Origin of the sequence: Caproicibacterium amylolyticum, assembly GCF_014467055.1 — a bacterium.
Lineage (GTDB): Bacteria > Bacillota > Clostridia > Oscillospirales > Acutalibacteraceae > Caproicibacterium > Caproicibacterium amylolyticum.
On sequence record NZ_CP060696.1, the window covers coordinates 1,779,205 to 1,836,875 of the forward strand.

At 44.5% G+C, this 57,671-nt stretch carries 59 protein-coding genes, 1 pseudogene and 1 riboswitch (2 of these 61 only partly in view); of the genes and pseudogenes, 32 read left to right on the top strand and 28 right to left on the bottom strand.

The window, feature by feature from the left end:
• From H6X83_RS08525 to H6X83_RS08570, 10 genes are all read right to left on the bottom strand, one after another.
• Nucleotides 1–763: the 5' portion of a flagellar hook assembly protein FlgD gene (locus H6X83_RS08525; protein ID WP_212506072.1), read on the bottom strand. Its footprint begins 38 nt before the window's first position; 763 of the gene's 801 nt are visible here — the first part of the coding sequence; the start codon lies at nucleotides 761–763; its stop codon lies beyond the left edge, outside the window.
• A 16-nt stretch (nucleotides 764–779) separates the two neighbouring features.
• The gene (locus H6X83_RS08530) at nucleotides 780–2,030 is read right to left on the bottom strand and encodes a flagellar hook-length control protein FliK (protein ID WP_212506073.1); all 1,251 of its coding nucleotides are present in this window, start codon (nucleotides 2,028–2,030) and stop codon (nucleotides 780–782) included.
• A gap of 40 nt (nucleotides 2,031–2,070) precedes the next feature.
• Nucleotides 2,071–2,526 carry a flagellar export protein FliJ gene (gene fliJ, locus H6X83_RS08535; RefSeq protein WP_212506074.1) on the bottom strand — a complete coding sequence of 152 codons (456 nt, stop codon included), beginning with the start codon at nucleotides 2,524–2,526 and terminating at the stop codon, nucleotides 2,071–2,073.
• Between the two features lie 13 nt (nucleotides 2,527–2,539).
• Entirely contained in the window at nucleotides 2,540–3,859 is a 1,320-nt protein-coding gene (fliI, locus tag H6X83_RS08540; protein WP_212506075.1) for a flagellar protein export ATPase FliI, read from the bottom strand.
• A 27-nt stretch (nucleotides 3,860–3,886) separates the two neighbouring features.
• Nucleotides 3,887–4,618 carry a FliH/SctL family protein gene (locus H6X83_RS08545; protein WP_212506076.1) on the bottom strand — a complete coding sequence of 244 codons (732 nt, stop codon included), beginning with the start codon at nucleotides 4,616–4,618 and terminating at the stop codon, nucleotides 3,887–3,889.
• Nucleotides 4,611–5,627, bottom strand: a complete 1,017-nt coding sequence (fliG, locus tag H6X83_RS08550) for a flagellar motor switch protein FliG (protein WP_212506077.1) — start codon at nucleotides 5,625–5,627, stop codon at nucleotides 4,611–4,613. Before fliG ends, H6X83_RS08545 begins: the two co-directional genes overlap by 8 nt.
• Nucleotides 5,627–7,396: a flagellar basal-body MS-ring/collar protein FliF gene (fliF, locus tag H6X83_RS08555; protein ID WP_212506078.1), complete on the bottom strand. Its 1,770-nt coding sequence runs from the start codon at nucleotides 7,394–7,396 to the stop codon at nucleotides 5,627–5,629. The genes fliG and fliF overlap by 1 nt, the downstream gene beginning before the upstream one ends.
• A 64-nt stretch (nucleotides 7,397–7,460) precedes the next feature.
• A complete protein-coding gene (fliE, locus tag H6X83_RS08560) occupies nucleotides 7,461–7,769 on the bottom strand; it encodes a flagellar hook-basal body complex protein FliE (RefSeq protein ID WP_212506079.1) in 309 nt (102 codons plus the stop codon).
• A 245-nt stretch (nucleotides 7,770–8,014) separates the two neighbouring features.
• Complete coding sequence (locus H6X83_RS14585; RefSeq protein WP_246419113.1) at nucleotides 8,015–8,431, bottom strand: late competence development ComFB family protein; 417 nt, start codon at nucleotides 8,429–8,431, stop codon at nucleotides 8,015–8,017.
• Nucleotides 8,432–9,190, bottom strand: coding sequence for a ParA family protein (locus tag H6X83_RS08570; protein WP_212506080.1), 759 nt, complete (start codon nucleotides 9,188–9,190; stop codon nucleotides 8,432–8,434).
• 779 nt (nucleotides 9,191–9,969) lie between these two features.
• On the opposite strand from H6X83_RS08570, the gene H6X83_RS08575 reads away from it, so the two are divergent.
• From H6X83_RS08575 to H6X83_RS08605, 7 genes are all read left to right on the top strand, one after another.
• Complete coding sequence (locus tag H6X83_RS08575; RefSeq protein WP_212506081.1) at nucleotides 9,970–10,299, top strand: flagellar biosynthesis anti-sigma factor FlgM; 330 nt, start codon at nucleotides 9,970–9,972, stop codon at nucleotides 10,297–10,299.
• Nucleotides 10,296–10,778 (top strand): flagellar export chaperone FlgN, encoded by a 483-nt coding sequence (gene flgN / locus H6X83_RS08580; protein ID WP_212506082.1) that lies wholly within the window; start codon nucleotides 10,296–10,298, stop codon nucleotides 10,776–10,778. Before H6X83_RS08575 ends, flgN begins: the two co-directional genes overlap by 4 nt.
• Before the next feature lie 38 nt (nucleotides 10,779–10,816).
• A complete protein-coding gene (flgK, locus tag H6X83_RS08585; RefSeq protein ID WP_212506083.1) occupies nucleotides 10,817–12,382 on the top strand; it encodes a flagellar hook-associated protein FlgK in 1,566 nt (521 codons plus the stop codon).
• Nucleotides 12,383–12,416: 34 nt separating this feature from the next.
• Nucleotides 12,417–13,466, top strand: a complete 1,050-nt coding sequence (gene flgL, locus H6X83_RS08590; RefSeq protein WP_212506084.1) for a flagellar hook-associated protein FlgL — start codon at nucleotides 12,417–12,419, stop codon at nucleotides 13,464–13,466.
• A gap of 61 nt (nucleotides 13,467–13,527) precedes the next feature.
• Nucleotides 13,528–14,124, top strand: coding sequence for a DUF6470 family protein (locus tag H6X83_RS08595; RefSeq protein WP_281391074.1), 597 nt, complete (start codon nucleotides 13,528–13,530; stop codon nucleotides 14,122–14,124).
• A gap of 168 nt (nucleotides 14,125–14,292) precedes the next feature.
• Nucleotides 14,293–14,733 (top strand): flagellar assembly protein FliW, encoded by a 441-nt coding sequence (fliW, locus tag H6X83_RS08600; protein WP_212506086.1) that lies wholly within the window; start codon nucleotides 14,293–14,295, stop codon nucleotides 14,731–14,733.
• Complete coding sequence (locus H6X83_RS08605) at nucleotides 14,727–14,969, top strand: carbon storage regulator (RefSeq protein ID WP_212506087.1); 243 nt, start codon at nucleotides 14,727–14,729, stop codon at nucleotides 14,967–14,969. The genes fliW and H6X83_RS08605 overlap by 7 nt, the downstream gene beginning before the upstream one ends.
• Here the strand turns inward: H6X83_RS08605 and H6X83_RS08610 are convergent.
• Nucleotides 14,960–15,655 (bottom strand): hypothetical protein, encoded by a 696-nt coding sequence (locus H6X83_RS08610; RefSeq protein ID WP_212506088.1) that lies wholly within the window; start codon nucleotides 15,653–15,655, stop codon nucleotides 14,960–14,962. The two genes, H6X83_RS08605 and H6X83_RS08610, sit on opposite strands and share 10 nt — an antisense overlap.
• A 173-nt stretch (nucleotides 15,656–15,828) precedes the next feature.
• Here H6X83_RS08610 and H6X83_RS08615 point away from each other — a divergent pair, with 173 nt between their 5' ends.
• From H6X83_RS08615 to H6X83_RS08640, 6 genes are all read left to right on the top strand, one after another.
• Nucleotides 15,829–16,299 carry a hypothetical protein gene (locus H6X83_RS08615; RefSeq protein WP_212506089.1) on the top strand — a complete coding sequence of 157 codons (471 nt, stop codon included), beginning with the start codon at nucleotides 15,829–15,831 and terminating at the stop codon, nucleotides 16,297–16,299.
• A 168-nt stretch (nucleotides 16,300–16,467) separates the two neighbouring features.
• On the top strand, nucleotides 16,468–19,560 hold the full coding sequence (fliD, locus tag H6X83_RS08620; protein WP_212506090.1) for a flagellar filament capping protein FliD: 3,093 nt from the start codon (nucleotides 16,468–16,470) through the stop codon (nucleotides 19,558–19,560).
• 32 nt (nucleotides 19,561–19,592) lie between these two features.
• Entirely contained in the window at nucleotides 19,593–19,994 is a 402-nt protein-coding gene (gene fliS / locus H6X83_RS08625) for a flagellar export chaperone FliS (RefSeq protein WP_212506091.1), read from the top strand.
• 32 nt (nucleotides 19,995–20,026) lie between these two features.
• Nucleotides 20,027–20,392, top strand: coding sequence for a flagellar basal body rod protein FlgB (gene flgB, locus H6X83_RS08630; RefSeq protein ID WP_212506092.1), 366 nt, complete (start codon nucleotides 20,027–20,029; stop codon nucleotides 20,390–20,392).
• Nucleotides 20,393–20,405: 13 nt separating this feature from the next.
• Nucleotides 20,406–20,855 (top strand): flagellar basal body rod protein FlgC, encoded by a 450-nt coding sequence (gene flgC, locus H6X83_RS08635; RefSeq protein WP_212506093.1) that lies wholly within the window; start codon nucleotides 20,406–20,408, stop codon nucleotides 20,853–20,855.
• An 86-nt stretch (nucleotides 20,856–20,941) separates the two neighbouring features.
• Complete coding sequence (locus tag H6X83_RS08640) at nucleotides 20,942–21,415, top strand: hypothetical protein (RefSeq protein WP_212506094.1); 474 nt, start codon at nucleotides 20,942–20,944, stop codon at nucleotides 21,413–21,415.
• Between the two features lie 85 nt (nucleotides 21,416–21,500).
• On the opposite strand, the gene H6X83_RS08645 is transcribed toward H6X83_RS08640, so the two are convergent.
• From H6X83_RS08645 to H6X83_RS08660, 4 genes are read right to left on the bottom strand one after another with little or no spacing between them, the layout of a single operon-like run.
• On the bottom strand, nucleotides 21,501–22,775 hold the full coding sequence (locus H6X83_RS08645) for an EAL and HDOD domain-containing protein (RefSeq protein WP_212506095.1): 1,275 nt from the start codon (nucleotides 22,773–22,775) through the stop codon (nucleotides 21,501–21,503).
• Between the two features lie 57 nt (nucleotides 22,776–22,832).
• A complete protein-coding gene (locus H6X83_RS08650) occupies nucleotides 22,833–23,627 on the bottom strand; it encodes a M15 family metallopeptidase (RefSeq protein ID WP_212506096.1) in 795 nt (264 codons plus the stop codon).
• Entirely contained in the window at nucleotides 23,624–23,980 is a 357-nt protein-coding gene (locus tag H6X83_RS08655; RefSeq protein ID WP_212506097.1) for an EscU/YscU/HrcU family type III secretion system export apparatus switch protein, read from the bottom strand. The genes H6X83_RS08650 and H6X83_RS08655 overlap by 4 nt, the downstream gene beginning before the upstream one ends.
• Nucleotides 23,967–25,376 (bottom strand): antitoxin, encoded by a 1,410-nt coding sequence (locus tag H6X83_RS08660; protein ID WP_212506098.1) that lies wholly within the window; start codon nucleotides 25,374–25,376, stop codon nucleotides 23,967–23,969. The genes H6X83_RS08655 and H6X83_RS08660 overlap by 14 nt, the downstream gene beginning before the upstream one ends.
• A 306-nt stretch (nucleotides 25,377–25,682) precedes the next feature.
• Here H6X83_RS08660 and H6X83_RS08665 point away from each other — a divergent pair, with 306 nt between their 5' ends.
• The 4 genes from H6X83_RS08665 to H6X83_RS08680 are packed head-to-tail and all read left to right on the top strand — an operon-like array spanning nucleotide 25,683 to nucleotide 30,171.
• Entirely contained in the window at nucleotides 25,683–27,776 is a 2,094-nt protein-coding gene (locus H6X83_RS08665; protein WP_246419115.1) for a chemotaxis protein CheA, read from the top strand.
• 10 nt (nucleotides 27,777–27,786) lie between these two features.
• Complete coding sequence (locus H6X83_RS08670; protein ID WP_212506099.1) at nucleotides 27,787–28,263, top strand: chemotaxis protein CheW; 477 nt, start codon at nucleotides 27,787–27,789, stop codon at nucleotides 28,261–28,263.
• Nucleotides 28,264–28,293: 30 nt separating this feature from the next.
• Nucleotides 28,294–29,133 carry a CheR family methyltransferase gene (locus H6X83_RS08675; protein ID WP_343063106.1) on the top strand — a complete coding sequence of 280 codons (840 nt, stop codon included), beginning with the start codon at nucleotides 28,294–28,296 and terminating at the stop codon, nucleotides 29,131–29,133.
• 6 nt (nucleotides 29,134–29,139) lie between these two features.
• Nucleotides 29,140–30,171, top strand: coding sequence for a protein-glutamate methylesterase/protein-glutamine glutaminase (locus H6X83_RS08680; RefSeq protein ID WP_212506100.1), 1,032 nt, complete (start codon nucleotides 29,140–29,142; stop codon nucleotides 30,169–30,171).
• Between the two features lie 116 nt (nucleotides 30,172–30,287).
• Here H6X83_RS08680 and H6X83_RS08685 read toward each other — a convergent pair whose 3' ends face one another.
• The gene (locus H6X83_RS08685) at nucleotides 30,288–30,557 is read right to left on the bottom strand and encodes an AbrB/MazE/SpoVT family DNA-binding domain-containing protein (RefSeq protein ID WP_212506101.1); all 270 of its coding nucleotides are present in this window, start codon (nucleotides 30,555–30,557) and stop codon (nucleotides 30,288–30,290) included.
• Nucleotides 30,558–30,722: 165 nt separating this feature from the next.
• Between H6X83_RS08685 and H6X83_RS08690 the strand changes: the two genes are divergently transcribed.
• Entirely contained in the window at nucleotides 30,723–31,307 is a 585-nt protein-coding gene (locus H6X83_RS08690) for a nucleoside recognition domain-containing protein (protein WP_212506102.1), read from the top strand.
• The gene (locus H6X83_RS08695; protein ID WP_212506103.1) at nucleotides 31,300–31,821 is read left to right on the top strand and encodes a spore maturation protein; all 522 of its coding nucleotides are present in this window, start codon (nucleotides 31,300–31,302) and stop codon (nucleotides 31,819–31,821) included. The genes H6X83_RS08690 and H6X83_RS08695 overlap by 8 nt, the downstream gene beginning before the upstream one ends.
• 64 nt (nucleotides 31,822–31,885) lie before the next feature.
• On the opposite strand, the gene H6X83_RS08700 is transcribed toward H6X83_RS08695, so the two are convergent.
• Nucleotides 31,886–32,968 (bottom strand): M24 family metallopeptidase, encoded by a 1,083-nt coding sequence (locus tag H6X83_RS08700; RefSeq protein WP_246419117.1) that lies wholly within the window; start codon nucleotides 32,966–32,968, stop codon nucleotides 31,886–31,888.
• A gap of 83 nt (nucleotides 32,969–33,051) precedes the next feature.
• The gene (locus H6X83_RS08705) at nucleotides 33,052–33,888 is read right to left on the bottom strand and encodes a deoxyribonuclease IV (RefSeq protein WP_212506104.1); all 837 of its coding nucleotides are present in this window, start codon (nucleotides 33,886–33,888) and stop codon (nucleotides 33,052–33,054) included.
• A 143-nt stretch (nucleotides 33,889–34,031) separates the two neighbouring features.
• Between H6X83_RS08705 and H6X83_RS08710 the strand changes: the two genes are divergently transcribed.
• Together H6X83_RS08710 and H6X83_RS08715 are read left to right on the top strand one after the other, a co-directional pair.
• Nucleotides 34,032–34,856, top strand: a complete 825-nt coding sequence (locus H6X83_RS08710; protein WP_212506105.1) for a tRNA 2-thiocytidine biosynthesis TtcA family protein — start codon at nucleotides 34,032–34,034, stop codon at nucleotides 34,854–34,856.
• Nucleotides 34,857–34,927: 71 nt separating this feature from the next.
• Nucleotides 34,928–35,036, top strand: a riboswitch (THF riboswitch).
• An 82-nt stretch (nucleotides 35,037–35,118) separates the two neighbouring features.
• Entirely contained in the window at nucleotides 35,119–35,700 is a 582-nt protein-coding gene (locus H6X83_RS08715; RefSeq protein ID WP_212506106.1) for a folate family ECF transporter S component, read from the top strand.
• A 52-nt stretch (nucleotides 35,701–35,752) separates the two neighbouring features.
• Here the strand turns inward: H6X83_RS08715 and H6X83_RS08720 are convergent, their stop codons facing one another.
• The 3 genes from H6X83_RS08720 to H6X83_RS08730 all read right to left on the bottom strand — a co-directional run bounded on the left by H6X83_RS08720 (nucleotide 35,753) and on the right by H6X83_RS08730 (nucleotide 38,227).
• On the bottom strand, nucleotides 35,753–36,112 hold the full coding sequence (locus H6X83_RS08720; protein ID WP_246419119.1) for a DUF4186 domain-containing protein: 360 nt from the start codon (nucleotides 36,110–36,112) through the stop codon (nucleotides 35,753–35,755).
• Between the two features lie 384 nt (nucleotides 36,113–36,496).
• The gene (locus H6X83_RS08725; RefSeq protein WP_212506107.1) at nucleotides 36,497–37,615 is read right to left on the bottom strand and encodes a tyrosine-type recombinase/integrase; all 1,119 of its coding nucleotides are present in this window, start codon (nucleotides 37,613–37,615) and stop codon (nucleotides 36,497–36,499) included.
• 36 nt (nucleotides 37,616–37,651) lie between these two features.
• Entirely contained in the window at nucleotides 37,652–38,227 is a 576-nt protein-coding gene (locus H6X83_RS08730) for a helix-turn-helix domain-containing protein (RefSeq protein ID WP_212506108.1), read from the bottom strand.
• A 157-nt stretch (nucleotides 38,228–38,384) separates the two neighbouring features.
• Here H6X83_RS08730 and H6X83_RS08735 point away from each other — a divergent pair, with 157 nt between their 5' ends.
• The 4 genes from H6X83_RS08735 to H6X83_RS08750 all read left to right on the top strand — a co-directional run bounded on the left by H6X83_RS08735 (nucleotide 38,385) and on the right by H6X83_RS08750 (nucleotide 41,586).
• Entirely contained in the window at nucleotides 38,385–38,582 is a 198-nt protein-coding gene (locus tag H6X83_RS08735; RefSeq protein ID WP_212506109.1) for an ICEBs1 excisionase, read from the top strand.
• 77 nt (nucleotides 38,583–38,659) lie between these two features.
• The gene (locus H6X83_RS08740) at nucleotides 38,660–40,273 is read left to right on the top strand and encodes a DNA primase family protein (RefSeq protein ID WP_212506110.1); all 1,614 of its coding nucleotides are present in this window, start codon (nucleotides 38,660–38,662) and stop codon (nucleotides 40,271–40,273) included.
• A 694-nt stretch (nucleotides 40,274–40,967) separates the two neighbouring features.
• Nucleotides 40,968–41,294, top strand: a complete 327-nt coding sequence (locus tag H6X83_RS08745; RefSeq protein ID WP_212506111.1) for a hypothetical protein — start codon at nucleotides 40,968–40,970, stop codon at nucleotides 41,292–41,294.
• A complete protein-coding gene (locus H6X83_RS08750; protein WP_212506112.1) occupies nucleotides 41,281–41,586 on the top strand; it encodes a DUF2683 family protein in 306 nt (101 codons plus the stop codon). Before H6X83_RS08745 ends, H6X83_RS08750 begins: the two co-directional genes overlap by 14 nt.
• A 55-nt stretch (nucleotides 41,587–41,641) precedes the next feature.
• Here the strand turns inward: H6X83_RS08750 and H6X83_RS08755 are convergent.
• A protein-coding gene (locus H6X83_RS08755) for an IS3 family transposase (protein ID WP_246419136.1) occupies nucleotides 41,642–42,791 on the bottom strand; the annotation gives its coding sequence in 2 pieces (ribosomal slippage) (nucleotides 41,642–42,536 and nucleotides 42,535–42,791; 1,152 coding nt in all).
• 232 nt (nucleotides 42,792–43,023) lie between these two features.
• Here H6X83_RS08755 and H6X83_RS14805 point away from each other — a divergent pair.
• The 7 genes and pseudogenes from H6X83_RS14805 to H6X83_RS08785 all read left to right on the top strand — a co-directional run.
• Nucleotides 43,024–43,231, top strand: a pseudogene (locus H6X83_RS14805) (hypothetical protein); the annotation flags it as partial.
• 281 nt (nucleotides 43,232–43,512) lie between these two features.
• Complete coding sequence (locus H6X83_RS08760) at nucleotides 43,513–43,941, top strand: hypothetical protein (RefSeq protein WP_212506113.1); 429 nt, start codon at nucleotides 43,513–43,515, stop codon at nucleotides 43,939–43,941.
• A gap of 91 nt (nucleotides 43,942–44,032) precedes the next feature.
• Entirely contained in the window at nucleotides 44,033–44,917 is an 885-nt protein-coding gene (locus tag H6X83_RS08765) for a hypothetical protein (RefSeq protein WP_212506114.1), read from the top strand.
• Nucleotides 44,914–45,654 (top strand): hypothetical protein, encoded by a 741-nt coding sequence (locus H6X83_RS08770; RefSeq protein WP_212506115.1) that lies wholly within the window; start codon nucleotides 44,914–44,916, stop codon nucleotides 45,652–45,654. The genes H6X83_RS08765 and H6X83_RS08770 overlap by 4 nt, the downstream gene beginning before the upstream one ends.
• 2 nt (nucleotides 45,655–45,656) lie before the next feature.
• Nucleotides 45,657–46,454: a hypothetical protein gene (locus tag H6X83_RS08775; RefSeq protein ID WP_212506116.1), complete on the top strand. Its 798-nt coding sequence runs from the start codon at nucleotides 45,657–45,659 to the stop codon at nucleotides 46,452–46,454.
• Complete coding sequence (locus tag H6X83_RS08780; protein WP_212506117.1) at nucleotides 46,451–47,098, top strand: ATP-binding cassette domain-containing protein; 648 nt, start codon at nucleotides 46,451–46,453, stop codon at nucleotides 47,096–47,098. The genes H6X83_RS08775 and H6X83_RS08780 overlap by 4 nt, the downstream gene beginning before the upstream one ends.
• Entirely contained in the window at nucleotides 47,098–47,784 is a 687-nt protein-coding gene (locus H6X83_RS08785) for a hypothetical protein (RefSeq protein ID WP_212506118.1), read from the top strand. The genes H6X83_RS08780 and H6X83_RS08785 overlap by 1 nt, the downstream gene beginning before the upstream one ends.
• Nucleotides 47,785–48,242: 458 nt before the next feature.
• Here H6X83_RS08785 and guaA read toward each other — a convergent pair whose 3' ends face one another.
• From guaA to carB, 6 genes are all read right to left on the bottom strand, one after another.
• Nucleotides 48,243–49,784, bottom strand: coding sequence for a glutamine-hydrolyzing GMP synthase (gene guaA, locus H6X83_RS08790; protein ID WP_212506119.1), 1,542 nt, complete (start codon nucleotides 49,782–49,784; stop codon nucleotides 48,243–48,245).
• Nucleotides 49,785–49,863: 79 nt separating this feature from the next.
• Nucleotides 49,864–51,141 carry an adenylosuccinate synthase gene (locus H6X83_RS08795; protein ID WP_212506120.1) on the bottom strand — a complete coding sequence of 426 codons (1,278 nt, stop codon included), beginning with the start codon at nucleotides 51,139–51,141 and terminating at the stop codon, nucleotides 49,864–49,866.
• 157 nt (nucleotides 51,142–51,298) lie between these two features.
• Complete coding sequence (purB, locus tag H6X83_RS08800; RefSeq protein WP_212506121.1) at nucleotides 51,299–52,729, bottom strand: adenylosuccinate lyase; 1,431 nt, start codon at nucleotides 52,727–52,729, stop codon at nucleotides 51,299–51,301.
• A gap of 42 nt (nucleotides 52,730–52,771) precedes the next feature.
• On the bottom strand, nucleotides 52,772–54,220 hold the full coding sequence (gene purF, locus H6X83_RS08805; protein WP_246419140.1) for an amidophosphoribosyltransferase: 1,449 nt from the start codon (nucleotides 54,218–54,220) through the stop codon (nucleotides 52,772–52,774).
• Between the two features lie 52 nt (nucleotides 54,221–54,272).
• A complete protein-coding gene (gene purC, locus H6X83_RS08810; protein WP_212506122.1) occupies nucleotides 54,273–54,977 on the bottom strand; it encodes a phosphoribosylaminoimidazolesuccinocarboxamide synthase in 705 nt (234 codons plus the stop codon).
• Between the two features lie 400 nt (nucleotides 54,978–55,377).
• On the bottom strand, nucleotides 55,378–57,671 hold the 3' portion of the coding sequence (gene carB / locus H6X83_RS08815; protein ID WP_212506123.1) for a carbamoyl-phosphate synthase large subunit. Its footprint extends 925 nt past the window's final position; only the last 2,294 of its 3,219 coding nucleotides appear in the window; its start codon lies beyond the right edge, outside the window; the stop codon is at nucleotides 55,378–55,380.

Below are 57,671 nucleotides of genomic sequence, written 5' to 3' on the forward strand. Positions count from 1 at the left end.
AGATGTTCTGGTTTCCGTTGGAATCTGTAACCAAAACATTGTAGTAATAGGTGGTGTCCGGATCAAGATTCGTCAGGGTCTTTTTCAATTCAGACTCGTCTGTAATGCCCGTAAGCGAACCGGAAACCTTTGTGGCAGCCTTAACCTTGTCTATTGTAGTAAGCGGACCGTCTTTTGAGTAGTACACGTCATAGGTAAGGCCCTTTTGAACTGACATTTCCTCTGTGGAATATGCCCAATTTACGTTTGCCGTGGTGCCGGTCACATTTGAGTAAAGCGGGGACAATCCTGTTGTATCAACTTCACATTCGCCCTTTTCAAGCGGCTGCTGCACATTCATGATTTGATCCAGAGAGTAGCTTTTGCCGTTCCCGCCAACATAGACCACATATTCATTGTTCACCAAAGAAACTTTTCGAACAATGCCTGTTGTGGTGTCCAGTTTTCCGCTGACCGTGTTGCGTGAAGCAGTAACCTGCTTGCCAACAAGTGACATCGCGTAGTTCGTTTTTGAATACTCGGAAAGTTCCTGCATAGCCTGCATGCTGGAAAATTGGGCCATCTGTGAAACATACTCTGTATTGTCCATCGGACTCATAAAATCCTGGTTCTTCAGTTCAGCAACCATCAAATTCAGAAAATCGCTGGAATCCAGATTGCTGTTGTTCTTTTTGTCGGTAAAAACTGTAGTACCGTAATTTGTACCGGTTACACGGTTTGCGGTACTGTAGTTTTGTGAATCGTAAGCATTTACCCCTGCCATTCTGCTGCTCCCTTCTTTAAATGTAAGAGTTCAGAATACTTTCACTCTGAACTTCTGCTGTGGAAGCGGCTTCCTGCGCCGCATCGTCTGATTCGGAATACTGGAGTCCATAATAGTTGTGCCGGTTTCCGGAATGCTGCGCAAAAGCGTTGAATTGCTGCTGCTGCGTCATCTGCTGGCCGGTTTGCTCAGAACCATTGCCGGTCTGCTGCGACTGTGCCGACTCAACAACAACCTGAAGCGGCCGCATGGCATCCTTCAAAGAATCAAGGTCACTGTTAATGAGCCTCGCAGTTTCCGCATTGGCAGTCAAAAGATGCAGGGTAGTAGCTTCGCCGGCTTTTTCAGTGAGCTTAACGGTAATCTCGCCCAATCCATCCGGTTTCAGTTTAATTACAAAGTCCTGCTTTCCAGTCAGCAAATTTTCCGCAATTCCCTTTTTAATCTGGGAAGTAAGGTCTGCTGTCTGCGTCTGTAAATCTCCGACAGATTTCAATGTTGCTGCATTTATTGTCGGGCGGGAAGCCTGCGCATGATTTTGTAAAGCATCCACGTCGATTTCGTCCTTTCCCGTGCTCTGGTTGGATTTCTGTTGTGGATTGTTCATTAGCTTTTTTGCTTCCCGTACATTCTGTACGAACTGATTTACCGCCTGTAAAACTGTATCCGGCTGTTCCTCAGCAGATGCTTCTCCTTTTAGAGTGGAGAGGTTCTGATTCTGAACAGAATTCGTGCTTTCCGCAGTATTTTTGCTGCCCTGTACTGCAGTCTGCTGTACCGCAGCCGTATTTTCAGCTGCTCCCTGCACTGATGTCTGCACCGCAGTCTGAACTGTCGGAGCCGCCGCTGTCTGCTGCCCAAGTTCCGCAGCCATTGTCTGACGCAAAGAGAGCATCATCTGCTGAACGTCTGCGGGCAGTTTCAGGCTGGAAAGCATCTGCTGCGCCTGTGTGTCATCCGCCCGCAAAAAAGCGGCCAGCTGCGGGTTTTGTGCAAGCAATGCACCAGCCAACTGCTGCATCAGACTGTTTCCGGCTTTCTGTGTACCGTCTGCTGTCTGCTGCACTCCGCTGGTAAGTGTACTGCTGTCACCCGCTGCGGGTGACAGGAAATTATTTCCCTGCTGCAGGGACTGCGCCATCATCTCAAAGATAGCTGCAAAAGCATCCCCACTTTGCACCGCTGTGCTGGTCGCATTGCTTCCCTTATCCAATCTTCGAAGTTTGGACATTGGAACCGCATCACGCTGTACCTGTGCTGTTTCCATTTTCTCACCTCCTTTCGCTGTTTCATAACCTGCTAAAAGTTTAAGCGCTGTTTTTGTTGGCACGAACCAACCGACCTGTAACAAATTCAAGCATTTCTTCTTCACCGGCACGCTTTTCTTCGTACTTGAATTCTTCCAGTTGCTTGTCCCGCAGCTTTTCGAGGCTGCTGACCTCCTGTGAAGCTTTTACTACCACCACCTGCTGGCGCTGCAGTTCCTGCTCCATAGCCAACTGCTCAATACGCAGTTGAACCAAACAGCGGCGTGCATTTTCAATCTGCATACTGTAAAACTGCAGGTGCTCCACGGTAATGCCTTTCAGCTGTTCCTGCAGAAGATTGTCGGAAAGTTCCTGAACGGCCTGCTCAAAGCGCTCAATTTTCTCATCAATTTCGTTCTTTTTCGCGCGAATGCTGCCAAGCAAGTCCTTTTCCTTATCCAAAATCTGCGTTTTGAACTCCAACATACGGGCCAGCGTAAAGTGAAACTTTTTCATCTTGTCCGTCCTTTCAGCTTACCGCCTTTTTCAGCAGAGCAACGGTATCCAAAAAATCAAACTTTTCATCAACCTTTTGACAAAGAAAGGTATTGATTTTCTTAATATGCCGGATTGCTTCATCCAGAGCCGGATTGGTGCCGGTTTTGTAAGCACCGATTGAAATCAAGTCTTCATGGTCGCGGTAAACCGCCATCATATTACGCAGGCGGCCAGCGGAATCTTTCTGTTCAGGCCCTGCAATTTCGCTCATCAGACGGCTGACGCTGTTTAACACATCAATCGCCGGATAATGGTTCTGTGCAGCAATTTTACGGGACAGCATGATATGTCCGTCGATAATACTTCTCACGGTATCGGCCACAGGTTCGTTGGTATCATCACCTTCAACCAGAACCGTATAGATACCGGTGATTGAACCCCTTTCAAAATTACCGGAACGTTCCAACAATTTCGGAAGAGCCGTATAAATAGACGGTGTATAACCGCGGGCAACCGGCGCTTCACCAATACTCAAACCAATTTCACGCTGTGCCATTGCAAAACGTGTTAGGGAGTCCATCATCAGCAGTACATGTTTCCCCTGGTCACGAAAATACTCGGCGATTGTGGTGGCAGTCAACGCACATTTGTGGCGCATCATAGCCGGCTGGTCAGAAGTCGCCACTACAAGGACGGAACGGCGGATACCCTCCTCGCCCAAGTCACGGTTAATAAACTCCACGACTTCACGTCCACGTTCACCCACCAGCGCAATTACGTTGATGTCTGCTTTTACGTTACGCGCAATCATACCCATCAGCGTACTTTTGCCAACACCGCTGCCTGCAAAGATTCCCATTCTCTGACCCTTGCCGATGGTCATCAATCCGTCAATGCACTTTACACCGAGTTCCATGATTTCTGAAATTGGAGGACGTTCCATAGGGTTGCAGGGAGCACCATTGATTGGGTAGTACGCTTCAATCGGAATCGGCGGCCCGCTATCTATCGGGTTACCCAGTGCATCGACGGAACGCCCAACCATCTGGCCGCCAACGCCAATCATCAACTTGCGGCCGGTGTTGACCACTAGGCTGCCAAAGCCTATACCGTCTGTATCCTGATACGGCATTAAAAATACTTTATGACCGGAAATGCCAACTGCCTCTGCCAGAATATCCTTGCCTCTGTCATCTACTCCAATTCGGCACACATCACCAATCTTGCATACCAAACCGGTCGCTTCAATCGTCAAGCCGGATATCTGCACAATTTTTCCGTAATGCGTATATGGTTCAGAAAGCCGAATTGCCTGTTTATAGGCTTCTGTTTTCCAAAATCCGCGTTCCACCCAATCACCTCCTCCCTATGTCAGTCATCAGCGTACCCGTTGCAAATCAGCACCTATATTCTTAATTTGCTCCTGTACAGACGCATCAACAACTCCATTCGGAGATTCTACCATACAGGTTCCTTCCGAATATGCACCGGGCTCCAGCGTAACATTTGCATACTCCGGCTTTTTAAATTCTTTGGTCAAAGCTTGTACTAAATCACGCAGTTCTTCAGAAACTTTAACGGAAATCCATTCTTCCTTTTTGGCAGCATTTACATTTTGCAGCACCAACTGCTCTAAGCAAGTATCGTCTTCGCTGATTTGATGCAAAACTACCTTTTCCGCAATTGCAATCGCGGTCTGTGCAAGATTGTCACGGTAGCTGTTCATAAATGCCTCGTGTTCATCTTCAAGCTGCGCCAGCAAATCATCAACCTTAGCCAAACTTTCCCGAATACGGTTTCCCTCGGAAGCAATAATGTCACGGTAGGCTTGCTGCTTTAATTCCGCACGAATTTTTTCACTTGCCGCTGAAACTGCGGTCTGAAAATCTTCTTCCGTATAGCAGAGCGGCTCCTGTACCTCTTGTACCTCTTGCGCTTCTTCTTCCTCTTCTTCTGCGTAAACGGAATCGTCGTCTTCTTCCGTCACTACATAGTCATCCTGCGGCGGATCCTGCGGTTCTTCACTTGGCGGAGGGGAAGTTTGAAAATCCGGTATCAGAACAGCATCCTGATTTTCAAGGAATTTGGAATTCTTATAAATATCAGGCAATTATCTCGTCATCTCCTCCCCTGGAAATCACGATTTCACCGCTCTCCTCAAGTTTACGGATGACCTCAACAATCTGCTGCTGTGCTTCCTCAACGTCACGCATACGAACATTATGCAGATATTCGATATCGCTGAGGATATTTTCCTGCGAGCGCTTGGACATATTGTTGAGAATGATTTCCTTGACATCGTCGTTTGCACCTTTGAGAGCCACAGCCAAATCCTGCGTATTGACATCGCGCAGGAAACGCTGAATGGAAATGTTGTCCAACTGTGTAATATCTTCGAAAACAAACATCCGCTTGCGGATATCGTTGGACAGCGCCGGATCTCTTTCGTTGAGTCCATCGAAAATGTTCTTTTCGGTTGTACGGTCAGTGTGGTTCATTACATCAGCCACATAGTTGATGCCGCCAATCTCCGTCATATCCACAGAAACAACAGAAGCAAAACGCTGCTCCATCACTTCTTCCACCATGGAAACAACAGCTGGACTGACACTTTCAAGATTAGCCATCCGCCACAAAACGTCGATCTGCTGATGTTTGGGCAGCTCACCAAGTACCTGCGAAGCCTGTTCGGCACGTGCATAAGAAAGAATAAACGCAATCGTCTGCGGATGTTCGTTCTGCAGCATCATCAGCAAGTTTTTGTAATTAGCCTTCCGAATGAACTCAAACGCACGAGTCTGCAAAGATTTGGAAACACGGTTCATATAGTCTTCAGCTTTTTCGGGGCCAAAGGCTTTTTCTAAAATATTTTTCGCATAGATAACGCCGCCGTCAGCTACTACCTTTTTGGTAACACACAGTCCATAAAAGTCCTCCATAATGGACTGCATATTTTCATCAGAAACATGATCCAGCTTTGCTACTTCATAGCTTAGAGTTTCAATTTCTTCTTCGCCAAGATACTTATAGACCTCTGCGGCCTCATCTGTACCCAGCGAAACAATAACGGCGGCGGCTTTTGCAGCCGAAGCAATCTGTTTTGACGATTTCGACGCCATTACTGCCCATCCTCCTTCAGCCATGAACGCAGCAAATCAGCTGTAATCTGAGGATTTTCTTTCGCAAAATTACGAACCTCATCTGCTGCGACCTGGTCTTTTTCATTCACCTTAGCTCTTGCGTTATCTTCCAGCTGTTGTTTGTAAGCTTCCAGTTCACTGCGCATCTTATCCGCTGTATCAGCTGCCTGATCCTCGGCCTGCGCAACCATCTGTGCAGCCTCAATTTTCGCGCGACGCTTGGAACGGAACACAAGTGCTACTACAATAATAATGAATAGTGCGGCGGCAATTGCAAGCAGCAGCAGGATCTGCTGTGTGGTAAGCGGTGCATTCTGTGCAGGCGTTGTAGGAGTAGTCGGGGTTGCATTCGGATTAATTGCCATCACACTGATATTGTCGGCTCCTATCTGTGTCGCCTTGGCAACCGCATTAACCAAATCGGCTTTATTTGCTGCAAGATTTGCATCGTTGACCATGACAGAAATAGAAGCGGACTTTATCTCCGGCTGTCCTTTTTCAATCTGCGTTTTTATGTAACCGAAATCAATATCCTGCTTCTCTGTATACTGTGTAGTACCGCCACTGGCAGTAGGACTCGTACTGTTCTTATATACTGGCACATCCGTATTGCTTTCTTCTCCGGCAATACCGGAAGCTGCCGTTTGCGCACCATTCACCGTGTAGGTATTTTCCTTATGTTTCACCGCATCTTTGCCATCCGTTGCACGGGTAAGGTCTTTTTTCTCCTGCATCATTTTATCAAAGTCAAGTGTGACCTTTGCGGATGCAACTACACCTGTGCTTCCGTAGCGGGACTGGAGCAGCTTTTTTACATTTTGTTCCAGCTTTTTTTGATAAAGCTGTTCGCATTCCAGAGCAGTTGTATTTGTAGTGGAACTGCCTGATGAAGAGCTATCTGTCCCCATCAGTTCCTGCCCGGTTTTTGAATCAATAACTGCAACATCATCCTTAGTTAAGTTTGCCATGCTATGCGCAACCAAACTTTTAATAGCATTTACCTGTGCTTCATTCAATGTATGGTTGCCAGACATTGACACCAGTACACTTGCCGAGGCTTTGTCAGTACTATTAGCCTGCTGCCAAACATAGTTACTGTCATCCGTAGGATTCAGGGTAACAATCGCATTGCTGACACCGGAAATACTTTTAAGCGTAGACTGAATGCGATCCTGCAGCTGATGTAAATTATTAGTCTTTTTATCAGATTCTGTTGTGGTTATACTGTCATTCTTCGCTGAAATATCATATGTAAGACTCGATTTCGGGTAGCCCTCAGAAGCAAGTTCCAGCAACAGGCCGTTATACTGGTCGCTCGGAACCATTACATTGCCGTTTTCAATTTTCGGCATTACGCCTTTCTCTTTAACAGCGTTATAAACATCATTGATTTCAGAGGCTTCCAGACTGGGGTAAAGGACAACATACTGGCTTCGCTGCGAGTTCAAAGCAATCGTTGCGATAATCGCTACTGCTACGATTGCGGCTGCAATCGCAATCATAATAATTTTTCGTTTTGGTGACTGTTCGGTCCACGTTTCCTTGACCTTTAAAACTGTTTCTTTAAGGTTTTCGCCGCCAGCATCGGACTTTTTATCGGTACCTTTCTTTTTTCCAAACAGGCCCTTGCCTTTTTTTGCAGATGCATTTTTCTTGTCCGGTATATTTGCAGCTTTTGCAGCTGGCTGGGCTGGATCTTTCTGTGCCGGAATTTCCTGGGTTTCAGTATCTTTTTCGTTCGCGCTCATCGGCATCGTTCTTCCTTTCGTGGCCTTTGCTGATTAGGTCTTTCGCAGCTTTCTGCCGATTGCTTTAAATCTGCATCTGCATAACTTCTTTATATGCATTGACCGCACGCGTGCAAAGTTCTGTTGTAAACTGAATCGCAGCAGTTTCTTTGCTGGAATTCACCATAATCTGTGCCAAATTATCCGTGTTACCGGTTGCAAGATTGTAGGAGTCTTGTGCAGATGTTTCCTGTGTTTGCTGCAGATTGCTAACAGCATTCTGCAGCACATCCGCAAACGGAACTGAAGAAGAGGAAGAACTGTTGGAAATCGTATTTGTTTTCTCTGTGCCAAAGCTCATGGGCTTAATCGGCGTTATGGAATCAAATGTCATTGGGCACACAACCTTTCAAAATTTCGTATTACAGACGGCCGCGTTGGAACTGATGCCAGCAGCTGTTCGGTCATAATCTCATTTGCAACGTTTCATTTATTGTTTTATTATACCATGTTAGAATTGAATTTGCACAATTATTCTTCAAAATTCTACAACTTTTTAAAAATTTCATCAACATTCAGCTTATTGTGGCAGAATTCCAACCCAATTTCTGCAAAATTCGACAAATTGAGTCGCATCTTTCAGTGCCTTGGTTTAGACCTAACTTTAATGACTGCATGAACCAACGCTGCCAAAACATCCTTAGTTGGAATTTGTTCTGCCAATTCGCGAATATGTTCCGCGTCACCCACAACATATCTGGGCGGCAATTCATTCAATGCAGAAGCGATTACATCGCTTCTGCATTGGTCGCAGCGGCAGCAGTTGAATTTTTCAATCGTTGCATCCAAGTGCTGCATAACTACTTCTTCCATCAGATTAACTGCTCTGATGCCACCCATAGAAATGCCGCTTTCCTCTGCCTGAGCGAAAAGGCGGGAACGCAGGTCACCTGCTTGAGAAGGCTCAGCCTCCTGCTGACTGTCTAAAGATTTTTTCTTACTGGAAGGCATAATTTTTTGGAACATTAAATCCTTATCCAGTGAATTCTGTGACATTTACAGCACCCCCTTGAGCAGTTCATTAGTAAGCTGCATATAGTCCATAACTGCGTGGTTACCGGGTGCAAGCTGAATCATATCCTTCTGCATTGCCTGCGCTTTCGCGATCATAACGCTGGAACGAATATGCGTTCTTAAAAGTGGAATGTTTAAGCTTTTGCTTACCATTTCCGCTGTTGCCAAAACAGTACGGCTGAGTTCCTCTCTGGCGTTATAGCGAACCAGCAGCATCCCGCCAAATTTGAGATCCGGATTCAACGTTCGCTTGATATGCTCCAGTGTATCATAGAGTCTGGTGATTCCCTGTAAACTGTAAACATCCGTCAATACCGGCACCAAAACCACATTTGCCGCAGTAAAGGCATTTACGGTGAGAACACCAAGTTCCGGCGGAGAATCAATCAAAATGTAATCATACATGGGTGAAACCTGCTTGATACAGTCTTTCAGCAGGAATTCACGCCCATTGCCCGTAAATTCCACTTCAACGCTGCTCAACAGCAAGTTTGACGGAATAATATCAATAAGGTCCGTATGACGAATGGCAAAGCGGCATTTTACTTTTCGCTTAACCACATCATAAATTGTAGGCGGTTCTGTATCTGCATTCATGCTAAAGCTCAGATTTCCCTGTGGGTCAAAATCGATACACAACACACGGTATCCCTTGTGCTTCAGACCCATTGCCAAAGCGTTTGTTGATGTGGTCTTGCCCACACCGCCCTTTTGGTTTGCAAAGCAAATAACCTTGGCCATTGTTACACCTCTTAATCTTGAACATCTTTGTTCGGCGTGACAGCTTGAGCCGCATTATATTCTGAAATAGATATATCGAGTTATTAACCACTAATTATCTAATGCCACTATATTTTACGAACAATGCAGTAAAAAGCGATCACTTTTTAGTGTTAATTATAAGTCCTTATAAAGGATAAATCAAGTATTAGCGCTATAAAAAGTTGGAAAATACGTGTTTTTGTCGAAAAAGCATGTACATTTAACTAATCTATTCCATAATCAATATACATTATTTCCCATATGGTCCATATGGTTAGTTCTCTGAATATATATTTTTAATTGTTCTATTTATGTATTAGCTATTTTTTCGGCAATTTCCAGGCTATTTAGCCATATCATTCAAACCATTCCTGCAATATTTGTATATCGTTTCGATCTGCGGCGGTTTCAAATTTCTTTCCTTAATAATACACGAATAAGCACATCTGCGGTCATTTATTTATATTCATCTATTATTTGTTCCACTAAATATAGTTCAATTTCAGCAGGCGTTTTCCGTATGGACAACTTTTTGTGTCTGTTCAACAAAATTTTATTTCTTTTGCTAGTCAAAATTTCTTTTCAGTAAATATACCATTTGCATACCTTTTTTGCCTGCGCCTTTGTAAAGTTTTTTACTTGCAAACGTTTAGTTTCTTAGAAACCGCCGCGATAATAATATTAGTATGATGAATAAAAAGCAGCAGAGTGCTGCTTTTACTTTACATTATATAAATGTTACGAAAAGGAGTTGCTGAATGATGATTAGTCCTGCTTCTCTGGATAGCTTGTACCACGCCACTTATAGCAAAAATAAATATAATAACAGCATATCAAAAGTATCGCTTGCTCCCGTAACAAAAGCAAGTTCTGCCTCTTCCGACCGAATTTGCATCAGTGCAGAAGGTTCTCTGCTGCAAACTGCTGCAAAGGCAACCGCGGCCGCCGGCAGCCTGCCTTCTGTTTCACAGCAGCGGTTGGATTCCCTGCGTGAACAAATCAGCAGCGGAACCTATCAGGTTTCTACTGCCGACATTGTTTCCCGCATGCTGAACCGCGGGCCGTCAGCCAAGGAGGTATCTGTATGAGCAGTGCATTACTGGATAAGTTCATTACCGCAACAACGGAATGTACAAAACAAATACGCACCATGCTTCCCATGGAACAGGAAAAGCGCAAAGCATTAGTTTCCGACGATGTACCACGTATGGAGCATATGATGTGCGACCAACAGGCTGCTGTTATGAAACTTGAGAATCTTGAAAAAGAGCGGCTTCATCTGCAGCAGGAGGCTGGTTTTTCCGGTCTGACTGCAAACGAAATACTGGAAAAGATTTCTGCTGCAGATAAAGAGCGCCTGACTAACTGCTTTGATGAACTGCGGACAGCTGCAAAAGAGCTGAAAGCTTACAACGAAAAAGCAACGGAACTTGCAAAGGCAAGCCTGCAGTTTTGGGAAAATGCCGAGACCATTCGCACACATGCTGCTTCCCGCACAACATACAGCACATACCGTGCGCAGACGAATGAACTGAATAATGGCTCTTCAATAAAAATTAAAATTTAACATTTCCTTATTTACTCTACTTCAAGGAGGAGTTTGCCTTGCGCCCAACTTTTTTAGGCTTTGAAACTGCGAAGTCCGCTCTCAATCTCAACCAGAAATCACTGGATATTGTCAGCAACAACATTGCGAATATCAATACCGCCGGGTATACCCGACAGCGGGTCAATTCTGCTGCTGTAGCGCCCTCCACCAATAACGTCCGCGTTGCATCTTCCCGCACGGATCTTGCGGGACAGGGTGTAGAAATGACCGGAATTTCTCAAACACGCGATGCTTTTCTGGACAAGCGCTTTCGTGACGAATACTCTAATTCAAGCTATTACATTCAAACTTCCACCATGCTGTCTGATGTACAGTCAGCACTGGGAGACGCAAGCGATGTTACAGAAGGCGGCAATGTGGTCGCGGCCGCAATCCAGCAAATGTATACTGCACTGAACAATTATTCCGGCCAGCCAACTTCCACCCCGATTGCCAACCTGGTCCTCAGTTCTTTTAATAACATGACACAGGTCCTTCAAAAGCTGAACAATGATTTGGACAATGTCTCAAAGCAGCAAACTTATGATTTAGGTGTTGCCACTGATAAGGTCAATACTACTTTGCAGAAGATTGCTCAGTTAAACAATCAAATCAGCAGTGATGCATCTATTGCTTTGAATAGTGGTAGTAAAGACCAGCCAAATGAATTGCTCGACCAGCGCAATTTGCTGTTGGATGACCTCGCAAGCTATGGCAACATAACCGTTACGAACGAAAAGGACGGTTCTGTTACCGTAGAAATGGGCGGTCATATTGCTGTTTCAGGTAAAGAATTTGACGGGATTCAGGTACAGACTGATGCGCAGAACGCTGCTGTTACACTGAAATGGAAATCGAGCGGTGACCTTACACAACTTTCTACAGGTGCTTTAAAAGCATATACCGATGTTCTGAACGGCCGTGGTGCGAATGTACAAAATCCGGGAGAAACCTCCGTACAGGGTGTTCTTTACTACAAAGACCGTCTGAACACACTTGCGCAGACCTTTGCAAATGTAGTAAACAACATTGTGCCTGATATGGAAGGTACTCCCGGTAAAATGACGCAAAAAGTAGATGCAAACGGCAATAAGGTGTTTAAAACACTGATTGCAGCAAAGCAGTCAAACGGTACTACCGATTCAAATTCCATGATTACGGCTGCCAACATCTCTGTCAGCGACGAGTGGAGTACTGGTGAGGCTTCCTACCTGTTCAGTGATTCCGGCAGCAAAACAAATGCATCCTATGCAAATCAGCTGAGTAATGCACTGACAGGTGCCAGCACCACTTTTCAGTCTTATGGTGAAAAATTTAATGGTACCTTTGAAGAATACCTGATTGACTATACTGGCAAAATTGGTACAGATACTGCTTATTACAATAATCTGCAGTCTGTTTCTTCAACGGTATCCAATGACCTGTTGGATCGCCGTGATGAAGTTTCCGCCGTGCAAATGGATGAAGAAACCACCAACATGATGACATTTCAGAAATCTTACAATGCTGCTGCCCGTCTGATGACAGTGCTGGATGATATGCTGGACAAACTAATTAACAGTACCGGTACAGTTGGCCGTTGATTGTATTGAACTTAACAGAAAGGATTGTTAAACCATGCGCGTTACAAACCGCTCTGCCACCCGAAATTACTTACGCTACTTAAACAATGGGCTAAATAAGCAACAAAAGACCATGGAGCAGATTGACTCTGGTTATCGATTTAAGAAAATTTCGGATGATGTTGCTTCCGGTGTCAAAAACATGAGCACCAAAGCTTCATTATATAAAACAAATGTCTATAAATCCAATGTTGACGATATTAAAGATACACTCAGCACTGCTGAAAGCACCATGACCGAAATGCATGACCTTTTTACAGAACTGGACTCAAAGCTGACAAAAGCAGCAACGGACAGTACTTCAGCTTCCAGCCGCAAAATCTATGGTCAGCAATTTGAGAGCACCAAAACAGAAATCCTTCAGTTGCTGAATACACAGTATGAAGGAAAATACTTGTATGGCGGTTCAAATAACTACAGTGCACCTTTTACAACGGATTCCACTGGCAATCTGATGTACAACGGAATAGCCGTAGACCAAATCAAACAGCGTGATGATGGCAGCTATTATTATTTAGACGCAAACAACGGAAACCAGCCTACTGACATTCCAATGAATGATAAAGTTTATATGGATATTGGTTTGGGTATTCGCATGACTGGAGCAAACGTTGACCCGCAAACCGGATTTGATGTTACTTATTCCGGCCCGGATATGCTTGGCTTTGGTACAACCAGCGACGGAAAGCAGAATAATATTTTTAACGTCATTAATCAAATTACCAAAGTTCTAAACAATACCACTGACGCAACTGCCACTGCTGACACCAACACACTCAGTGAACTTGGTAAACAATTAAAGAGTATGAGCAGTAACTTTTTAACCCAAATTACTGATGTAGGCTCTAAAGAGAGTTTCCTGACAACTATCTCCAACCGGCTGGAAGACACTGCTGATACACTGGACCAAAAAATGAGCAGTCTCGTTGGAACCGACAGTTCACAGGCAGCGATTGATCAGGCTTCTAATACTGCTGTTGTAAATGCACTGTACCGTATGGGCAGTTCTGTGATTCCCACCTCTCTGATGGACTTTATTAAGTAAAATGTATTTTCGATAATACTTGGAACGTATTTTCGTCCCAAAGAAAGGGAAGGGCCTTATTATGCAGTTATTATCCATTCATACAGTTCCAATTCAATACGAAATGCACTGTGAACCTGCCAGATTGGAAATGAAGAATGCTTCCGCGCAGCCAGTTGCTACTGCTACAACGCAGGCACCAAAATTAACCCAACACTTTACAAATTCGCAGTTCCAAATGGATTCTTACAATATGCGCAAAGAGGCCTTTGGTCTTTTAAATGCCACTGACTTTGCGCGCAGCAAGGCAGAAGCCGGCCAGCAGCATATTCAAGAATTAACACAGGAATACGTAGATGTAGGAAAACAGCTTTCTCATATTGAAAAGGGAGTCACAATTGGTGACATCATTAAGCAAAAAGCTATGCAGCAACCCTCTTATGTAACTGTCTTTCTTCCGAATGGCGGTACCGAGTTTTCCTGGTCACCGGCACAGGCAAATAATCAGTATGAATCTGGTACGGCATCTTATGATTGGAGTATCACAAAGCCGGAATATGATTATATTCCAGGTACATTTACACTAAAAATCACGCAGTGGCCTCATGTTGAAATCGAATACACAGGTGGATTCAATTACGTACCGCCTTCGGCTGATCCAAATTACAAAGCAGAATAATGTAAAAAAGAGTGGCCTGCTTTGGCCGCTCTTTTTTACATTATTCACAAATCAGGTTTGTAATTCACGGGAAAATGTAGTATACTGTAACAGGAGAATTTGTCGATTTCTGTCCTTTACGGCAGCTCCCTTATTCTACAATGGAACACAAGGAGGGTCCTGAATTCTATGGAAACTTTAACGAGAGATTTTGGAACAGTAACCTATCAGAGAAAAGATGTAATTGAATTTGTCGAGCCAATTTATGGCTTCAATGAATACAAAAAATTCATTTTGCTGTGTGACCAGGAAATCGGTCCGCAGTTTGCATGGCTGCAATCATTGGAAGAGCCGGAGCTTTGCTTTATTTTAACAAATCCAGACATCGTTGACCCGACATACAAAGAAAATATTCCTGAAAGCGCCTGTAAGGTCACAGGTTCCAATGTTTGCGAATGCTGGAGCATGACTGCTATTCCCGAAAATTTTGCAGATGCAACCATCAACTTAAAAAGCCCCATTCTAATCAGCCAAAGCAGCCACAAAGCTGCACAGGTTATACTGGATGCAGACTATCCAGTACGCTGCCCCATTAAAAAACAGGCCAAGGAGGGTACTGGAAAATGCTGATTCTTTCCCGTAAAGCCAACGAATCTCTGCTGATAGAAAGTGCAGACGGTGTAATCGAAGTAGTAGTAACTGAAATCACCCCCGGTCAAGTTCGCCTTGGCATTCAGGCTCCGCAAAACTGTAAGATTTTGCGTAAAGAGCTGGCACAGACCATGCAGCATAACCGTTTGGCTGCCGCCAAACTGTCCACAGCCGATTTGCGCAGTGCAATTTCAAATTTTAAAAATCAGGATTGAACCGCAGGTGGCTCCTTCGGAAAGAAGCTGTTTTCTTGCTGGTTCATGTGCCGCACAAACTGATTCAAACCATTACGCAGTTCGTCATCCATTTTGTCAAAAGTACAGCGGTACATGCATCCCTTTCCAAAAGCAAATGCCTGACTGATATAAATCGGCATTTCCCGAAGTTCCTGAGGCAGCTGCAATGTAATTACAAAACGGTCGCCAATTTCAAATATTTGGTTGGATATAAACTCTAGCTGTCTGCCGGAAAGTGCACTGACCGTGATTGCATAAACCGATTCAGGAACCTTCACCGGTTCCTGATGCTTTTTGAAGAACAAGTGCTTTTTCGGCGGTTTTGGTTCCCTATGCCGCTGTACCAATTTCAGTACTGCAGGAATTTTCGTTTCTGAAAAATATACATATTCTGAACCGGGCAAAAGTCGGTCTGTAATGGATACCAGCCGGATTAAATTTTTATCTGAAAGAAAAACTTCACCGGAAAAAAGATGAATTTCTTTATTTTCAAACACTCTTGCAATTTGCAGTTTTGTACCCATCCGGTACATTGGCACAAAGTCACTGGCAAAATCGATAGAACGGCTTTCCGCAAAAACAGTCGCCTCCCCTTCTGCCAGTATTTTCCCGTCCATATCTTTCAGTAAGGCTGGAAAGCCTCTTCTTCCTTTTGTTTCGTGCATTGTTTCAAGTCCTCCTCTGCATTTCCGCATGCCGCAGCAGGTTTCTGTGCCTTTTTATTATAATACAACTTGGAGCATTTGAACAGTGCAAGAAACAAGTTTTCCACTTTTCGGATATCATATTATCCACTTTAATCAAAGACACTTAAATGCATTATTATGGAGGAATCAACATGGAAGCTGACCAAATCGCTCACCTTTTACAAGAAAAGTCACGCCTTTTCACGGAATTTTTGGAAATTTCCAAACAGATGTGCACTGCAGACATGGATTTGCTTGAACAGGAAATGCAAAAGCGCCTGGATTTACAAAAGCAGATTGAAACACTGGACAGCCAGCTGCAGCCGCTGTTTCAGGCAAATCCTGATGCCGCGGAAGCTGCCAAAAACAAATGCGATGTCAGCCGGCTGACCGCAGAAAATGCAAAAGTCTACGATGCTGCACTCAAACTGCACGGAATTCTTTTTCAACTTCAAAAAATAGAGCCACAACTGAGGGATCGTCTGTTGACCGAGCGCAGTGCTTTACTTGAAAAGCTCGAAAGCACTCAAAAATCTCCTGCAGCTGCTGCTCACCGCTATTACCAATCAGCGCATATGACTTACCCGGTAGCCCGCCGAAGCCCACACTTTGGTGACGCCTAATTCACGTTTCAAAAATACCGGAGAAATTGCTTTTTTTTCTTTGAAATTCGTCGTTTCAATCTTCTGCATTTCCTGCGATAATATAATTGTAAAGTAAATTTATAAGTGCTTTTGCGCAGTTTACAAAAGCTGTGACCTCATTCTTTTAAAAAGGAGATTGTGATTGCGATGAGTGATATTACCTCTTCCAGTACATATAGTGTCGGCAATCAAAGTTATAGTAACAAGGGCCTTTCCAGCCTTGTTTCCGGCATGGACACAGACTCCATGGTGAAAAAGCTGCTTTCCGGTACGCAGTCAAAAATTGATAAGCAGCAGCAGTCCAAACAGGTTTTGGAATGGAAACAGGACATGTACCGTGATGTAATTACTTCCATAAATAAATTCCAAAGCACCTACTTTGGCTCATCGGCGAAAACTGATTTTACAAATTCTGATTTTTTTAACTCGATGGTCTCAACCGTTACCAGCGGGTCAGATTGCGTAAAAATCACCGGTTCCTCGCCCGATGCTTCGACAGGAAACATGACGGTTGAAGTAACAGCCCTCGCTTCTGCTGCCAAAATTGCGGGCAGCGGAAACCTCAGCAAAAATTTTGTTTCCGGTGAAATCAAAGCCACCGATTTAACAAAATTTGAACCGCGCAAGGTTACATTTACGGTTGCCAAAACGTCCGGTACTCCTGAGAACATTTCTATTGACCTTTCTGGTGTTTCCAACACAACCGATATGGTAAACAGGCTGAATCAAAGCCTAAACAGCAAGGGGGTTTCTGTACAGCTTTCCACCAGTGGAACACTTTCTTTTATTACGGACAACAAAGATACTTCTGTCAAAGTGGACAACACCAGCAGCACGGAAACCGGTCTTTCTACACTTGGTTTGAACAGTACCTCTGCTTCCACTACTTCGGATACGCTTAATTCACAGATTCTTTATGGTTCCAGTACTCCGGATGCAACTGTCGGAAATACTTTCAACATTACGCTAAATGGTGTCAGCAAACAAATTACGATTGACCCAACAGCAGATACCAGCGGCAATATCACACAGGATGCAGTTAAAAAAGCATTGGCACAAAGCATTGCATCCGCTTACGGCGGCACGGTTGATGATGCGACTCATAATGTTTCCGGCGGTTACATTAATTTAACATTTGACGGTGATTCTTTCAAACTTTCCGCAAAAGATGAAGATGGCAATGATTCAAACGGTATCCAAACATCTTCACAGTTCACTGTTACCGGCATGAAAGCCGCTAACATTGGCATTGCACCTGGTACCAGCAGCCGTGTGGATTCTTTCTCGACTCTGAAAGAAATAGTAACAAATGGAGGAACGGATGGAACTGCCGGTGATCTCTACAAGTTCACCATCAACGGCCAAGAATTCTCCTTTACAGGCAGTGATACACTTTACACCGTGATGAATGCTGTAAATAACAGCAGCGCCGGTGTAAAGATGAGTTACTCCTCCCTTTCTGATACGTTTCAGATGGAAGCAACCTCCACAGGTGCAAATTACAATATTTCTATTCAGCAAACAGCTGGTAATTTGTTTACCAAGCTGTTGGGGAAAAGACAGGAAACCGCAAATGGTTTGAGTGTTTATCAAAATGCCTCTGAAGTTAAGTATTATAATGATCCTACAACTAATAAGTGGTATTCTGATTCCAGCAAAACAACTGAAGTAGTCATCGACCAATCTACACTTAATAAAGTTTTGACTGACACTGTCGCTGCAGGCTCTTCTGCTGGCAGCGACGCTCTGGGCACAACAAAAATTGAAGGCAATACCAGCCTTCTGTCTGGCACCATGAGTTCTGCTTCTTTCAAACTCAACGTAAATGGAAAAGATTATTCCTTTAACGTTCCCACAAAAACCGATGGCAGCACTTATTCAGTTTCCAGTATTATTTCTACCATTAATGAAGGATTAAAAACGCAGTTTGATTCTACAGGTAGCGTTGCTAACATTTCCATAGATGCTTCTACTGGTAACCTGTTAATTAATAACGGTTCTATAGTAAAGTTTGCACAGTCAACAGTTGCAACGAATAAATCTGACAAAGTAAAATCTGCACAGGATACCGACTTGGCTTATCGTCTGGGCTTTTCAGTTTCTGGTAAAACGAATATTGCGACTGCCTCCACAACAGTTGACCAACTTAGTGAAACAGTACAAAATGCATTGAAAGCTGCTAATGGTTCTATCACCAATAATACTGTTTTATACAGTCCTAACTCTGCTGACACTACTGTTGCAAGTCTACTGCACCTAGATTTTGACACTAATGCTAATCGCTTCATTGGTACAGCATCCAACTTAAGCGCTCAATCTACACTCTTCAAGAGCGTAAATGCAGCCTACTTAGGTACTGGTGCAAAAGCTAGTACAACCGGTGCTGATAGTGTTGGCACCGCCGGCAGCGATGCGCAGGCCAAAGTAAATGGCACAACGATTACCCGCAGCAGTAACAGTTTTACAATCGACGGTGTCAGCATGGAGCTAACCAAAAAGACTGCGGCAGGTAGCCCAGCCACAATTTCCACTTCCCGCGATTCAGACACGATTGTAAAATCAGTTAAGCAATTTGTGGATGACTATAACACTTTGGTTAAGGCGCTTCGTGACCAGACAGACTCTGACGCTACCTACCGTAAATATGCTCCGCTAACTGATGCGCAAAAAGCAGAAATGAAAGACAGCGAAATTACCTCATGGGAAAAGAATGCAAAGACCGGTCTTCTCCGCAATGATGATGATATTTTATCTTTCCTAAATGACATGCGCTCCGCTTTATACACAAAGCCCACCAATTCAAACTATGCAATGTACGATATTGGCATTGAAACAGAAGAATATTCTTCCGGCAGCAGTTCTCTTGGCACACTGACTTTTGACGAAACTGCATTCCGTAAAGCTCTTTCAGATGACCCCCAGTCCGTTGCCAATCTTTTTACAGACAAAGAATCCGGTGTAGCATCACAGTTAAGCAGCATTTGTGATGCTACAGCAAAAGTCAGTTTGTCCAGTCCCGGCTCTCTGGTTCAGTTAGCTGGTGTTACAACCAAATCTTGGTCCACTAAAAATAATGATATTTACAACCAGATTAAAGATATTGATGACAAAATTACCGACTTAAAAGCAAAATATGAGGACGAGCGCACACGTTATTGGAACAAGTTTAACAGTATGGAAGCTATTCTTTCCAACTATAATTCACAGTCCAGTTGGCTTACATCTCAGTTTAGTTCCTGATATTCCCGATACAAACACAATGAGGTGATTTTTTGGCTATTAACCCTTATGAAGCTTATCAGAAAAAATCCGTAATGACAATGACCCCGGGCGAAATGCTCTCAAAGCTTTACGATAAAGTAATCAAAGAACTGTCCGCTGCCAAAATCGACCTTGATAAAAAAGACCTTCATTTGTACGCGAAAATTGATGATTCGCTGCAAAAGGCACAAACTGTGCTGAAATACTTAAAAACGACACTTGATTTCAAATATGACATTGCAAAAAACCTGGATATGTTGTATGATTATTTCATAAGTCAGATTATGCAGGCATATGTCCATAAAGATTCCGCTCCATTGGAAGAAATTATTCCAATGATATCTGAACTTCAAAGGACTTATGAGAAAGCGGACAAGCTTTCTCGCGGCAGTTCAGTCAGTGGACAGGCATAATTCATTTTCTTCATGAAAGCGAGGGATTTTCGTTGCTCTTTGATACAAAAGCTTTTCATGCACTGGAAGGCGGTTTAAACGCTAGCTGGCTTCAGCAGCAAGTTCTTCAACAAAATATTTCCAATGTGGAAACACCTAATTATAAATGTAAAAGTGTTAAGTTTGAAGATATGCTTAACTCAAACATGGCTAACACCTCTACATCCGGTGATTATGCATTTAAAACGAGCGTTGATACAGAAGAAAATACTCAAAATCGTTTGGACGGCAACAATGTAGACACCGATTCACAAAGTTTGGAACTGTACAAAAGCTATGTACAGTATTCCTATCTAACAAATAAAATGAACTCTCAGTTCAACAACTTTAAGTATGTGTTGAACAATGCATTTAAATAAGGAGGCGTGACCAATGGCTTTTCTGGGTTCTATGGATATTGCCGGCAGCGCACTGACTGCTGAACGCTACCGCATGAATACCATTATGCAAAATATCTCAAATGCCAGTATCCCCGCTGAAAAAGGTAAAGAACCTTATCGCCGCAAACAGTTGGTTTTTCAGGAGCGTCCTCTTACTTTTCAGGAATCGTTGCAGGACGCGCAGAATACACTGGATACAGGTAAAAGCGGCGGTGTCCGGGTAAGTCAGATTGTAGAGAGTGACCGCGATTTTAAACCTGTTTATGACCCTGATAACCCTAACGCAAATGCACAGGGCTATGTAATGTACCCAAATGTGGATACCACAGAAGAACGGACAGACTTACTAGCCTCTTCTAATGCTTATTCTGCCAATCTGACTGCATTAAGTGTTGTAAAAGCTATGTCAATGAAGGCCCTCTCTATTGGTGGCAATTCCTGATCATTTTGTGTAATAAAGACAGGTAGGCATTCGTCTGCCTGTCTTTATTGTGTTGCTCTATTACTTTAGTAAAGGAGGTCTGCTGATTGCAGAATATGGATACAGAGTACTTCGCGCAGCGGATTCAGTGTTCCAGAAACGATAAGCAGGAATGTCTGCAAACAATTTATACAATGGCTGAGTTCGCTTTTGTCGCACACGGGGGTGGTATCCGCGCAGTAGATGACTTCCTTGCCAGCAGCCGTGCCAAAAATGCCGGACCATTTCTAGAAAATGCAATTCAAATATACATGGATGCGAAATCTGTTGAACAGCTTCGCACCGTTCTTTATAACAGCATTGTCAGTTCTAACCTTAGCGGTCTGCAGTTTTTAAACTCTGTAATTGTCACTGAAGTGCTGGCTGCCCTGCGTGAAGGCGAAGATATCGATTTCATTTTTACTTTTCTGGTTCCTTCTTTTTTTGGAATTGATTTTGAAGATTCTGTGCGGCAAGCCTTTCAAAACTATCGGCGCATTGCCCAGCTGCGTCAGCGAGACAGTAAAAGCGCAAGCGTTTAATTTTTTCAACAAGAATAATTTCTTATAAAAAAGCAAGGCTCACAATAGGAACATAGCTGTGAGCCTTGCTTTTTTGACTTTAGAATCAATCTGTTTTATCTTCTTCGTCGTCGCTGTTGCCATCCGATTTTTGATCTTCAAACGGATTCATCAGATCATCCCAGATATCATTGACATACTCGACGCACTCCAAATATTTCTGTGCAATAAACGTCATGCTAAGGTCAAGTGTCGCAGCTGCATTTGCAACCGCGTGCCAATCTGCATCTTCATATTTTACAACCAAACGCAGCAGCGCCCCGCTCTTTCCTTCGCCTGTAAGCAAACCGGCTTTCAGTTCTTCGGAAACCGGAAGTGCCTCCAATGCACTCTCAAGCGGCACCTGCAGCAATGTATCCAGAGTAGAGAACATGCCCAACAGATACGCTTCCGAACGAGCAAGAGGAAAATCCGGCAGGAAATCGACAAGTGCCTGGCACATACTGCCGCGCAGGAAAGCAGTGCGAATCAATTCGTTGTTTGCACTGTCCTCTTCCCCGCTGAAACTCATCAGGTAAACCCATTGTTTCAGCTGACCGATGCCAAGAATCATCAATGCCTGCATTACGGATGTAACTTTATTGCTCAAAGCAAAATAACTGGAGTTCACCATTTTCAGCAGCGCATATGTAAGTGTAACATCCTGACTAATGATGCGCTCAATGTCGTCCATATTAGGTTCTTCTCTGGTAGCAGCAACCATTAGCTGGAAGAAGTTTGTCTGTAAATGATCCATACGGCGCACATTTGTGCTCAGCAGATTTGCAACATTCTTGCCCTGATAGAAATCCACCTGCAATTCGTTTGCTTTCTCCATAGCCTTTTCTGTGTTCACATTGTACGCTGCAACCTGTTTGCCAAAGCTGCGTGCAACGCTCACCAACTGTGCAATGTTCGGGTCAGACGGATTGGAAAAATTAATTTTGATAATCGTGATATTGTCCAGAATACCGAAACAGCGCGGGGTAAACTCAAAATTCATCAATGCCAGCCGATAGCCCTGCTTTTTATAACGGCAAATAATTCGTTGTGCCAATGGATGAACGATGACATTATCCTCAATTTGAATTACCAAGCGCTTTTCAGAAAAAATGCGTGGAATGTTTTTCATCAAAAGATTAGGCGTAAAGGTAACAAATGCATCCTTATCACCCAGGAAATTGTTCTGGTCAAGTCCCATAAAAAAATCCTGAATCGCGTTTGCTGCACGCGTATCCTGCTGATTATAAAGAGAAGACTCGTTCTCTTGAAACATAACTTCATATGCAACGACTTTTTTTTCACGATTCATAATCGGTTGACGGACAATACAAGTTTCCATTTTATGGATTCCTCCCTGAATTTTATATCATATTTGAACTTCACAATTCACACAGCATCATATGCCCAGTGACTGACGATATTCTTCCAGACACATTTGTTTTTCATTCATGACTTTCGCATAGTCTTTACCAACGTAGCGGAAGTGCCACGGTTCATAAATGACACCGGTGATTTTCTCTTTATCCTTGGGATATCGCAGAACAAAACCATATTCCCAAGAATTTTTCTGCAGCCACGCATAAGCCGGTGTTTTCACAAACCTGCTGTCCAACGTCTGGTAAGATGTTGTTACAATATCCAGTGCCAAACCTGTGTGATGTTCACTCTCACCTGCCGGCTGAACAGATACCGGTGTACCGGAGGCAAAACTTTCAGCGTGATAGAGTTGCTTTTGCTGTGAAACACTGCGGTAGGCTGAACAGACCTTCAGCGCAACATCATCGTTTTGTGCTGCACGGAACATTTCTTCCAATTCTGCTTCAATACGTTCATCCACACGGGAACCGTCTTTTCTGGTAGTCAGTGCAACTGCAAAATCAGTTGGCAGCGGCGAACTGCGGTTAACCAGTATCAGCCGCCAATCCGCAGCAAGTGCGGCTGTTTTCTGAGCCGAATCACTATCACTGGAAGCAGCAACACTAGGCACACTCGCAGTCTGGACACTGGCTGCAGAAGTGCTGCTCTTTGTTTCTTTTGCTGCTACAGTTGACATATTGACTTTGTAAAAGAAAAGCAGCGCAATACCGATTAAACACATCAGCCAACTCATGCGTGAATTTCTTCGTTTGAGCCGCTTTTCCCTTTTTTCCTCCTCCTGCATGCGCTGATGCCGGCGTTCCATGTAATTCATGACACAGGCGGCTCCTTTCCTGCTGGACTGTCAGTTTGCTGTGGATTCGGCTTTGCCGCAGGTTTCTGCGGCAAACCATCCGGATTCTTAACCGTATCTGCGAGCTTTAGAATTTCCACATAAATTTTAGCGATTGCTTCATACAGTTCGGGCGGAATTGTAGTGCCAACCTGCAGCATGCACATCATTGAAGCTGCGCTGTCATCCCGATATACAGGGATTCCGCGTTCTTCCGCAATATCAATAATCCGCTCCGCAATTTCTCCATAGCCGGAAGCAATCACGACCGGCGCTTTATCATCCTCCGGATTATATTTCAGAGCGACCGCTTTTTCTTCTTCAGATCTTGACATCCACACCAGTCCTTCTGTATGGTAAAGTTTTGAATACCTGCATCAGGGAGCGTGGATTCTGCAGTTCCTTAACCTGAATCGCACCGGCATAATAAGAAGTCGGCTTTAAAATTGCAGATACTGTCTGCCCAAATTTCTGGTATGACTTTACCAGCGGCGGCGGACAGTAAAGCGTAAAGTCCACCTCATTGTTTTTTTCATAAACTTCTGCTTCAAAGCGGCCAAATGCCTCTATGTCAATAACCAGCAGAACGTGAATCCCCTTCTCCTCGTCCTGCTTTTCCCCGCGGTCCTGGCTTTGCGGGTCAATCCAAATTTCCGCAAAAGAGCGCAGGTCCTCATACGCCATCGGAATAACAAAATGCAGCAGCGGCGTAAAATTGCTCGGCGAAGAAAGCAGGCTGCGGATGATTTTTTCCATACGGCCCTGCTCAGCCTCACTGACCTTTCCCTGCGCTTCACCGGAAAGCAGCTTCACCAGAGTATCCATTACTTTAGAAGAAGCGATCTCCGACTTTTTATCAGCTTCATCCGCAGCATGCAGGTATTCGGTAAGCAGTGCTTTAAACTGTCCCCGCGTCCTGAAATCCAACAGCCGCCAAACTTCGATTGCACTCTCCTGCAGAAACTGTTTGTTGCTGTTGTGGCGGGAAAGATTGTAAATCGTTATAGAAACAACTTTTTCCAGTTTCTGTGAAAAAAGCACACTGTTCCGAACATTCTGCAGCAAAGAAAGTGCATCCTGCTTCAACTGCTGAAACTGCTGCTCAGAATCCGGCGCACGAAAGCGTTCTGCCAGCTGCTCCAGCCGCGGTGCCAAACTTTTGCTGGAGGAAAGCTTGTCCGCAAGAAATGAAAAGCTGTTTGCTACTGCATCCCGAATATCCTTGTTCCCTATATAATGATTGAGCGCCCGCAACAGATTGGCAATCGCCGGCTGAATTTCGGCACCCTGCCCTGCTTCGCTGCTAACCTGACGCAGCAGTGTAAAAAGTTCGCCGCGAAACGAAGTGGCAGCCTGCTCCTGCGATATCATTTCCTGCGCCACTTCATCCGGCTTAACCAACATCAGCTCAAAAAGATTTTCAATCTCATCCGTAACCGTCTGGTTATTTGCCGGAAGAAGCTTAAAAATTTCCTCCAGCATAAAAATATTTTTCAGATAAGTTTCTGTAACCGAAGGATCTTTCAGCAGATTTTCAAGGATATTGGGGCTTCCCTCTTTTACAAGGCCGGTATTTTGCTTCAAAATACCGGTTTGCGCGGTGGTCTGCGCAATTTTTGCAATATCCTGCATCTGGAAAGGCGCGGTTGCTGCTGTACTTGTGCCGGCGCGAACCTGGGTCTGCTGGTTTTTATCTACCACGGGGCTGGTAATCTTTAAGATATCAGCCAACGAATCACCTCATTTTTGTGACCGTACCTGTCCGAAAAGGATTTTAACGGAACACAATATACTCTATATATAATTATCATATATTTTTTGTCTTTTCTCAACATTCACTATTAAGTTTTTAAAAAAAAATGCAATAATCTTTATTGAGTGGGTTTTAACGATATGTATAATTCTTTTTTATTTTTGTAAAAAGTATTTGTTGGGTTTTGCTGCTATTTATGGCAAATAGTTTTCTGCAAAATCTTTTACGCCATTTTCAGGAGCAGGACAATCCACCCAATTTCATTTAAAAAGGAGCAGGTAAAAATGAGCACAGTAGATTCAAGCATGGATTCTTTATTGGAAGCTTTCATCTATGAAACGACCTCTCTGCTGGACCAGTTGGATGAAATCATGCTGGACTCTGAAAAGCAGAAAAGCCTGAGTGAAGATAGCATCAACGAGATTTTCCGCATCATGCACACTACAAAAGGTTCTGCTGCAATGATGAGCTTCAGTGAAATCTCCAACCTTGCCCATTCGGTAGAGGACGTGTTCTTCCTGATTCGTGAAGACCCAACACGGCTCAACATGGTCTTTGACAACCTTTTCGACCTCATTTTTCAGTCCTCCGATTTCCTGCGTCAGGAAATTGAAGCAATTCAAAACAACGGCAGTGACTACACTGCCGCCGACCCCACCGACCTGATTAATCGTTTGGAAGAACAGGCCGCCATTATGAAGGGTGAACCCGCAAAAGCGAAGGCACCGGAAACTCCGGCTGCCGAAAGTGCTGCACCTGCCGCCAAGGAAGGAACTTCTGCCGTACCTACAGGTGATGACATTACACAAATCCGGGTGTTCTTTGCTGATGAATCTCAGATGGAAAACATCCGCGCTTTTATGCTGATGACACAGTTGAAGGACCATTGTGATTTTCTGGACTCTGATCCGCCGCATCCGGAAACCGACTCCTCCCTGTGCGAGTCCATTGTTAAGAACGGCTTTGTTGTAATTCTCAAACCTTCCAATTCTCTAGATGATGTAATCAAAGTGATTGAATCCACCAGCAGCATAAAATCCTATGAAGTTCTTGGCGCGGAAGAGGAAAAGTCGGCTGTTCAGGCAAAGTCTGAAAATCAAGATACTGCTCAGGCTGCACCGGCTGCCAAAAAAGAGAACAATACACCGGCCCAAACATCAGCCGCTTCCGGCAATTCCAACAGCGGCAATAAAGGTGTCAAGCAGAGCCTTATCAGCGTAAATCAGTCTAAACTGGACCATTTGATGGATCTGGTTGGCGAACTGGTTACCGCAGAATCGATGGTTTCCAGCAATCAGGACTTGGTCGGTTTGAAACTGGACAACTTTACAAAATCTTTCCGTGAACTTCGCAAGCTTACGGATGAGCTGCAGGATGTGGTCATGTCCATCCGCATGGTGCCTCTGACCGGCAACTTCCAGAAGATGAATCGAATCGTCCGCGATATGAGCAAAAAGTTGGATAAAAAGGTAGAACTTGTCACAGTCGGTGGTGACACTGAGGTGGATAAAACCATCAACGACGCACTGACTGACCCATTTATGCACATGATTCGCAACTCCATGGACCACGCCATCGAATCCCCAGAGGAACGCCGCCAACTTGGCAAACCGGAAACCGGCACGATTACGCTTTCTGCCCGCAATGCAGGCGGTGAAATTCTGATTGATATTGCCGATGACGGCCGCGGTTTGGATACTGCCGGAATTCTGGAAAAAGCAAAGCGCAACGGTATTCTAACCAAACCGGAAGAGGAATATACCGACAAAGAAATTTTCCACCTGATTATGCTCCCGGGCTTTTCCACGAATGAAAACGTAACGGAATACTCCGGCCGTGGTGTCGGCATGGATGTTGTCCGCAAAAACGTAGAAAATGTCGGCGGCAACATTTCTATTCATAGTGAAAAAAACAAAGGCACTACCTTTACATTAAAAATTCCGCTGACACTGGCAATCATGGATGTAATGGATATCTCTCTCGGCAAAACAACCTTCAGCGTACCCATTACCTCCATTAAGCAGTCCTTCAAACTGACAGACGACAGCCCAATAATGCACAACGCCGACGGCACTGATATGATTATGCTGCGTGGTGAGTGCTATCCGATTATTCGTCTGTATGAATACTTTAACATTCCCACCGAAGTAACAGACCTGAAAGACGGCATCGTTATTCAGGTGGAAAGCGGCAGTGATATTGCCTGCATCTTTGCAGACGAACTTCTCGGCGAACAGCAGGTGGTTGTCAAACCATTCCCGCCGTTCTTCAACAAATACAATCTAAAAAGCAGCGGACTGTCCGGCTGTACCATCCTTGGCAACGGCAGCATCAGTCTGATTCTGGATATCCGCAATCTCCTGAATTCTGAAAGGTAAGGTGAAAAAGATGAGTGAAAATACTGCTTTGGCTACTGTGATGGCAACAGATGATTTGAGCAATCGCTTTCTCACTTTTGCGATTGAGGACACCATTTATGGCATCAGCCTTGTGAATGTTCTGGAAATCATCGGGATTCAGTCCATTACTGCTGTACCCAACATTCCCTCTCATGTAAAGGGGCTGATCAATCTGCGCGGTAAAGTTGTCCCGGTCATTGACACCCGCCTGAAAATGAATAAATCGGAGCGCCCATATGACGACCTGACCTGCATTATCGTAATCGATATACAGGACATGCATATCGGACTGATCGTAGACAGCGTATCAGAGGTCATTTCGGTTGATCTGAACAAGGCCGCGGTCCCGCCAAAAACTTACGTACAGGAAAATCAGTTTCTTAGCTCAGTTGTACAACGGGAAAACCACACGGTACTGAATATTGACCTTGAAAAATTTCTTGCCACTGACCTGCGCCCATACTAAATAATTCTCTTTGTAAAGGGGTTTTTCATTATGATGGAACAAAGTGCTCAAACCGGCCTGGTTCACCTTACCGACCAGGAGTTTAAAACACTTGTGGATTTTGTCCACTCCAAGTATGGAATCAACCTGATTAAAAAGCGGGTCCTGATTGAGGGCCGCCTTTCGCAGACTCTGCATCAAAAAGGTCTCTCCTCTTTTCGTCAATACATAGACTTGCTGAAAGCAGACCGAACCGGTGCGGAAATGACCACATTCCTAAACAAAATTACCACCAATCATTCTTATTTTGCAAGAGAAAACGAGCACTTTAATTATCTTGCAAACACAGCTCTTCCCTACATGGAACGTACCCGCAGCAGCCATGATCTGCGCATTTGGAGCGCAGGCTGCTCCGCTGGTCAGGAAGCCTACAATATGGCCATGACCATTGACCAGTATTTCGGAGCAAACAAACATTTGTGGGACACAACCATTCTGGCTACCGACATTTCCATGGATGTGCTGAAACGTGCGCAAGCTGCTGTTTACCCGGATAATAACCTGACAAATGTTCCTCCCATCTGGAAACAAAAGTATTTTAAATCTCTCGGAGACGGAACTTATCAGGTCTGCGACAAAATTCGGAAAGAAGTCGTTTTTAAGCCGCTGAACCTAATGGAACCGTTTCATTTCATAAAACCATTTGATATTATTTTCTGTCGCAATGTGATGATTTACTTTGACGCACCCACCACAGACAGGCTGATTGAAAAATTTTATAATGTTATTGCACCCGGCGGATATTTGTTTATCGGCCACTCTGAGGTAATTAATAAAGAGGCTACCAAGTTCCGCTATGTACAGCCTGCAATTTATCAAAGAGGGGAGTAATGACCTATGGCAATTCGCGTACTCGTTGTGGACGACTCCCTTGTCTTTCGAAAACAGCTGCAAATGAGTCTTTCTCAGGATACACGAATCGACGTAATTGCAACCGCTATTGACCCCGTGGATGCCAAACAGAAAATTCTTTCTCTGCATCCGGATGTGGTCACACTGGATGTGGAAATGCCACACATGAGCGGTATCGAATTTTTAAAACAGTTGATTCCGCAGACGCCAGTACCGGTGGTAGTAGTTACCTCCACTCCGACCAATGCCTTGGATGCATTAAGCGCCGGTGCTGTGGATTTCGTAAAAAAGCCGGTAGTAAAGTCACCGGCTGACATGCAGAAATTTGTTCGTGACCTTTCTTTTAAAATCAAAATTGCTTCCACCGCAAAAGTGCATAAAGCAAACATGCAGGTCACAGCACCCAGCCTAACGCAGCGCTTGTCTGCGATACGCCCCCTAAACCAAAGCACTATCATTGCCATCGGTGCATCTACCGGCGGAACCGAGGCCATTTTGGAAGTTGTAAAGGATTTGCCTGCAACAACGCCCGGCGTTATGATTGTGCAGCATATGCCGCCTGTTTTTACAAATATGTATGCGGAGCGTCTTGATAGAATCTGTAAGATGTCTGTTAAGGAAGCTGCCGACAATGACCGAATTGAACAGGGACGAATTCTCATTGCAGCTGGTGAACATCACATGCGGCTGTGCAAAGATGCCCGTGGATATTATATCCGCAGCCAAACCGGTGAACGTGTAAACGGCCACTGTCCCTCTGTTGATGTTCTGTTCAACTCGGTTGCAGATGTTGCAAAGTGCCGGGTAATCGGTGTCATCCTTACCGGAATGGGTGCAGACGGTGCGAAGGGGCTGCTCCGTATGCGTCAGGCCGGTGCCTACACCATTGGTCAGGACCAAGCTTCCTGTGTTGTTTATGGAATGCCGATGGAGGCCTATAAAATGGGAGGTGTCTGCAAACAGCTCCCGCTTGACCAGATCTCCGATGAAATTCTGTACCAGCTCAGCAAACACTGATAAAAATTTCAATAAAAAGAAGCGGCCGCAGTTTTGCGGTCGCTTCTTTTTTACTTCGGGTATTGCAGTTGTGCAATGATCTGTAATCTAGCCCTGACTACAGTTCAAAGTGAAAATTACTCCTCAGCCTCTTCAACTGTCAAGCGGTGTGCCAGTTTCTCCATGCAGTGACGGCAGACATTGTGACCCTTGTATGTAATGATTCCGTCCATGCTGTTGCAGAAAATACATGCAGGCTGATATTTGCGGAGAATGATTTCGCCGCTTTCACCAACAAAGATTTCGAGTGGATCCTTCTCCTTGATGTCCAGCGCTTTACGCAGTTCCTTCGGCAGTACAATTCGACCCAATTCATCGACTTTACGCATAATTCCTGTTGATTTCATTTTTTAGCATCCTTCCTGTGTTAGAGTTCCAATAATAAAATGTAATACCCTTGTTCCATAATAGTAGATGATTCGCCAAAAAAAGTCAATATTTTCAAATGAAAAATTTTCATTTTTGAATATTTCCACAGTTATTACAGTATACATGCTCTGGGGGTAGTAAAAATGCTTAACTGGATTTGGGCCGGAATGATAATTATTAGCTTTATTTGTGCAATTTGTACCAGTCGTATGGAACAGCTTTCTGCTGCAGTTTTGAGTGGGGCGGGAAGTGCAGTAGAATTATGCTTAACTACGCTGGGCATGATGTGCTTTTGGACGGGGCTGATGCATGCTGCCGAGAAAGGCGGCTTAACAAAACTGCTTGCTAAGCTTCTTTCGCCAATTCTGCGTTGGTTATTCCCTAAACTGCGCAAAAACAGTCCCGCGCTTGGCGCTGTGTGTATGAACCTGACCGCGAATCTCCTTGGTCTTGGCAACGCCGCCACACCGCTTGGCATTGCTGCCATGCAGGAACTGAAGAAAGAATCGGACACCACATCGGGTGTTGCTGACAACGCAATGGTACTTTTTGTTGTGCTGAACACTTCTTCTCTGCAGCTGATTCCAACCTTTATGGCCACGCTGCGCGGAAAGTACGGTGCGGCCCAACCATTTGACATTTTGCCCGCTGTGTGGATTACTTCTATCTGTGCGCTGCTGGCAGCTGTAACAATGGCCAAACTGTTAGAAAGGCGTTTCAGTGGATAAATTAGGTGTAATTGCTGTTCCCATTTCCGTTGTATGCATTGTTGTTTTCTGCCTTGCGCGGAAAGTTCCCGTTTTCGACGCTTTTACAGAGGGAGCAAAGCAAGGACTGAAAACCTCTTTTTCTATCCTCCCCACGCTGGTCGGACTCATGACCGGCGTTGCTATGCTGCAAGCCAGCGGTGCATTAGATTTGCTGGCAAATGCATTGGCACCCGTCATGCACGCGCTGGGGCTTCCCCCTGCTACCGCGCCTTTGGTCCTGATGAAACCTGTGTCTGGCAGTGGTGCCACCGCGGTCCTAACCCAAATCCTGCAGCAAAACGGCGCAGACAGCTTTACAGGGCGTGTTGCGGCAGTTTTGGCAGGAAGCACCGAAACCGCATTTTACTGCATTGCGGTATACTACGGCAGCATCCGGGTACACAAAACCCGCCACACCCTTCCGGCGGCGCTGTTTGGTGATTTTGTTGCCTGCATCATTGCACCGCTTGCTGTACACTTCATTTTTCACTGATATAAAAGCGGCAGGACAATTTGTGAAAAAATTGTCCTGCCGCTTTTTTAACGCTCTCACTGCATCAGCGAATAATCTGTAAATCCTTTTTGTAGTGATTGAGCACTTCACAGCCATCTTCGGTTACCAGTACCAAATCTTCAATCCGAACGCCTATTTTTTCCGGCAGATAAATGCCCGGCTCTACCGAAAACACCATGCCTGAAACTGCCACGGTTTGATTAACAGCACTGTTGTCCGGCGGCTCGTGGCAGTCAATGCCCAATCCGTGGCCAAGGCGGTGCGTAAAATAAGGGCCGTACCCTGCATCCTCAATGATGCTTCTTGCTGTGCTGTCAATCTCGCACATTTTAACACCCGGGTGAATCATAGCTTCTGCTGCAAGGTTAGCTTTTCGCACAGTTTCATAAATCCTTCGGCTTTCGTCATCTGCTTCTTTAAAGAAAACTGTGCGGGTCATATCGCACCAATAGCGGTTGATTGGAATATAAATATCAAACACCATGGAGTCGCCGGACTTAGCAAGTGTGTTGTCCGGGCAGTGGTGCGGATCAGCACCGTTTGCGCCAAAGGATACAATCATACCCTCTGTCGCGCGGTCAGCACCGTGCAGCGCAAACTGGTGCTCCACGTAAGCGGCCAGTTCCTTTTCACTTGCGCCGTCATGAATCGCCGCAAGGGATGCTTCCATAACCTCATCATTAATCTGGGAAGCACTGCGGAGTGCCTCAATTTCCTGACTGTCCTTTTTCATACGGGCTTCGTCCACCGGCGCACTGCCTACCTTCGGCGTAATATCCGGGCGCTGATGCATCAGGCTGAGCAGATGGCTGCTTGCCCAGCTTTTATCTATGCCCAACACACCGGGGTGTACAACCTTTACAAGGTCGTGCAGCGGGTCATCGGCATCAGTATGTACATACAGCGGTACATCACCGCCGGGAGTCAGTCCAAAAAGTGCATTTCCGAACAGCGCGCATTCACCGTTGTCACGAATGTACAGCACCAGCAATCGTTCCATTGGTTCAATCCACAATCCGGTCAAATAATAAACGGAGGCAGTTGAAGAAACCAAAATCTGCGGCAGCCCCTGCCGTTTCATGTTCTCTGTAACTGCTTTCAAACGGTTCTGATGAATTTTCACCATGTACTTTGTCCTTCTTTCCCTTAGCTAATCTTATTACCAGTATACCGCGCTCTGCCGATTTGTAAAGGCAAAATCAGACAAAATCAGCCCGCATTTGATGCAGCGGCACGCAGCTTCGCAATCTCCTGCGCATGGCCGGCTGTATCAAGCGGTGTTTCCAAAATGAACGGCAAATTTTTCAGTGCCGAATGTGTCAAGACACGTGTAAGTGCCAGCATACCTATAAAGCCCTCTCCTGCGGCCTCGTGGCGGTCTTTATGGCTTCCGCAGGTGTTTTTACTGTCATTCAAATGAACGGTTCTAAGGCATTCCAGACCAATTACATGGTCGAATTCATTTAGTACACCGTCCAAATCGTTCACAATGTCGTAGCCAGCGTCAAACACATGGCAGGTATCTAAGCAAACACCCACTTTTTGTGAAAGCCGGACTCCGTCCAAAATTTCGCGCAGTTCCTCAAAGCTGCGGCCAACCTCGGTTCCTTTGCCAGCCATCGTTTCCAACAAGACGGTTGTGTTCTGCTCAGGAGTGAGGACTTCATTCAGTACATCAATAATTTTTCGGATTCCTGTTTCTGCTCCCTGCCCCACATGGCTGCCGGGGTGAAAATTGTAATAGTTGCCCGGCAGATACTCCATACGTGCAAGGTCATCTTTCATAGTCTGTAAGGCAAATTCCTGCACTTCCGGTTTGGCAGCACAGGCGTTCAGCGTATAAGGTGCATGCGCAACAATCGGCGCGAAGTGATGCTCCTCCATCAATTTACGCAATGCCGCCGCGTCATCAGCGTCTATTGCCTTGGCTCTGCCGCCGCGCGGATTCCTCGTAAAGAACTGAAAAGTATCTGCATCCATTGACAAAGCTTCCTTGCCCATATGCAATAAGCCGCCGGATGCAGAAAGATGTGAACCGATATGCATTTTTTGATTCCTTTCTTGAAAAAATTCATCTCTAAGTGTTGCGGTATGGTTTCTCAGGCGATACAATAAGAAAGTTCCAGCAAAACAGCCGCAGTTTCAAAATAGTAGTTATTCTTATTATAAAGCAGACAGAGGAAAAATCAATGGAAAAGTATCTCGAAGTTGAACGCAGCCTCATTAAAAAATACCGCAAACCGATTTGGAACCGCTTTATCGGCGGCATCAAAGACTATGAATTAATAAAACCAGGCGATAAAATCGCCGTGTGCATTTCCGGCGGAAAAGACAGCGTTCTGCTGGCCTGTTGTATGCAGCATTTGCAGAAGTACACGGAAATCCCATTTTCGCTTGAGTTTATCGCCATGGACCCCGGTTATAATCCGGAAAACCGTGCGCTGCTGCTCTCCAACTGCGAAACGCTGCATATTCCAGTGCATATTTTTGAAACAGATATTTTTAATATCGTTGTAAATGAAGAAAAGTCCCCCTGTTACCTGTGTGCGCGGATGCGGCGCGGTTATCTTTACCGCCACGCACAGGAACTTGGCTGCAACAAAATTGCGCTTGGCCACCACTTTGACGACGTCATTGAAACGATCCTAATGAGCATGCTGTATGGTGCTGAAATGCGCACCATGATGCCAAAGCTGCACAGCCAGAACTTTGCCGGCATGCAGTTAATCCGGCCGCTGTATCTGGTGCATGAACAGGACATTCTGGCGTGGAAGCGTTACAATAATCTGCAGTTTCTTCAGTGTGCCTGCCGCTTTACGGAACAGGGTGCACGTGACCCCGGCAGTGCTGGCAAACGAGCCGAAGTAAAAGCGCTGATTGCCTACCTGCGCGCACAGAATCCGCAGGTAGACCGCAATATTTTCCGCAGTGCACAGGATGTAAATTTAGAAACACTCATTAGTTGGCGGCAGCAAAAAGAGCACCACAGTTTTCTTGAAAATTATGATATATGACAGATTTGCAGAAAAGACTTGCATTGTTTGCCTTCTTCTGCTAAGATAAAGCCATCAATTAAATCGTAGCCAGCAGAGTAGGAAATTACGCGTAAAGTGCCCGCCGAACGGGGAGTTGTCGGCGGGACGAAAAGCAAAACAACCGTTTTGCTTGCGGTGTGGTTTTCGCATCCCGCTGCTGCATACCTCCAATGATATGCAGCACTTGATGGGCACAATCTTTGTACCGTCCTGCGTGCGCTGCATCTTTGGAGGTATTTTTATGCAAAAAAGCACGGATTTTCTGTCCCTTTTTCGGGACTCGGCTGCTGAACTCAAGAAGCTGCCGTCGCTGGTCACTGCCGCACTGCTGATGGCACTGGCCCTGATTCTTTCCAGCCTGGGTGTTTACATTACACCAACTTTGCGTATTACGTTCGCATTTTTGGCAAACGCCGTAAGTGCCATGCTTTTTGGCCCGGTTGTAGCTATGCTGACTGGCGGACTGGGAGATTTTCTGGGCTATTTCCTACATCCAAACGGTCCTTTTTACCCTGCTTACACCATCACGGCAATCGCCAGCGGATTTCTTTATGGTATTTTTTTATATCATCGACCGGTCAAACTCGGCTGGGTCATTGCTGCAAAGTCTTCTGTAACACTAATTTCTAATATCTTTCTAAATACACTGTGGGGGGCACTGCTGTATGGCAAATCCTTTACTGCACTGCTGCCTGCACGAATTGCAAAAAATCTTGCTCTGCTGCCGATTGAAATTGCAATGCTTTTTCTGATTGCTAAGGCAGCACAGCAAATTTATGAAACATCCAGCCACCGCTTCGGCGCACAAAAGGCTACCAGATAAACGAAAAGCAGAAACTGCAATGGTTAACTCCCCAAAATGCAGTTTCTGCTTTTTATTGCTGTTCATTCATTTGCTGCTCAATCCATGCCAGCAAAAGATTCACAATTTTTTCCTGTTGTTCTGTACTTAGCTGGACTCCCTTTTTCACATGATACCACTTATTTAGGCATCCGCGGCAGCAGCACGCACAGGCATGCTGCGCAAGGAACACGGGATGCCCGTGCATCGGTGTCTGTTTTCCATCGTTCGGAATTACAGCCGGTGCTAGCCGCTGCCGCACGAAATCCTGCGCATGCCAACGAATAGTTTCCATCCCTTTTTGCCGTACATATTTGCGGTCTTGTTCCTTTAAGAAAAAGCTGGCACGAAACTTGGAAGTTTGCAACCGGTCCAGTGCCTCATCAATTGTCACTTTAACCGCCCCATTTGTAAAAATTCATTTCAAGGATAACACATTTGAAACGGTTTTTCAAAGAAACGGATATAATAATTTGTAGAGTTAATTTCACGCTTCCTGCTGCGTGTCAATAGGAGATCGCAATATAAAGACGCTACTTGACACAAATACCTGATATGGCTATAAAAGCTAAATTGGAATTTGAAAGGACTTATAGCTGTATCAAATGGTATCATGTTAGCAAAAAGAAACCCACGGAATCGCATAGCAATGCGGGTTCCGGGGGCTTTAGTAGTTATTCCCACTCTAGCACTATGGCTTTTATTGGGTGTTTTCGTCGTTGTTTTCAGCGTTTTCAGTGGGTGTTTTGCCTGTATTTTTTGCACTGTTTTGATTTTTTTAATTTTTTAGAACCGTTTTAGAACCGGCGAGTGTATCCTCAAGCTGCTGCAAGCGGTCTGCTACTTCTTCCTGTTTATGTGGCCACAAATGACTATATGTATTCAATGTGGTTTCTACATTCTCATGACCAAGCCTGTCCGCTATCAGTAAAGGACTAAACCCTTGCTCTATTAGCAACGAAGCATGGCTATGCCGCAAATCATGCAGCCGAATCTTCGTTACACCAGATATTTTGCAGCCTCGCTTCATCTCATGTTCAAGAAAGTATTTGGTAAATGGGAATATTCTGTCGGAATCTTTCAAGCCATAGGCAGAAGCCATATATACCCGAAGTTCATCACAAATAAAGGGCGGCAATGCAATAATGCGGTTGCTTTTAGGAGTTTTTGGAGGCGTTACAACGTCTTCTCCATTACGGCGACTATATGTTTTACTAATGTTGACTGTGTGGACTTCAAGGTCAATGTCCGCAACCGTTAAAGCCATAAGTTCGCCTATACGCATGCCGGAATAGTAAAGCATCTGGAACGCCATAAAAGAGCGTGGCTTATCTTTGACAGCTTCCCGGAACTCCTGATATTCGTCCAGCGTCCAGAATTGCATTTCTTCAGCGTTCTTCTTCCCCATGCTTCCGGCCTTATGGCATGGATTCTCACGCAAGCCATAGAACCGCACAGCGTAGTTAAAAAGTGCAGTCAACTGATTATTGACCGTTTTCAAATACGTTGGAGAATATTTTTTAGTTTCTTTCCCCTGCTGATATTCTGCATTCATAAGTGTAGCCTGCCACTGCCGTACATCTGCCGCAGAAATTGCACACAGTGGCCTTTCACCGAAGTATGGAATAATTAACTTGTCAAAAAGGAAGTGCTTGCCGTCCAGTGTGGAGCCGCGCAGCCGGGGCTTCATATCATCCAAATAAATATCGACAAATGCTGACAACTTCATATTTATATCAGCCGTCTGCTGCTTGAGAAAATCTCTTTCCCATTCGGCAGCGGCTTTTTTTGTGTCAAAACCGCGCTTCTTTTTCTTTGTTCGCTTACCTGTCCAATCGGTGAAATAGAACTGTGCTATCCATTTGCCCCGGCGGTCTGGGTCTTTATTTGCTGGCATTAGGATCACTGTCCTTCTTCTGCAGCTTTTTCTTGATTATTCGTTGTCTTCCTCTATACCATTTTGCCTTATTTTTCTAATATAAAGTCGATCAATTAAGTCATTCACTATTTCTTTATCGCCTTGACTTAATTCAACGAATCTATCATTAACTGTAATTCCTTTTTCAGCTTTGTTTTGAATCATGTTCAAAGAACGTTTTGCTGTTTTAAGGTTTTCTGGTTGAATAACTTCTGCCCCTCTTAAATCTTTTAATGAAGGCAGGTTGTTCTCAATAAAATTCAAAATTCCACCAATATTTGAAATAGATAATGCAATAAGCAATTCCTCCTGCTTCCCCGTTGGATCAATAGGAGTACATTTTGATAAATCATATCCTATTGCTTTCCTATTTGAAGATAAGGAGTCAGGCACCTGTACGTTGTCTATTAATTCAGCTATAGAAACGCCTAAAACATTAGCTATAGATCTAAGAGTTTCGATCTTTGGATTTCTTTTGTTTGACTCATATTGTTTTATTGTTATCTCTGCTAAACCAGTTTTTTCAGCAAGTCCTTTTTGTGTTAAGCCTTGCGAGTATCTTAGCCGCTTTATGTTTTCTCCAATGCTCAATACTCTCACCACCCTATGAAAGTAATAATAGCATTAATTTTTTAAAAATACAATCGATTGTTACTTGACAGATTCAAAAGTATGCTATATATTATATTTAGATTCAGATTGAATACCTTTTGAATACTAAAAATGATTTTTTGAGGAGGTGAACAATATGAACGGAAATTACTATATTAATTGCCAAGAAGCATGCAGTGCACTGCATCTATCAGCTGGGCACGTTTACAAATTGTTTCGTGAGATGAATGCAGAACTTAGACAAGCCGGTTACATGACTGTTTCCGGACGTATACCACGCGCATACTTTAATAAGAAATTTTATGGTGGCATTAACAATGATAAAACTGCTTGACCGTTAACTCCTTGAAAAGCAGTCAGAAAGGAGAAAGCAATATAATAACATAGCATTTCCAAAGGGGGTTGAGAAAATTGGCAAAAACAGAGAAGACCGTTGACATAGTAGAAAAGTTCTTACGTGAACTCGATGCAAGCAATGTTATAGCTGCAGAAACGTTTGAGACATTATACGATACCGGCGGTGATGAACTGAAAAAGCGGCAGAATCTTATCCGCCTAAGACAGAGAGCTGCAGCATTAAATGTAAAAGTTGCTGATTTTGACACTTGCCGCAAAGGGTTTGAGATCAATCAACGCAATGCGAAAGCAAAACACAAACCAGAAAGTCAAAAAGATGATAACGTATTAGACCATGACAGCAATCCATATATGCACAACAAAGAAATCAGTGATAAAGAGTTCTATGACTTTTTCATAAAAAAATATCCGGAACTTCACTGCATCCGGGGCCTATTTTATAGCCTGACCGGAGAAGTACCCCGAAAAAAGCTTGAAGCAGTAATACAAAAAGAAATTGCCCTATGCTATCAGCACAATACAGCGAAGAAGGTCAAATCTCTTGCAGATTTTATTGAAAACGCAACCTATATGGACCCGCCCGTCCCGGAAGCGAACCGCGTTAACGTAAGGAATGGCACAATCTACATAGACAAAGATTATAAACGACGGTTTGCGTCGGGCAACATACACTTCTGCTTAAATCGCATTGATACGCCATATGACCCGAATGCAGCAAAACCAGAAAAATGGCTAACCTTCTTATCTGAATTGCTGGAACAAGAAGACGTAAAAACATTACAGCAGTATTTGGGATATTGCTTGATACCCACGACAGCAGCACAAAAAATGCTCTTCATCATTGGTGAGGGTGGCTGCGGAAAAAGTGTCATAGGTAAAGTTGCAAAACGCTTGTTTGGCCTAACAAACATAGCAACCGGCAAGTTAGGCGACTTAGAGGAAAATCAGTTCCAAGCTGCAAATTTGGAAAACAAATTACTTTTTATTGATGATGACTTAAAAACGGCATGTTGTAAGGAAAGTGCCATAGTAAAAGAACTTGTTACATGTGACGGTCATATGTTATTGGAAAGAAAAGGTGTACAAGCCTATCAAGGTACTATGTACTGCCGACTGCTAGCATTTGGCAACCAAAGTTTCAACACACTTCATGACCACAGCGAGGGCGCATATAGGCGACGTATCATTTTAAATACAAAGCCGAAACCTGCTGACCGAAAAGATGATAAATTCCTTGTGGAAAAGATTTGCAAGGACGAGCGACCGGGTATTCTTAACTGGATTCTTGATGGATTATATCAGCTTCAAAAGGCTGATTATGAATTTTCAATCAGCAGACAGGCAAAAGCAAATCTTGAACAATCAAAAAAGGAGGATTTTAATATAATTGCCTTTCTCCACGATAATTCTGTTATTCAATTAGGAGACGCACGAAGTTGCGAACAAACAAGTGAGGTCTATCTGAATTACGAAGTATGGTGCAGCAATAACGCAGAAATACCGATAGCAAAACATACATTTTCAACTTATCTCAAACAGCATGCATTGGAATTACAAATTAGCTATAAAGAAAATATTTTCAAAAAAGGAATACGGGCACGCGGATATTTTGGAATGAAACTCATGAAAACATATGAAAATATGCAAAGCTTTATACAACACACATAGCCCGGATATACACAGACAACCACACAGTTTAAGTAGATGAAAAATCTCATAGTATTAATGCTTACACAGACCTACACAGATAAATTCTAATTTTATGCATAATAAAACGTTGAGATACAAATCCACCATTACTTACTTCATATAGACCAAAATGAAAAAGTCTGCGTATATTTGCGTAATTGGTTACAAACTGCTTCATAATGCAAAGTTTTCATTCTTATTATCCTTATATTATCTGTGTAATCATACGCATTAACCAAATTATCAGCAGCTATATCATATTGAAGAACCAACAGTCCCAAAATATATTTGAGATTTTGATTCTGCGAATTTTCGAGTGTTAGAGAAAAGCAAAGCCATTGGAAAAACCAAAGGCAAAGATTAAGTGGTAATAATTACAAAAATGTCGCTTATAGCTTTATCGTAATAAAGTGGAGTCCCTTGATTTTATGCCGAAACTTTATGTTACTAAAGCAAATCCGCGACGCAACTTTATGGCGCTGAAGTGAAAAGGCAGAATTTTATGCCGTAATTCTATGCCATTTCTAAATTCTGTGGGACGCATAGAATCCCGGAAAAACGGCAGGCTTTGCCTGCCTTCCCGCCACAGGTGGGAACAGTTTCCCCTTATCCCGTTTTTCTCGCAAAAAAACATTGGGCTGCACAGCAGCATTTTTTGAAAGGAGTACTAATCATGACCGGAACAGACATCCATATCCGCAGGCTCAATCCGTCACTAATTAAGGCATTGGACGAAAAAGCAACTAAATTGAAACGCAACAGAAATGACCTAATAATTGGAATCATCGAAAATGCAGTGTCGCATGATTTATTTACGGCGACCGAAGAAAAATATCAGGCATTATCCAACCAATATATGCAGGCTTTTGAGCAAGTTGTCGAAAACAATACGCAGGTTCTTAGATGTAATACAGAAGCGTATTTGCAAATAAGGAAACTGCTAGACGGTGTTTTTGAAAACGATGATACCGAAATGGAGGAAGAAAATGCAGCTAGATGAAAACCGAAAAGTTGAAATGCGTTTAAGAATTTCGAAACATACTCAACAAGCGATTACTGAATTCAAAAAGCAGTATGAACTGAGGACATATTCAGCTGCGGTTGAAAAAATGTGTGCAGAGTACGAAAAACTACAGAAGAAAATCGCGATTTCTCATACGCTTGGTGATATGCTTCGAGCACTTCCGCTTCTGGAAGCAAGTATCACAGAGCAGATTAAGCAGGCGGCGCGGCCAGCACGGGAAGCACGTTATAATGCAGCGCTGTGTTTATTACTACTAAATGATATGTGAACTATAGTCAAGTAAGTAGACACAATAATTAGGGAAAACATACTGGAAACAGGAATTAAGCCTGATTCCAGAACAGTTCTTCTTTCTCGTTAGGTGTTAGCATTCGAAGAGAGCCATGAGGCCTTCTTGAGTTATAGTATCCTTCAATATATTGGAATATGGACAACTGTAATTCCTGTAGGGAGTGATAAGCTTTCCTGTTGGTTTCTTCTTTTTTTAGATATTTGAAGAAACTTTCACAGCAAGCATTATCAAAAGGATAGCCCTTTTTGGAAAATGATTGCACAACATTAAGAGAATCTAGAAGCTGTCGAAATGAAAAAGCAGTATACTGAGATCCTCGATCAGAATGAAACATAAGTCCAGAAGGGCAGTTTCTTCTATCATAAGCTTTTTTGAACGCAGTCATGACGAGGTCGACATCTGGCTTGCCTGATATGTTCCAGGAGATGACTTTGCGAGAAAATAAATCCATTACAATACAAAGATAATACCATTTGCCGGCAACTTTGATGTATGTGAAATCACTTGCCCAGACAATGTTTGGAGTTTGCTGATTGAACTCCTGGTGAAGGTGGTTGGTACACTCGCCGTTGTCCCGATGCTTATAATTTTTATAAGGTTTTTCGGTGGACATCCGTGGAAGTTTTAGAGTCCTCATCAGTCGGTACACTCGTCCGACACTGATGTTAATGCCATAATCACGCTGGAGAACATAGGTAATCTTGTAAGCTCCAAGACGTTTGTTATAATCTGCGTAGATTTTAAGAATAAGCTTTGCAATCGTTTGATTGTCTTTTGTACGATCAGCCGGTTCGGTGTTGTAATGCTTATAGTAAGTACTTCGATTAACGCCAAGAACCTTACAAAGGAGCTTGATATTGTGTTGGAAACGGAGCTTATGAATAGCTTCTAATCGTTGTTTGAGTGTGGCGTGAAGATGGCAATCGCTTTTTTAGTATAAGGAGTTCCTCCTCAAGCTGAGCATTACGCTTTTGGAGGTCTTTGACCTGCTTAGCAGTTAGTATTTCGCCATCATCCGTTTCGACGATTGAGTATTGTTTAATCCAACGGCCAAGTGCGGTGATAGAAACGCCATACTCTTTACAGAGTGCTGCTTGTGATTTGCCGCCAGATTGATAAAGGTTGACGAGAGTTCGTTTGAAATCTTCGTCATATCGGGTTCCGGTTTTACCAGTGGACATGAGTAAGTGCCTCCTTTTGGGTGTCTACTTAATTATAATTGATAGTTACTTCAGGTGTCCACTTATTTAATATAGATCCAATGCAGTATGAAACCAATAACAAATATCATTATGATGTGGACAGTTCCAGATTAGTTGATGCAAAAAAGCAATTTGATAGAGTATGCTAGATAAAGCACGCAACTACAAACAAGAAAAGACAGATAGGCAGAATTGGGAAGAGTAAAACAATATTTCTTCTACGAATATGCTGGAACGGTTAAACAAGGAAATTCGTCATCGCACCAGTTGCGTATATTCGGCTGGTTATCACTTATCTCATGGAGTATGTGGAATACTGGTCTGTTTCCAAGTCATACTCAGTGAAAATTCCGTGCATCCGTTACTTCAATCAGCGATTTCCTTCATTTTGTAGAAGCTTTTTTGCAAATTTCCCTTAATGTAAGCTCTTACCTTGGTACCCCAAGAAGAATTAACATACAACCTGTTTCTAATCAATTCTAGGCCCCGCAAATGTCTTGGTTGAAAATCTTCCACTCATGTTTTTCTACACAAACTGGCGCATTTGACTTGACAATTCAATAAATTAAGCGAAAATGACATGTTATTTTTTGATGTAAATTTTTGTTATATATTGACATTATAATAATTGTGTGGTATATTTGTCTAGGAAATATTCACAAGTATTTCCCAAAATATATTTTTAATGGAGGTAAATTATATGAAAAAAAGTAAAAAGGTCTTTTCTGTACTTGCCGCTGTTACTGTTATAACAGCATGTGCAGCTGTTCCTGCAAGCGCAGGCTCAGATGGATGGACAAGTATTCCTCTCGATAGTGGCAGAGCTCAAAGAGTAGTTGCTGAAGCACCTGTTACCGATTGCATTTCAAGACATGCATTAGTTACAATTGCCCCGGTATCTGAAGTGTACTGCAACATAAGAGAAAAGGTAAATGGTCATTGGACTTCTATTCAAACTTATGAGCATGCGGGGCCTTGCTTTGACTACACGATTTATTATGCCTATCCGTGCGCACCCGGTATCAAACTGGATTTGTATGTGGGTGCCCAATATCCGGGTTTTAACCAAGTTACAAGTGGTTTATGCCAGTTTGGAGGGACCTACAAGAAGACACCTGCTACTTGCTAATTTAGAGGGATCTACTAGGATATACTAAATTTCCAGAGAGAAGCATCTGCAGAAACGGATACTTCTCTTTTTGTGCACAAGGAGAAAATTAATGCTGAAAAATGAACTGAAACGTGACTTCAAAGACATGCTTCACTGCAAGGAATTTTTCTTTGCACTTACACTGTCTTTCCTTATAATCTTCATTCCTTTAATCGTGAATTTAACTGCAGCATACAAAGCTGATATTACAACCATAAAGCCAGCTTTTGAATATTGGGGAATTAGCGGCATTAGCTTTAAAAGCAACAGTGATATTGGTCCATTGAACAATGCGTTTTGTAATATGCTTTTCATTGGAATTCTATTCCCCTTTATTTCATCATTTGCATATTCATCGCATTGTTTTGACGACAGAAGTCACGGCATCGCAAATATTATTTTACCCAGAACAGGTAAAAAGGTCTATTATACCGCTCAACTGATCACTTCATTTGTAAGTGGCTTTCTTGTTATATTTTTACCTCTTATTTTAGAACAGCTTGTACTTCTGATAAGCTTTCCAGCAACATCCTCTTATGATGTTTTTGGAAATGGCATTGTCGGCGATAATGTAATGAGAGTAAAATACAATTACACGCAAAATGGATTTTCTGTCTTTCAAATGAACTATCCTTATATCAGTAACTTCATTTACAGCTTAGTTCCGGCTTTCGGAGGCGCTTTCATGGCTGCGCTTTCGTTTTGCATCTCATTTTTCATAAAAAACAGTAAAGGAAGATTTTTGGTATTAACTCTGCCCGGAATCTTGTGGTTAGTCGGCGGATTTGCAAAGGACTATTTCGTAAGGACGGGGAATCAGATGGAAGGAACGATGTTTATGATGTACCCTGTGGGTAATATCCTTTATTTTTTAGCATTTATACTCCTATTAACGGTTGTTTGTGCAATTCTTTTAACCGTCCATTGTGTTACACAAAAGGATGAGTCCATATGATAAAAGAATATTACAGCTTAAGATTAAAAGATAAAAAAATGTGGATAGCTATTGCGATACCGTTAATTTACACATTAATACTATATCTGTTTCCACAGTTTGTTCCAACTACAACTTCACCAATTTGGTTGGATCTTGGCTTCAAAAACATGGGCATTTGCACAAGATTATTTTTTGATGAAGCCATATTGGCATTTTTCTTAGTTCCTGTTTACATAATCTTTATTATGTTCAGCCATTCTTATTTTTTAAATGCCTCTGTGATTTACAGAATTGGAAGCATAGGACGACTGTGCCACAAATGGTTTTTAACTTCTCTCATTGATGCGGTAACTTTTAATATATATATATACGTATTAATGCTTTCCAGAGTTTTTTCCTTTAACTATACCGCAGAGCTCAATAAGTTTTCGCATATTTTGATAACAGCTTTCTTGCTTCAAACAGCAACCTTTTTCATCATTTCCATCATTCTGAATGCACTAACTTTTGTGACTGGAAACAGTGCAATCGGAATCATTTTAATATTAGGAATTATACTTTACGAGTCACATTCAGGACTGGGTCCTGATGAATACTTTTTAGTTTCTCTTCTGACACCTCTTGCGATTTCGCCCGCCAGTATAAACGCAGCATTCCATTACGCCCTTTCTTCTGTCGCAGAAATTGCAGCAGCAATTTTCCTTTTACCTCTTTTGGCGGAAAAGAAAGATTTTTTGGGAAGAAGGCATGACTAAGTATGAAAAAAAGAAAGTTTATGTCATTTATTGCGCCGTGCTTCATTTGTTTGCTGCTGTTTGTTTTTTTGGTTTTCGCTAGCCTACATACTTTTGACAAAAATTTGCCCTATTTATTTCTTCGTGTTTTTAAAGGCTCAGATTTAACATTCAACATACTGCCTGCCTTTCTTATTCAAATGGTTCCCAGTATACTTGTCTTATATGTATTTTCTGGCGTCTTCTTAGCTGACTATGAAACTAACTACGTTTATGTTTTCACTAGAGTAGGCAGCAAGCAGAAATGGCTGCTCCAAAAAACTCTGGAATTACTTTTCAAAATAATGCTTACTTATGCACTGGCATTCGCGGCTGCATTTGTATTAGGAGTTTTTTCTGGATTTTCTGATAAAGTGAATTCCTCGGGAATCTATATAAAACTGTTTTTGTTTCAATCATTAACAATGTTTTTCATGATTTTTTTAGAGAACTTTTTATCTCTGAGCTTTGGCAGGGCAAAGTCCTTTTTGATTTTCATGATCTTCTATTTTTCATTCACCACCTTAACAACACAACTCGCAAACACAAGTACGGCTGGAAATGTAATTGTTTCACTGCTGCCCACCAGCAGCCAAATGTACTTTTGGCACTGTGACAGTCCACAGATACAGAATATCAGTGACGGGCAAACTATAAACGGCTTTACGTCAGTCTTTTCTTTTGTCTGGCTGACTGTCTGTTTTGCAGTTTCCTACCTAGTCTGTTCCATTGTTTTAAAGAAAAAAGATTTAATTGTTCTTGTAAAAGGAGAATCAGAATGAACGCTGTTGAAATAAATGACTTAACTAAAGTCTTAAAAGGAAGAACGGTGCTGTCTCATATCACGCTAAATCTTGAGCAGGGTGGCAGCTACGGTTTTTATGGCCACAACGGTTCTGGAAAATCCATGCTTTTTCGTGCGATAGCTGGGTTAATCCATCCGACAGAGGGTACTGTAAAAGTTTTTGGCAAACAGCTCGGCACAGACATTTCCTTTCCGGAAAGCATGGGCCTCATCATAGAAAATGTTGGGTTCTGGTCTTACTACACCGGATTTGAAAACTTAAAGGTGCTTGCCTCCATAAAGCATATTGCTACAGAAGATGACATTAAAAATGTAATGAGGCAGGTTGCGCTTGACCCGGAAGACACCCGCACTTACAAAAAATACTCACTTGGCATGAAACAGAAGCTTGCCATTGCTCAGGCTGTCATGGAAAAACCTCAGCTTATCATTTTAGACGAGCCGACCAACGCTCTGGACGAAGAAGCGGTTGACGCTGTGCGCAAACTGATAAGAGGTGAACAGGAACAGCGCGGCGCTACTGTTTTAATAGCTAGTCATAACAAAGAGGACTTAAAGCAGATGTGTGACAAGTTCTACAAAATGAATGACGGCAAATTGGAAGAAGGCGACCTACAGTAATGAAATTGAAATGGCACCTTGTTCCCTTGGCAATACTGCTTGTCGCTGTCATTACCGCCGGAGTTGTACGCAGTTCCTACACAGATGTAATCAGTAAGGAATACCAGACTTATCAATTTTCTTCTTCCCTTTATGACAGCATTAAAGCGATATTCAAGAAGAATAAAATCAAAGATGAAGAGGATTTAATCAATCAGTCCGACCTGATTATAAAAGGGAAGTTCACTGGTGAAAGGAAAATAACTGAACAGGTTTTTTATTCCACTGTAACAGCAGAGGATGTTTACAAAGGTGATGAAAGTCTTAAAGGACAGGAAATAATTTATACTGAATCGATTTCAACTTTTAAGGAAAGAAAATTTTTAAATAGCGCAAGTTACATGTGCCTGCCTCTGCAAAAAGATCGGGAGTATATACTTCTGCTTAAAAAATATCCCTTTAACAAAGCCCGTAAACTTGACGACATTCAAAAAAAGCAGTATTACCTTATAACAAACACGTCAGTTGGCTGTTTTCCGCTCGATAACCCAAAACAAACAAAATTTTTTAAATATGAAGATGAACTTTCACAAAAAACAACACTGGATACTATGAAAGGGCTTGACATTTACGCTTCGTCAAAATCTCAGCTTGACGAATACTACAACCTCAAAAACAAAGTCTTGTCACTGCTCAAAATTTCGTGAATCTGCACTTTCACATTAGTTTGATACAATACAAAAAATCTCTCAAACGCTGGCTTCGAACTGCACCCCATTTGTTAGACAGTATGATGTACTATCTAACAAATGGGGTGACTTTTATGCCTACGGCAGCACCGAATAAGATAAGGTACAATAAGTTGCACAAATTCAAAAAGGTGTAAAAAGAGCGAGGTTTTCAGGTCTCGATAGCGTATAACAAACTTGCATACATGCGTACATAATATCCATCATACTCGCCACAAGCAAAACACAGGATTTCATTATGTACTACATTCTGATACCTTCTCCATAGCTGTTAGGTATGGAAAAAATAGCGCTTACCGTTATAAAGCACGATTTTATATATCTGTAAGGCTGACAAGTAGAACCGTTTTAGAACCGATAGGCAAAATAAAAAGCTGAAAGCCGTTGAAACTAATAGGCTTTCAGCTTTTGCTATCTTACTCCCACTCGATTGTGGCGGGTGGCTTGGACGTAATGTCGTACACAACACGATTTACACCTTTTACCTCATTGATAATGCGCTCACTGGACTTTTCAAGCACATCATAAGGAATGCGTGCCCAGTCTGCCGTCATAAAGTCACTGGTCGCAACGCCGCGCAGTGCAACCGTGTAATCATACGTTCTGCCGTCACCCATAACACCAACACTGCGCATATTGGTCAGTACAGCGAAGTACTGACTGATTTTTTTGTTCAAGCCGGCATTGGCCACTTCTTCGCGGAAAATCGCGTCCGCATCCTGCAGAGTAGCAATCTTTTCAGCAGTAATCTCGCCCAAAATGCGAATAGCAAGTCCCGGACCCGGGAATGGCTGGCGCCATACCAGATTTTCCGGAATACCAAGCTGCGTACCGACTTCGCGGACTTCGTCTTTAAAAAGGTCTCGCAGAGGCTCGATAATACCCTCAAAGCCAACGTCCTCCGGTAATCCGCCGACATTGTGGTGGCTTTTAATCGTTGCGGAGTTGCCTACGCCGCTTTCAACTACATCTGGGTAAATTGTACCCTGGCACAAAAAGTCCATTTTACCAAGCTTTCTGGATTCCGCCTCAAACGTGCGGATAAACCCTTCCCCGATGATTTTACGCTTCTTTTCCGGGTCAGTCACTCCCTGCAATTTCCGCAGAAACTGCTCACCGGCATTGACGCGAATCAGGTTCATATCAAACTGCTTGCGGAAAATCGTTTCAACCTGGTCGCCCTCGTCTTTGCGGAGCATACCATGGTCCACAAAAATGCAGGTCAGGTTTTTGCCGATTGCCTTGTGTACAAGCACCGCCGCAACAGAACTGTCCACACCGCCGGAAAGTGCGCAAAGCACTTTTTTGTTCCCGACTTTCTCCTGAATTTCCTGAATTGTCTGCTCAATAAAGGAGGACATCACCCAATCGCCCTTGCATTCACAAATATTGAACAGGAAATTTTTCAGAATCTGCTGGCCAAATTCCGTATGCTGCACTTCCGGATGAAACTGCACAGCATACAGCTTCTGCTCCGGATTCTCCATTGCGGAAATCGGGCAGGATTTGGAATCAGCCGTCACCCGGAAGCCCGCCGGCACTTCTGTAATGCGGTCGGTATGGCTCATCCAGCAGGCGGATGTTTTCGGCACCTGCTGAAACAGCGGACTTTCCGCATCCGTTACAGAAAATTCCGTTTTGCCGTACTCGCTCACTTCGCAGCCGCCAACCTTGCCGTCCAGTGTATACGCCATCAGCTGGGCACCATAACAGATTCCCAACACAGGAACGCCCATTTCAAAAAGCGCTTTTTCACAGTGCGGTGATTTTTCGTCATAAACGGAGTTCGGACCGCCGGTCAGGATAATACCTTTATAGTTCTTTTTTGCAAGCTCCTTCACCGGTGTTTTATAGCTTTTAATTTCACAGTAGACGCTGCATTCACGCACACGCCGTGCAATCAGCTGGCAATACTGGCCGCCAAAATCCAGCACCAGCACTGCTTCATTATTTACCATTCACGTAACCTGCTTTCCTGTTGAAATAAAAGGGCGCCAACACCCGAATTGCGTGTGCTGACGCTCGGTACTTTGAAATTTAACGGAAGATAATGTCGCTGCGCTTCGGGCCGTTTGAGAGAATCTTAAACGGCACACCAACTGCCTTTTCCGCAAAATCAATATACTTGCGGCAGTTCTCCGGCAGTTCTTCATAAGTCTTGATACCGCGGACATCGCATTTCCAGCCGGGCAGTTTTTCAAAAATCGGCTTGCAGCGCTTCAGCTGCGGCGTTGGCGGGAAGTAGTCAATACGCTTGCCGTCCAACTCATAGGCAACGCACACCGGAATTTCATCCAGATAGCCCAGTGCATCCAGAACGGTAAATGCAACCTGTGTTGCGCCCTGCGCCTGGCAGCCATAACGGGTTGCAACCAAGTCTAGCCAACCCATGCGGCGCGGACGGCCGGTTGTTGCACCGTACTCGCCACCGTCACCGCCGCGGCGGCGAAGCTCGTCCGCTTCCTCGCCGAAGATCTCGCTGACAAACTCGCCTGCACCAACGGCACTGGAGTATGCCTTCACAACGGTAATCACATCTTTAATTTCATACGGCGGAACGCCCGCGCCAACCGCACCGTAACCGGCCAGTGTGGAGCTGGAGGTCACCATCGGGTAAATGCCCCAGTCGGGGTCTTTCAAAGAGCCAAGCTGACCCTCCAACAGAATGGTCTTGCCTTGCTTAACTGCATCGTGCAGCATGGTAAAGGTATCCGCCACGTACGGCAGCAGCATTTCCTTGTACTCCATGAGCTTTTCGTAAACATCGTCCGCCTGCAGTTCCGGCTGATGATAAAGGTCGCGGAACAGTACGTTTTTAATGGAAAGGACATGGTCAATTTTTTCACGAATGCTTGCTTCGTCGTCAAAAAGTTCGGCTACCTGAAAACCGATTTTTGCATATTTATCCGAATAGAAAGGTGCAATACCGCTCTTGGTGGATCCAAAGGATTTGCCGGCAAGGCGGGCTTCTTCAAAGCTATCCAGCTGAATATGATAAGGCATAACCAACTGTGCGCGGTCAGAAACCACAACATGCGGCTTCGGAACTCCGCGGGACTCAATTTCTGTGATTTCCTGAACCAACTTTTCCGGGCTTAAAGCCACGCCGTTGCCAATCACATTGGTAACGTGCTCGTAAAACACGCCGGAGGGAAGCTGATGCAGAGCGAATTTACCATACTGATTTACGATTGTATGGCCGGCGTTGCAGCCACCCTGAAAGCGGACGACAAAATCGGCTTTTTGGGCTTCAACATCTGTAATCTTGCCCTTTCCCTCGTCGCCCCAGTTTGCGCCTACAATTGCTTTAATCATAGTAAAACTCCATATTTTGCCGCGCCGCTGCGGACAGATCATTTTCTTTTCAGACACTGCACATCAAACGTGCCGGCTGCCATGCGGCTGGATTTTGGCAGCGCTTTATAAACACAGTTTAACATAAAAACATACGAAAGTAAACGCTTTAAGCAGTTTATACGTTGATTGAAACCGCGTCATCTGAAACGCCGCTGTACTTCGTTAAAACTGGTGCGACTGTTTCTTCCAGAAACTCCACCGTCTGCTGCGGTGCGCGTCCGACATACTTTTCCGGTTTAACGACTTCCTTCAGTTCCTCCAGTGTCACACCAAACAGCGGGTCGCCTGCAATGCGCTGCAGCAAATCGTTTTCGCCGCCCTCTTCCTTGACCACCTTGCTGGCAGCCATAGAGTGCTGGCGAATCCGTTCGTGCAGTTGCTGGCGGTCACCGCCGCGCTTTACTGCGTCCATCATGATGTTTTCCGTTGCCATAAACGGCAGCTCGCGGGAAAGATGCTGTGTAATTACTTTCGGGTAAACAACCAGACCATCCGCAACATTGCGGTACAGATTCAGAATACCATCCACCGCAAGGAACGCCTCCGGCACGGAAATGCGCTTGTTGGCGGAATCGTCCAGTGTCCGCTCAAACCACTGTGTAGAAGCGGTCATGGCCGGGTTCAGCGCATCTGCAATCACATAGCGGGAAAGTGACGCAATGCGTTCACTGCGCATCGGGTTGCGTTTGTACGCCATTGCGGAAGAACCAATCTGGTTTTTCTCAAACGGCTCCTCTACTTCCTTGAGGTGCTGCAGCAGGCGGATGTCATTGCTGAACTTTGCCGCGCTCTGTGCAATGCCCGAAAGCACATTCAAAACCTGACTGTCCAGTTTGCGGGAATAGGTCTGGCCGGAAACCGGGAATACACCGGCGTAGCCCATCTTTTCCGCAATCTTTTTATCCAGAGCCTTCACCTTTTCATGGTCGCCGTCAAACAACTCCAAAAAACTTGCCTGTGTGCCGGTGGTGCCCTTGCTGCCAAGCAGCTTTGCTTTGCTCAGCTGGTACTGCACATCCTCCAAATCCATCAGCAGGTCCTGCATCCACAAAGTTGCACGCTTGCCGACGGTGGTGGGCTGGGCAGGCTGAAAATGCGTAAAAGCAAGGGTCGGCTGGTCTTTTTGCCCGCGTGCAAATTTAGAAAGCACACGCAGCACATTAACCAGCTTTTCCTCTACAATTTTGAGCGCTTCGGTCATGATAATAATGTCGGTATTGTCGCCGACATAGCAGGAAGTTGCGCCCAGGTGAATAATCGGCTCCGCCTTGGGGCACTGCACGCCAAAAGCATACACATGGCTCATTACGTCATGGCGCACTTCTTTTTCGCGTGCTTCTGCAACCTCATAGTTAATATCATCCTGATGCGCTTTCATTTCGTCAATCTGTTCCTTCGTTACTGGCAGACCCAGTTCCATTTCGGACTCCGCCAGCGCAATCCACAGGCGGCGCCAGGTACGAAACTTTTTGTCCGGAGAGAACAGATATTTCATTTCTTTGTCCGCATAACGCGCAGAAAGCGGAGATTCATACGTATCCTTCAAGTACAGAGTTCCTCCTTGTAAAAGGTTTTATGCGGCAGCGGTTTACACACGCTGTATTGGCATGGAATAATCGAATTTTTTATCTGCTACGGAAACACTCGGTGTAGGTGCCGGATAATTGCCGGTAAAGCAGGCATCACAGAAACCGCCCTTAACCCCCAGCATTGGTGCCAGGTTTTCCACATGCAAATAATCAATGGAATCCGCAAAACTCATTTTGCCGATCTCCTCAACGGTATGCTGGCAGGCAATCAGGCTGTCTTTATCCGGAATGTCGGTGCCGTAGTAGCAGGGCCACATAAACGGCGGTGAGCTGATGCGCAGATGCACTTCTTTCGCACCGGCGTCACGCAGCATTGTAACAATGTGTGCACAGGTGGTGCCGCGAACAATGGAATCATCCAACAAAACGACCCGCTTGCCACGGAACGCGCCCGGAATCAGATTCAGCTTTAAGCGAACACTTCTTTCACGCTCGCCCTGCGTTGGTTTAATAAACGTGCGGCCAATGTAAGTATTCTTTACAATGCCTTTTTGATACGGGATTCCGCTTGCTTCCGCGTAACCGATTGCCGCGTCAATGCCGGATTCCGGCACACCAATAACAACATCCGCTTCCACCGGTTTTTGTTCCCACAGCAGGCGGCCGGCACGCTTGCGCGCTTCATAAACGTTGATGCCGTCAATAATGCTGTCCGGGCGGGCAAAGTAGATGTACTCAAAAACACAGAGGGACTTGCGCTGATTGGTCGGCTCCTGTACCACATGCAGGCCGCCGCGGTCTGCCATCACGATTTCACCCGGCTCAACATCGCGCACAAAGGAAGCACCGCAGGCATCCAATGCGCAGGTTTCGGAGGCAAACACATAAGTGTTCTCGCCGATTTTACCAATGACCAGTGGGCGGAAACCGTTGGGGTCACGCGCCGCAATCAACTTCTGCGGACTCATAATAACCAGTGAGTAGGAACCCTGAATGCGCGGCAGTGAGCGCCGCACTGCTTCTTCAATGGAAGGCGCATTCACACGTTCCTGCGCAATAATATAGGCAATCGCTTCCGAATCAATGGTTGTCTGGAAAATACAGCCTTTCTGCACCAGCTCTTCATGCAGTTCATAGGCATTGGTCAGATTGCCGTTGTGAGCAATGGCAAGTGTACCCTTTACATAGCGCATGACCAGTGGCTGCGCGTTTTCACGCACACTTGCGCCCGCGGTAGAGTAGCGCACATGGGCGCACGCCATCTGCCCCGGCAGGCTGTCCAGCACTTTTTTGTTAAAGGCTTCGCTGACCAGCCCCATTTCCTTGGAATATGACATGACCCCGCGGTCATTCACAACAATACCGCAGCTTTCCTGCCCGCGGTGCTGCTGGGAAAGCAGACCGTTGTAGGAAGCGTAGGCAACATTTACAGAAGCATCCGGACTGCAGATGCCGAACACACCGCATTCCTCATGCGGCTTTTTTTCGTACGCAAATTCACTGAGCAAAAAGTTTCGCCCTCCTCGCATAGAACAGGTTTCGGTTGTCTTTTTACAGATTTTACAGACCAATGCGCTTCATAACTTCTGCATATGCTTCCTCAACACCGCCAAGATCACGGCGGAAGCGGTCCTTGTCCAGCTTTTCATGGGTCTTTACATCCCAGAAGCGGCAAGTGTCCGGGCTGATTTCGTCCGCCAGCAGGATCTGGCCCTTGTAGCGACCGAACTCCAATTTGAAGTCGATGAGGTCAATGTTGACAGAAAGGAAAAATTCTTTCATCAGTTCGTCAATACGCAGTGTCATTTTCTTAATGGTATTTACTTCTTCTTCAGTTGCCCAGCCCATTGCCAGCACATGGGAGGTATTCACCATGGGGTCATCCAGCGGGTCAGACTTGTAGCAGAACTCCAGCACTGGGCATTTTAGAGCAGTGCCCTCTTCCACGCCGAGACGTTTGGAAAACGAACCGGCGGCCACGTTGCGGACGATAACTTCCAGCGGAACGATCTGCACTTTTTTCACCAGTGTATCACGGTCGCTGAGTTCCTCAACAAAATGAGTCGGGATGCCATCTTTTTCGAGCATTTTAAACATAAAGTTGCTCATTTTGTTGTTTACAACGCCTTTGCCGACAATGGTGCCTTTTTTTTTGCCGTTAAACGCGGTTGCGTCGTCCTTGTAGGAAACGATGCACAGGTCAGGATCTTCTGTAGCGAACACCTTTTTTGCTTTGCCTTCGTACAGCTGCTCTGTCTTTTCCATAAGAAAATACCTCCGTTGCTATTTTTATATATGTTAGATAATAAAATGAACAGACGAAATAATGAATTGCGGTACCGCCCTTGGCTGCTTTCCGTCGCTTTCTGAGAAAGCGACCGCAGTGTGGCGCGAGTAGCGCCACGGCCTTTCTCAAGCCCTTAGTATCCTCAGAAGCGCTCGCGGGTTTGGGAGCCTGCAAGTCAGGCTCCCAAGGTCTTGATCTTTGCCCTTTTACCGAGCACTGTACCAAAGCAGATTCTTTGCAGCGTGGCTTCGCCGCCGCAGAAAACACTGCTGCATATCCCTTTTACCACATAAGGGTCTAAAGTCGTGGCGGGCTTCGCCCCCACACCCCTAGTCGCTTTCTAAGAAAGCGACAGAAAGCAATGAAAGGGCAACTTTATTATACCAAATTCAAAAACGTATTGACTCTGGTAATATCCACCACGCTGAGCTGTGTGGTCTGCACCTGCTGTGCACAGGTCAGGAATGCGTTCGCGGTATCCAACGAAGTCAGGCAGGTCACGCCGCACTCAACTGCCGCACGCCGGATGGCAAAGCCATCTCTGCTGTGCTGCGCGGTAGTAGTTGGTGTATTAATGATTAAATCAATCTTGCCGGAAGTAACCAGCGTAAGCGTGTCGCGCTCACCTTTACCAATTTTGCAGACGCGGATAGTCGGAATATCGTGATCATTCAGGAATTCGGCAGTACCAGCGGTGGCGTAAATTGTCCAGCCAAGGTCATAAAGTCCCTTTGCAATCGGCAGGACTTCTTCTTTATCGCTGTTTTTCACGGTAATAACAACGCGGCCATTCTGAATCATGTGAACACCCGCGCCGTAGAATGCCTTAATCAGTGCTTCATTATAAGTGTGCGCAATGCCCAACACTTCGCCGGTGGACTTCATTTCCGGCCCAAGGTTAATTTCCGCGCCGCTGATTTTTTCAAAGGAGAACACCGGCATCTTAATGGCAATATAATCATGCGGCTTCTGCAGACCGTACTGATAGCCCATTTCCGGCAGCGTTTTGCCGAAGAATGTGTTGACCGCAAGCGGCACAATCGGGATGCCGGTCACTTTGCTGATATACGGAACTGTACGGGAAGAACGCGGGTTTGCCTCAATGATGTAAACCACGTCGTCCTTTACAATGAACTGAATGTTGAGCAGACCCTTTACTCTCAGTGCCATCGCCAGCTGGCGAGTGTAGGAAATGATTGTTTCCTGTGCTTCTTCGCTGATACTGACCGGCGGATACACGGAAATACTGTCGCCGGAATGAATGCCCGCGCGTTCCACGTGCTGCATGATGCCGGGGATAACAGAATCAATACCGTCGCAGACAGCGTCCACTTCCACTTCGGTGCCCATAATATATTTATCGACCAGAATCGGGTGCTCCTGCGCAATGCGGTTGATAATGCCAATCTGGTTGACAATGTCCGCGTCCTCGTACGCAATCTGCATTCCCTGCCCACCCAGTACATAAGACGGACGAACCAGAACCGGATAACCCAACTCATGTGCGGCGGCAATCGCTTCGTCACAGGTAAAGACAGTACGGCCGGCGGCACGCGGAATTTTGCAGGTATTCAGGATTTCGTCAAAACGCTCGCGGTCTTCCGCGAGGTCGATGCTGTCGCTGGAGGTACCAAGCACCGGCACGCCCATCTTTTCAATCGCAGCGGCAAGCTTAATGGCAGTCTGGCCGCCAAACTGGCAAACAGCTCCGTCCGGCTTTTCCAACTCTACAATGTGCTGCACATCTTCCGGTGTCAGCGGCTCAAAGTACAGCTTATCGGCAATATCAAAGTCGGTGGAAACCGTTTCGGGGTTGTTGTTGACAATAATAGTTTCATAGCCGAGCTCTTTAAGTGCCCACACGCTGTGAACCGAGCAGAAATCGAATTCAATGCCCTGTCCGATACGAATCGGGCCGGAACCAATGACCATAATCTTCTTGCGGTCAGACTTCGGGTCAACCTCGTTCTGTGTGCCGTAGCAGGAATAATAATACGGCGTTTCCGCGTCAAACTCCGCGGCGCAGGTATCAACCATTTTAAAGACCGGATGAATATTCCACTTGTCTTCCAATGCACAGATTTCTTCCTCTGTCTTGCCGCACAGCTTGCTGACGGTGCTGTCGAGGAAGCCAAAATTCTTTGCCTGCAGCAGCAGTTCTTTGGTCAGGGATTGTGTTTCCAGTTCCTTTTCCGTTTCAACGATTGCCGCAAGCTTGCCAAGGAACCACGGGTCAATCTTCGTGATTTCGTGGATTTTTTCCGGCGGAACACCGCGGCGGATAGCTTCCGCGCAAACCCATAGGCGGCGGTCATCCACATTGTACAGGTGCTTTACAATTTCGTCATCCGGCAAATCTTTCAGCGACGGGTCGCGCAAGCTGTAAAGGTTCTGCTCCAGGCAGCGCACAGACTTCATCAATGCCATTTCAAAGTTCGGTGCAATGCCCATGACCTCGCCGGTGGCTTTCATCTGCGTACCCAGCGTGTGACCGGCACCGATGAATTTATCAAACGGCCATTTTGGGATTTTTACAACGCAGTAATCCAGTGTTGGCTCAAAGCAGGCAAAAGTTTTCTTTGTAATTGCATTTTTGATTTCGTCCAGTGTATAGCCTAATGCAATCTTGCTGGCAACCTTTGCAATCGGGTAGCCGGTCGCTTTACTTGCCA

Bases quoted from the DNA above. Each gene is read 5' to 3' on its own strand.
- H6X83_RS08530 (WP_212506073.1), bottom strand. From the start codon at position 2,030: ATGGAAACAGCACAGGTACAGCGTGATGCGGTTCCAATGTCCAAACTT.
- fliJ (WP_212506074.1), bottom strand. From the start codon at position 2,526: ATGAAAAAGTTTCACTTTACGCTGGCCCGTATGTTGGAGTTCAAAACG.
- fliG (WP_212506077.1), bottom strand. From the start codon at position 5,627: ATGGCGTCGAAATCGTCAAAACAGATTGCTTCGGCTGCAAAAGCCGCC.
- fliF (WP_212506078.1), bottom strand. From the start codon at position 7,396: ATGAGCGCGAACGAAAAAGATACTGAAACCCAGGAAATTCCGGCACAG.
- fliE (WP_212506079.1), bottom strand. From the start codon at position 7,769: ATGACATTTGATTCCATAACGCCGATTAAGCCCATGAGCTTTGGCACA.
- H6X83_RS14585 (WP_246419113.1), bottom strand. From the start codon at position 8,431: ATGTCACAGAATTCACTGGATAAGGATTTAATGTTCCAAAAAATTATG.
- H6X83_RS08570 (WP_212506080.1), bottom strand. From the start codon at position 9,190: ATGGCCAAGGTTATTTGCTTTGCAAACCAAAAGGGCGGTGTGGGCAAG.
- H6X83_RS08575 (WP_212506081.1), top strand. From the start codon at position 9,970: ATGATGATTAGTCCTGCTTCTCTGGATAGCTTGTACCACGCCACTTAT.
- flgN (WP_212506082.1), top strand. From the start codon at position 10,296: ATGAGCAGTGCATTACTGGATAAGTTCATTACCGCAACAACGGAATGT.
- flgL (WP_212506084.1), top strand. From the start codon at position 12,417: ATGCGCGTTACAAACCGCTCTGCCACCCGAAATTACTTACGCTACTTA.
- H6X83_RS08595 (WP_281391074.1), top strand. From the start codon at position 13,528: ATGCAGTTATTATCCATTCATACAGTTCCAATTCAATACGAAATGCAC.
- fliW (WP_212506086.1), top strand. From the start codon at position 14,293: ATGGAAACTTTAACGAGAGATTTTGGAACAGTAACCTATCAGAGAAAA.
- H6X83_RS08605 (WP_212506087.1), top strand. From the start codon at position 14,727: ATGCTGATTCTTTCCCGTAAAGCCAACGAATCTCTGCTGATAGAAAGT.
- H6X83_RS08610 (WP_212506088.1), bottom strand. From the start codon at position 15,655: ATGCACGAAACAAAAGGAAGAAGAGGCTTTCCAGCCTTACTGAAAGAT.
- H6X83_RS08615 (WP_212506089.1), top strand. From the start codon at position 15,829: ATGGAAGCTGACCAAATCGCTCACCTTTTACAAGAAAAGTCACGCCTT.
- fliD (WP_212506090.1), top strand. From the start codon at position 16,468: ATGAGTGATATTACCTCTTCCAGTACATATAGTGTCGGCAATCAAAGT.
- flgC (WP_212506093.1), top strand. From the start codon at position 20,406: ATGGCTTTTCTGGGTTCTATGGATATTGCCGGCAGCGCACTGACTGCT.
- H6X83_RS08645 (WP_212506095.1), bottom strand. From the start codon at position 22,775: ATGGAAACTTGTATTGTCCGTCAACCGATTATGAATCGTGAAAAAAAA.
- H6X83_RS08650 (WP_212506096.1), bottom strand. From the start codon at position 23,627: ATGAATTACATGGAACGCCGGCATCAGCGCATGCAGGAGGAGGAAAAA.
- H6X83_RS08655 (WP_212506097.1), bottom strand. From the start codon at position 23,980: ATGTCAAGATCTGAAGAAGAAAAAGCGGTCGCTCTGAAATATAATCCG.
- H6X83_RS08665 (WP_246419115.1), top strand. From the start codon at position 25,683: ATGAGCACAGTAGATTCAAGCATGGATTCTTTATTGGAAGCTTTCATC.
- H6X83_RS08670 (WP_212506099.1), top strand. From the start codon at position 27,787: ATGAGTGAAAATACTGCTTTGGCTACTGTGATGGCAACAGATGATTTG.
- H6X83_RS08675 (WP_343063106.1), top strand. From the start codon at position 28,294: ATGATGGAACAAAGTGCTCAAACCGGCCTGGTTCACCTTACCGACCAG.
- H6X83_RS08680 (WP_212506100.1), top strand. From the start codon at position 29,140: ATGGCAATTCGCGTACTCGTTGTGGACGACTCCCTTGTCTTTCGAAAA.
- H6X83_RS08685 (WP_212506101.1), bottom strand. From the start codon at position 30,557: ATGAAATCAACAGGAATTATGCGTAAAGTCGATGAATTGGGTCGAATT.
- H6X83_RS08690 (WP_212506102.1), top strand. From the start codon at position 30,723: ATGCTTAACTGGATTTGGGCCGGAATGATAATTATTAGCTTTATTTGT.
- H6X83_RS08700 (WP_246419117.1), bottom strand. From the start codon at position 32,968: ATGGTGAAAATTCATCAGAACCGTTTGAAAGCAGTTACAGAGAACATG.
- H6X83_RS08705 (WP_212506104.1), bottom strand. From the start codon at position 33,888: ATGCATATCGGTTCACATCTTTCTGCATCCGGCGGCTTATTGCATATG.
- H6X83_RS08710 (WP_212506105.1), top strand. From the start codon at position 34,032: ATGGAAAAGTATCTCGAAGTTGAACGCAGCCTCATTAAAAAATACCGC.
- H6X83_RS08715 (WP_212506106.1), top strand. From the start codon at position 35,119: ATGCAAAAAAGCACGGATTTTCTGTCCCTTTTTCGGGACTCGGCTGCT.
- H6X83_RS08725 (WP_212506107.1), bottom strand. From the start codon at position 37,615: ATGCCAGCAAATAAAGACCCAGACCGCCGGGGCAAATGGATAGCACAG.
- H6X83_RS08735 (WP_212506109.1), top strand. From the start codon at position 38,385: ATGAACGGAAATTACTATATTAATTGCCAAGAAGCATGCAGTGCACTG.
- H6X83_RS08745 (WP_212506111.1), top strand. From the start codon at position 40,968: ATGACCGGAACAGACATCCATATCCGCAGGCTCAATCCGTCACTAATT.
- H6X83_RS08750 (WP_212506112.1), top strand. From the start codon at position 41,281: ATGCAGCTAGATGAAAACCGAAAAGTTGAAATGCGTTTAAGAATTTCG.
- H6X83_RS08760 (WP_212506113.1), top strand. From the start codon at position 43,513: ATGAAAAAAAGTAAAAAGGTCTTTTCTGTACTTGCCGCTGTTACTGTT.
- H6X83_RS08765 (WP_212506114.1), top strand. From the start codon at position 44,033: ATGCTGAAAAATGAACTGAAACGTGACTTCAAAGACATGCTTCACTGC.
- H6X83_RS08770 (WP_212506115.1), top strand. From the start codon at position 44,914: ATGATAAAAGAATATTACAGCTTAAGATTAAAAGATAAAAAAATGTGG.
- H6X83_RS08775 (WP_212506116.1), top strand. From the start codon at position 45,657: ATGAAAAAAAGAAAGTTTATGTCATTTATTGCGCCGTGCTTCATTTGT.
- H6X83_RS08780 (WP_212506117.1), top strand. From the start codon at position 46,451: ATGAACGCTGTTGAAATAAATGACTTAACTAAAGTCTTAAAAGGAAGA.
- H6X83_RS08785 (WP_212506118.1), top strand. From the start codon at position 47,098: ATGAAATTGAAATGGCACCTTGTTCCCTTGGCAATACTGCTTGTCGCT.
- guaA (WP_212506119.1), bottom strand. From the start codon at position 49,784: ATGGTAAATAATGAAGCAGTGCTGGTGCTGGATTTTGGCGGCCAGTAT.
- H6X83_RS08795 (WP_212506120.1), bottom strand. From the start codon at position 51,141: ATGATTAAAGCAATTGTAGGCGCAAACTGGGGCGACGAGGGAAAGGGC.
- purC (WP_212506122.1), bottom strand. From the start codon at position 54,977: ATGGAAAAGACAGAGCAGCTGTACGAAGGCAAAGCAAAAAAGGTGTTC.